Source organism: Streptomyces sp. Xyl84 (assembly GCF_059731885.1).
The window spans coordinates 505,770-562,112 of record NZ_AP029183.1 but is presented as its reverse complement, the minus strand read 5'-3'; the positions used below and the strand labels follow the sequence as shown (position 1 = coordinate 562,112).

Annotated in this window: 51 protein-coding genes and 2 pseudogenes; 33 read left to right on the top strand and 20 right to left on the bottom strand. The window is 72.9% G+C overall.

Going from position 1 to position 56,343, the window contains the following annotated elements; all coding sequences use genetic code 11:
* Positions 1-42: 42 nt before the first annotated feature.
* Together AC6I72_RS34215 and AC6I72_RS34210 are read left to right on the top strand one after the other, a co-directional pair.
* Positions 43-369, top strand: a complete 327-nt coding sequence (locus tag AC6I72_RS34215) for a hypothetical protein (protein WP_498005347.1) — start codon at positions 43-45, stop codon at positions 367-369.
* Between the two features lie 704 nt (positions 370-1,073).
* Entirely contained in the window at positions 1,074-6,263 is a 5,190-nt protein-coding gene (locus AC6I72_RS34210; RefSeq protein ID WP_498005346.1) for a hypothetical protein, read from the top strand.
* Positions 6,264-6,371: 108 nt separating this feature from the next.
* Here AC6I72_RS34210 and AC6I72_RS34205 read toward each other — a convergent pair whose 3' ends face one another.
* Both AC6I72_RS34205 and AC6I72_RS34200 read right to left on the bottom strand, forming a co-directional pair.
* Positions 6,372-7,307 carry a LysR family transcriptional regulator gene (locus tag AC6I72_RS34205; protein WP_498005345.1) on the bottom strand — a complete coding sequence of 312 codons (936 nt, stop codon included), beginning with the start codon at positions 7,305-7,307 and terminating at the stop codon, positions 6,372-6,374.
* A gap of 85 nt (positions 7,308-7,392) precedes the next feature.
* Entirely contained in the window at positions 7,393-8,127 is a 735-nt protein-coding gene (locus tag AC6I72_RS34200) for a nitroreductase family protein (protein ID WP_498005344.1), read from the bottom strand.
* Positions 8,128-8,263: 136 nt separating this feature from the next.
* Here AC6I72_RS34200 and AC6I72_RS34195 point away from each other — a divergent pair, with 136 nt between their 5' ends.
* The 3 genes from AC6I72_RS34195 to AC6I72_RS34185 all read left to right on the top strand — a co-directional run bounded on the left by AC6I72_RS34195 (position 8,264) and on the right by AC6I72_RS34185 (position 10,661).
* The gene (locus AC6I72_RS34195) at positions 8,264-8,767 is read left to right on the top strand and encodes an Lrp/AsnC family transcriptional regulator (protein WP_498005343.1); all 504 of its coding nucleotides are present in this window, start codon (positions 8,264-8,266) and stop codon (positions 8,765-8,767) included.
* Between the two features lie 685 nt (positions 8,768-9,452).
* Positions 9,453-10,163, top strand: a complete 711-nt coding sequence (locus AC6I72_RS34190) for a DUF4232 domain-containing protein (RefSeq protein ID WP_498005342.1) — start codon at positions 9,453-9,455, stop codon at positions 10,161-10,163.
* 108 nt (positions 10,164-10,271) lie between these two features.
* Positions 10,272-10,661: a VOC family protein gene (locus AC6I72_RS34185; protein ID WP_498005341.1), complete on the top strand. Its 390-nt coding sequence runs from the start codon at positions 10,272-10,274 to the stop codon at positions 10,659-10,661.
* 48 nt (positions 10,662-10,709) lie between these two features.
* On the opposite strand, the gene AC6I72_RS34180 is transcribed toward AC6I72_RS34185, so the two are convergent.
* Positions 10,710-11,468, bottom strand: coding sequence for a DeoR/GlpR family DNA-binding transcription regulator (locus AC6I72_RS34180; RefSeq protein ID WP_498005340.1), 759 nt, complete (start codon positions 11,466-11,468; stop codon positions 10,710-10,712).
* A 122-nt stretch (positions 11,469-11,590) separates the two neighbouring features.
* On the opposite strand from AC6I72_RS34180, the gene AC6I72_RS34175 reads away from it, so the two are divergent.
* Positions 11,591-12,331 carry an NUDIX domain-containing protein gene (locus AC6I72_RS34175; RefSeq protein WP_498006435.1) on the top strand — a complete coding sequence of 247 codons (741 nt, stop codon included), beginning with the start codon at positions 11,591-11,593 and terminating at the stop codon, positions 12,329-12,331.
* Here the strand turns inward: AC6I72_RS34175 and AC6I72_RS34170 are convergent.
* Complete coding sequence (locus tag AC6I72_RS34170) at positions 12,289-13,221, bottom strand: NAD(P)H-binding protein (RefSeq protein ID WP_498005339.1); 933 nt, start codon at positions 13,219-13,221, stop codon at positions 12,289-12,291. The genes AC6I72_RS34175 and AC6I72_RS34170 overlap by 43 nt on opposite strands.
* A gap of 62 nt (positions 13,222-13,283) precedes the next feature.
* On the opposite strand from AC6I72_RS34170, the gene AC6I72_RS34165 reads away from it, so the two are divergent.
* Complete coding sequence (locus AC6I72_RS34165) at positions 13,284-13,886, top strand: TetR/AcrR family transcriptional regulator (RefSeq protein ID WP_498005338.1); 603 nt, start codon at positions 13,284-13,286, stop codon at positions 13,884-13,886.
* 109 nt (positions 13,887-13,995) lie between these two features.
* On the opposite strand, the gene AC6I72_RS34160 is transcribed toward AC6I72_RS34165, so the two are convergent.
* Positions 13,996-14,961, bottom strand: coding sequence for an alpha/beta fold hydrolase (locus AC6I72_RS34160; protein WP_498005337.1), 966 nt, complete (start codon positions 14,959-14,961; stop codon positions 13,996-13,998).
* A gap of 451 nt (positions 14,962-15,412) precedes the next feature.
* On the opposite strand from AC6I72_RS34160, the gene AC6I72_RS34155 reads away from it, so the two are divergent.
* On the top strand, positions 15,413-16,081 hold the full coding sequence (locus tag AC6I72_RS34155) for a response regulator transcription factor (RefSeq protein ID WP_498005336.1): 669 nt from the start codon (positions 15,413-15,415) through the stop codon (positions 16,079-16,081).
* Positions 16,082-16,283: 202 nt separating this feature from the next.
* Here the strand turns inward: AC6I72_RS34155 and AC6I72_RS34150 are convergent, their stop codons facing one another.
* Entirely contained in the window at positions 16,284-17,159 is an 876-nt protein-coding gene (locus AC6I72_RS34150) for an SDR family oxidoreductase (protein WP_498005335.1), read from the bottom strand.
* Between the two features lie 374 nt (positions 17,160-17,533).
* On the opposite strand from AC6I72_RS34150, the gene AC6I72_RS34145 reads away from it, so the two are divergent.
* From AC6I72_RS34145 to AC6I72_RS34135, 3 genes are all read left to right on the top strand, one after another.
* Complete coding sequence (locus tag AC6I72_RS34145) at positions 17,534-18,238, top strand: RraA family protein (protein ID WP_498005334.1); 705 nt, start codon at positions 17,534-17,536, stop codon at positions 18,236-18,238.
* Between the two features lie 213 nt (positions 18,239-18,451).
* Positions 18,452-19,903, top strand: a complete 1,452-nt coding sequence (locus AC6I72_RS34140) for a COG1470 family protein (protein WP_498005333.1) — start codon at positions 18,452-18,454, stop codon at positions 19,901-19,903.
* 73 nt (positions 19,904-19,976) lie between these two features.
* Entirely contained in the window at positions 19,977-20,141 is a 165-nt protein-coding gene (locus AC6I72_RS34135; protein ID WP_498005332.1) for a hypothetical protein, read from the top strand.
* A 68-nt stretch (positions 20,142-20,209) separates the two neighbouring features.
* Here AC6I72_RS34135 and AC6I72_RS34130 read toward each other — a convergent pair whose 3' ends face one another.
* Entirely contained in the window at positions 20,210-20,419 is a 210-nt protein-coding gene (locus AC6I72_RS34130) for a 4-oxalocrotonate tautomerase family protein (RefSeq protein WP_498005331.1), read from the bottom strand.
* 231 nt (positions 20,420-20,650) lie between these two features.
* Here AC6I72_RS34130 and AC6I72_RS34125 point away from each other — a divergent pair, with 231 nt between their 5' ends.
* Together AC6I72_RS34125 and AC6I72_RS34120 are read left to right on the top strand one after the other, a co-directional pair.
* Entirely contained in the window at positions 20,651-21,511 is an 861-nt protein-coding gene (locus tag AC6I72_RS34125) for a helix-turn-helix transcriptional regulator (RefSeq protein ID WP_498005330.1), read from the top strand.
* A 101-nt stretch (positions 21,512-21,612) separates the two neighbouring features.
* Positions 21,613-21,978: a nuclear transport factor 2 family protein gene (locus AC6I72_RS34120; RefSeq protein WP_498005329.1), complete on the top strand. Its 366-nt coding sequence runs from the start codon at positions 21,613-21,615 to the stop codon at positions 21,976-21,978.
* A gap of 97 nt (positions 21,979-22,075) precedes the next feature.
* Here the strand turns inward: AC6I72_RS34120 and AC6I72_RS34115 are convergent, their stop codons facing one another.
* Positions 22,076-23,101 (bottom strand): glycoside hydrolase family 113 protein, encoded by a 1,026-nt coding sequence (locus AC6I72_RS34115; protein ID WP_498005328.1) that lies wholly within the window; start codon positions 23,099-23,101, stop codon positions 22,076-22,078.
* A gap of 159 nt (positions 23,102-23,260) precedes the next feature.
* On the opposite strand from AC6I72_RS34115, the gene AC6I72_RS34110 reads away from it, so the two are divergent.
* The 6 genes from AC6I72_RS34110 (at position 23,261) to AC6I72_RS34085 (ending at position 30,815) form a co-directional block, all read left to right on the top strand.
* Complete coding sequence (locus AC6I72_RS34110; RefSeq protein ID WP_498005327.1) at positions 23,261-24,004, top strand: TetR/AcrR family transcriptional regulator; 744 nt, start codon at positions 23,261-23,263, stop codon at positions 24,002-24,004.
* A gap of 232 nt (positions 24,005-24,236) precedes the next feature.
* Positions 24,237-24,782 carry an EF-hand domain-containing protein gene (locus tag AC6I72_RS34105; RefSeq protein WP_498005326.1) on the top strand — a complete coding sequence of 182 codons (546 nt, stop codon included), beginning with the start codon at positions 24,237-24,239 and terminating at the stop codon, positions 24,780-24,782.
* Positions 24,783-24,941: 159 nt separating this feature from the next.
* A complete protein-coding gene (locus tag AC6I72_RS34100) occupies positions 24,942-25,301 on the top strand; it encodes a nuclear transport factor 2 family protein (RefSeq protein WP_498005325.1) in 360 nt (119 codons plus the stop codon).
* A 178-nt stretch (positions 25,302-25,479) separates the two neighbouring features.
* Positions 25,480-26,442 carry an ABC transporter ATP-binding protein gene (locus AC6I72_RS34095; protein WP_498005324.1) on the top strand — a complete coding sequence of 321 codons (963 nt, stop codon included), beginning with the start codon at positions 25,480-25,482 and terminating at the stop codon, positions 26,440-26,442.
* Positions 26,439-27,983, top strand: a complete 1,545-nt coding sequence (locus tag AC6I72_RS34090; protein ID WP_498005323.1) for an ABC-2 transporter permease family protein — start codon at positions 26,439-26,441, stop codon at positions 27,981-27,983. The genes AC6I72_RS34095 and AC6I72_RS34090 overlap by 4 nt, the downstream gene beginning before the upstream one ends.
* Before the next feature lie 81 nt (positions 27,984-28,064).
* Entirely contained in the window at positions 28,065-30,815 is a 2,751-nt protein-coding gene (locus AC6I72_RS34085) for a bifunctional YncE/alkaline phosphatase family protein (protein WP_498005322.1), read from the top strand.
* Positions 30,816-30,919: 104 nt separating this feature from the next.
* Here AC6I72_RS34085 and AC6I72_RS34080 read toward each other — a convergent pair whose 3' ends face one another.
* A complete protein-coding gene (locus AC6I72_RS34080; RefSeq protein WP_498005321.1) occupies positions 30,920-32,362 on the bottom strand; it encodes an MFS transporter in 1,443 nt (480 codons plus the stop codon).
* Positions 32,363-32,567: 205 nt separating this feature from the next.
* Between AC6I72_RS34080 and AC6I72_RS34075 the strand changes: the two genes are divergently transcribed.
* Complete coding sequence (locus AC6I72_RS34075; protein WP_498005320.1) at positions 32,568-33,455, top strand: helix-turn-helix domain-containing protein; 888 nt, start codon at positions 32,568-32,570, stop codon at positions 33,453-33,455.
* Positions 33,456-33,767: 312 nt separating this feature from the next.
* Here the strand turns inward: AC6I72_RS34075 and AC6I72_RS34070 are convergent.
* The 3 genes and pseudogenes from AC6I72_RS34070 to AC6I72_RS34060 all read right to left on the bottom strand — a co-directional run.
* A pseudogene (locus AC6I72_RS34070) lies at positions 33,768-34,868 on the bottom strand (pectate lyase family protein); the annotation flags it as partial.
* A 181-nt stretch (positions 34,869-35,049) separates the two neighbouring features.
* Entirely contained in the window at positions 35,050-36,279 is a 1,230-nt protein-coding gene (locus AC6I72_RS34065) for a right-handed parallel beta-helix repeat-containing protein (RefSeq protein ID WP_498005319.1), read from the bottom strand.
* A gap of 433 nt (positions 36,280-36,712) precedes the next feature.
* Positions 36,713-37,636 carry a LysR family transcriptional regulator gene (locus AC6I72_RS34060; RefSeq protein ID WP_498006433.1) on the bottom strand — a complete coding sequence of 308 codons (924 nt, stop codon included), beginning with the start codon at positions 37,634-37,636 and terminating at the stop codon, positions 36,713-36,715.
* Positions 37,637-37,898: 262 nt separating this feature from the next.
* Here AC6I72_RS34060 and AC6I72_RS34055 point away from each other — a divergent pair, with 262 nt between their 5' ends.
* The 5 genes from AC6I72_RS34055 to AC6I72_RS34035 all read left to right on the top strand — a co-directional run bounded on the left by AC6I72_RS34055 (position 37,899) and on the right by AC6I72_RS34035 (position 42,320).
* Positions 37,899-38,540 (top strand): carboxymuconolactone decarboxylase family protein, encoded by a 642-nt coding sequence (locus AC6I72_RS34055; RefSeq protein ID WP_498005318.1) that lies wholly within the window; start codon positions 37,899-37,901, stop codon positions 38,538-38,540.
* Positions 38,531-38,962, top strand: a complete 432-nt coding sequence (locus AC6I72_RS34050) for a tautomerase family protein (RefSeq protein WP_498005317.1) — start codon at positions 38,531-38,533, stop codon at positions 38,960-38,962. The genes AC6I72_RS34055 and AC6I72_RS34050 overlap by 10 nt, the downstream gene beginning before the upstream one ends.
* 201 nt (positions 38,963-39,163) lie before the next feature.
* Positions 39,164-39,526 (top strand): YciI family protein, encoded by a 363-nt coding sequence (locus AC6I72_RS34045; RefSeq protein WP_498005316.1) that lies wholly within the window; start codon positions 39,164-39,166, stop codon positions 39,524-39,526.
* Positions 39,523-40,776, top strand: coding sequence for an RNA polymerase sigma factor (locus AC6I72_RS34040; RefSeq protein WP_498005315.1), 1,254 nt, complete (start codon positions 39,523-39,525; stop codon positions 40,774-40,776). Before AC6I72_RS34045 ends, AC6I72_RS34040 begins: the two co-directional genes overlap by 4 nt.
* A gap of 323 nt (positions 40,777-41,099) precedes the next feature.
* Entirely contained in the window at positions 41,100-42,320 is a 1,221-nt protein-coding gene (locus AC6I72_RS34035) for an FG-GAP-like repeat-containing protein (RefSeq protein WP_498005314.1), read from the top strand.
* 167 nt (positions 42,321-42,487) lie between these two features.
* Here the strand turns inward: AC6I72_RS34035 and AC6I72_RS34030 are convergent, their stop codons facing one another.
* The 3 genes and pseudogenes from AC6I72_RS34030 to AC6I72_RS34020 all read right to left on the bottom strand — a co-directional run bounded on the left by AC6I72_RS34030 (position 42,488) and on the right by AC6I72_RS34020 (position 44,626).
* On the bottom strand, positions 42,488-43,084 hold the full coding sequence (locus AC6I72_RS34030; protein ID WP_498005313.1) for a dihydrofolate reductase family protein: 597 nt from the start codon (positions 43,082-43,084) through the stop codon (positions 42,488-42,490).
* A gap of 218 nt (positions 43,085-43,302) precedes the next feature.
* Positions 43,303-43,659 (bottom strand): annotated as a pseudogene (locus tag AC6I72_RS34025) (response regulator transcription factor); the annotation flags it as partial.
* A 55-nt stretch (positions 43,660-43,714) separates the two neighbouring features.
* Positions 43,715-44,626: an SDR family oxidoreductase gene (locus tag AC6I72_RS34020; RefSeq protein WP_498005312.1), complete on the bottom strand. Its 912-nt coding sequence runs from the start codon at positions 44,624-44,626 to the stop codon at positions 43,715-43,717.
* A 121-nt stretch (positions 44,627-44,747) separates the two neighbouring features.
* Between AC6I72_RS34020 and AC6I72_RS34015 the strand changes: the two genes are divergently transcribed.
* Positions 44,748-45,338, top strand: coding sequence for a TetR family transcriptional regulator (locus AC6I72_RS34015; RefSeq protein WP_498005311.1), 591 nt, complete (start codon positions 44,748-44,750; stop codon positions 45,336-45,338).
* 196 nt (positions 45,339-45,534) lie between these two features.
* Here AC6I72_RS34015 and AC6I72_RS34010 read toward each other — a convergent pair whose 3' ends face one another.
* The gene (locus AC6I72_RS34010) at positions 45,535-46,176 is read right to left on the bottom strand and encodes an MBL fold metallo-hydrolase (protein WP_498005310.1); all 642 of its coding nucleotides are present in this window, start codon (positions 46,174-46,176) and stop codon (positions 45,535-45,537) included.
* 109 nt (positions 46,177-46,285) lie between these two features.
* Between AC6I72_RS34010 and AC6I72_RS34005 the strand changes: the two genes are divergently transcribed.
* Positions 46,286-46,711, top strand: a complete 426-nt coding sequence (locus AC6I72_RS34005; protein WP_498005309.1) for a MarR family winged helix-turn-helix transcriptional regulator — start codon at positions 46,286-46,288, stop codon at positions 46,709-46,711.
* A gap of 95 nt (positions 46,712-46,806) precedes the next feature.
* On the top strand, positions 46,807-47,544 hold the full coding sequence (locus AC6I72_RS34000) for a phosphotransferase family protein (RefSeq protein ID WP_498005308.1): 738 nt from the start codon (positions 46,807-46,809) through the stop codon (positions 47,542-47,544).
* A gap of 250 nt (positions 47,545-47,794) precedes the next feature.
* Here the strand turns inward: AC6I72_RS34000 and AC6I72_RS33995 are convergent, their stop codons facing one another.
* A complete protein-coding gene (locus AC6I72_RS33995; RefSeq protein WP_498005307.1) occupies positions 47,795-48,745 on the bottom strand; it encodes a LysR family transcriptional regulator in 951 nt (316 codons plus the stop codon).
* A gap of 47 nt (positions 48,746-48,792) precedes the next feature.
* On the opposite strand from AC6I72_RS33995, the gene AC6I72_RS33990 reads away from it, so the two are divergent.
* The 3 genes from AC6I72_RS33990 (at position 48,793) to AC6I72_RS33980 (ending at position 50,887) form a co-directional block, all read left to right on the top strand.
* Positions 48,793-49,602, top strand: coding sequence for an SDR family oxidoreductase (locus AC6I72_RS33990; protein ID WP_498005306.1), 810 nt, complete (start codon positions 48,793-48,795; stop codon positions 49,600-49,602).
* A gap of 337 nt (positions 49,603-49,939) precedes the next feature.
* The gene (locus AC6I72_RS33985; RefSeq protein ID WP_498005305.1) at positions 49,940-50,548 is read left to right on the top strand and encodes an ester cyclase; all 609 of its coding nucleotides are present in this window, start codon (positions 49,940-49,942) and stop codon (positions 50,546-50,548) included.
* Between the two features lie 108 nt (positions 50,549-50,656).
* Positions 50,657-50,887: a hypothetical protein gene (locus AC6I72_RS33980; protein ID WP_498005304.1), complete on the top strand. Its 231-nt coding sequence runs from the start codon at positions 50,657-50,659 to the stop codon at positions 50,885-50,887.
* A gap of 81 nt (positions 50,888-50,968) precedes the next feature.
* Here AC6I72_RS33980 and ligA read toward each other — a convergent pair whose 3' ends face one another.
* The gene (gene ligA / locus AC6I72_RS33975; protein WP_498006432.1) at positions 50,969-53,077 is read right to left on the bottom strand and encodes an NAD-dependent DNA ligase LigA; all 2,109 of its coding nucleotides are present in this window, start codon (positions 53,075-53,077) and stop codon (positions 50,969-50,971) included.
* Positions 53,078-53,465: 388 nt separating this feature from the next.
* Here ligA and AC6I72_RS33970 point away from each other — a divergent pair, with 388 nt between their 5' ends.
* Together AC6I72_RS33970 and AC6I72_RS33965 are read left to right on the top strand one after the other, a co-directional pair.
* Complete coding sequence (locus tag AC6I72_RS33970; protein WP_027758556.1) at positions 53,466-53,636, top strand: hypothetical protein; 171 nt, start codon at positions 53,466-53,468, stop codon at positions 53,634-53,636.
* A gap of 292 nt (positions 53,637-53,928) precedes the next feature.
* Positions 53,929-54,426: a DUF2231 domain-containing protein gene (locus tag AC6I72_RS33965; protein WP_498005303.1), complete on the top strand. Its 498-nt coding sequence runs from the start codon at positions 53,929-53,931 to the stop codon at positions 54,424-54,426.
* 101 nt (positions 54,427-54,527) lie between these two features.
* On the opposite strand, the gene AC6I72_RS33960 is transcribed toward AC6I72_RS33965, so the two are convergent.
* Both AC6I72_RS33960 and AC6I72_RS33955 read right to left on the bottom strand, forming a co-directional pair.
* Positions 54,528-54,869, bottom strand: a complete 342-nt coding sequence (locus tag AC6I72_RS33960; protein ID WP_498005302.1) for an ATP-binding protein — start codon at positions 54,867-54,869, stop codon at positions 54,528-54,530.
* 531 nt (positions 54,870-55,400) lie between these two features.
* Positions 55,401-56,267 (bottom strand): RNA polymerase sigma factor SigF, encoded by an 867-nt coding sequence (locus tag AC6I72_RS33955; RefSeq protein WP_498005301.1) that lies wholly within the window; start codon positions 56,265-56,267, stop codon positions 55,401-55,403.
* Between the last annotated feature and the right edge of the window lie 76 nt (positions 56,268-56,343).

The window sequence follows — 56,343 nt, the reverse complement described above, 5'->3', positions numbered from 1 at the left end:
TCCGCTTTGGCTCTGCCGTCGCGTGAAGCAGGAGGAACAACCGTGAACAAGCTGATGCGGCACCTCACGACCACGGGTATCGCCGCCGTGGCCGCCGGAGGGGCACTCCTGGCCGGCGGCGGTTCCGCGGTGGCGGCCACCGCCCCGCAGCACAGCGCGCGAGCGCACTGCCCGCCCGCGCTGGCGGCCGGCCACGGGCCCTCCCGGCGGTCCCCCGCTCACCAGTACATCGACCCCTGGGTCCTGGATCAGCTGCGCGTGTTCGACCCGGCGGCCGCCCGGCGGATCACGGTGTTCGACCCGTGGGTCAGGGACCAGCTGGCCCAGTTCGAGGGGCAGGCGGCCCGGTTCGACGGGCAGGGGAGCTGAGAGCGGACCCACCGCGGCCTCTCCGCGGAACCCAGCGGCCCCCGCGGGCCCCCTCCGCCACCCAGGCGACTTCCTCGGACGCGCAGGCAGCCGCCGGCCGACGGCGTCGCCCGGGAAGCCGACCAGGGGCGACGACGCGGCCGGGTGCGAGCGGGGGCCGCGGAACCGTCCGCTTCCCTGCTCCGGAGTACGAACATGAACCGCAGGTCAACCTGCCCCCAGGCCTGGCCTCGGTACACCGAGGCCGCCCGGTCGCACCACCTCCCGGCACGGCGGCTTCCTACCGGACGCCTTCTCCTTCGACACCGTCTTCGGAAGCCGCGCTGCTGCCGCTGCTCGCCGCCCTGCCCGGCTCGCTCCCGCCCGGCTCGGCCTGCCGGGTCACGCACCTGGAGCGGGTGCGGTTCCACGGCGACCTGCCCGAGGAGTTCTGGGCGCACACCACGTGCGCGTCCGTGCCGTCGCCGGTGAGCCGGCGGCGCCGCACCCCAACCGGCGACCCTCCCCCCGTCCGCCACGGCCGGATGGGGCGGTCGACCGGACCGCGTCGCCCCGCTCCGAGCCCTGCGGAACCTCCCCGGCCCGCCCGGTGATCCAACGGCGGGTGAACCCGGTATGGCCCGCGGGTGTGGACCGGGCGACGGTTGGGGCCCGTCGCCGCGCACCCCCCGTCCTGGGCCTGATCAGCCATTACGTTGAAACTCGTGCGCACACAGCAGCAGCCGGGGAACGGCACGGCCAAGGACGAGCAGCAGGGCCGCCGCCCCTCCCGCCTCCCCGGACCGGCGCCTTCCGGGGCCCCGTCGCCGTCCCTGCTCGCCCTCCAGCGGGCCGCCGGGAACGCGGCCACCACCCGTGCCCTGCGAGGCCCGGGACGGCAGCCGGCGCCCGCCATCAACGAGAGCACCGAGCAGGGCCTCGCCCTGCCGCCGTACCTCACGGACCTGACCGCGGCCGGACTGTCCACCGCGTACGGCCTCACCGGACACGCGTTCGTGCGCGACGCGGTGACCCGGGCCGTCGGGCACGGCGGCGGCACGGTCGACGAGATCGCCGCCGAACTGGCCGGACGGCCGGAGACGTTCTTCGGGCAGGGCCGTGCCTTCGCCGTCCGGGGCGCGAGCGGCACCCAGTGGTTCGACGTCACCGTCACCGTCTCCCGCGCCCCCGACGACGAGCCGCCGCTCTTCCTGCCCGCCAAGGACATCGCGACCGCCGTCCCCGACCCGTACACGGGCCCCCTGGCGCCGCTGGACGAGGCCGTCGGCAAGGACACCAAGGTCGACGTCCAGCACAACACCGCGGCCACCGCGGCCACCACGGCCGACGGATCCTCGAGCCACGGCCTGGGCGGCACGGCGTTCGGCCTCGCGCCCGTCGCCCCCGGGCTCTGGCTCGGCGCGGCGGCCACCGCCGGCGTGCACCCCTGGCAGTCCTCACGGGAGACGCGCGGCCAGCGCAACGTGGCCGAGCCACGGGTGCTGCGCAGCGACTCGGGCTCGGTCGAGGTGCCGCGCAAGATCCGGTACGGCGTCCGGGTGCGGAGCCACGACGGCGCGGAGGTGTCGGCCGCCAGCGGACCCGGCACCCTCACCCAGCGGGTGCCCACCGAGCACCTGGTCCCGGCGCGCAGCGGCCCGCAGGCCGGCGTGCGGCGGGTCGGCCCGGACACCGCCCGGCGCGTCTCGCTCGCCGACTCCCTCGCCCCGCTCGGCGTGACCGACACCGCCGCACCGCACCAGGGCGGCGGCGGACTGTTCGACGCGGTCGCCTCCGTCCTGCACCCCTCCCTGACCGCCCCCGGCGCACCGGGCCGCGCCCGGCTCTACGCGGTCACGTCCACCACGAGCGTGCTGGAGGACCTGCCCCGGCTGCTGCGCGACGGGGTCCTCGGCGAGGACCTGGAGTCCAAGGACGGCAGGACCGCGGGCAGTTACCGGATGAGCGCGCAGATCACCGGCCTCGCCCCCGCCTGGAGCACCGGCAAGACCCAACTGCGCACCCACCAGCAGACCCAGCACACCGTCACCGACACCGCGGGCAAGGGCCGGGCGCTCGCGGGCGGTGTGGGCCCGGCGGCCGGTGTCGGCGCCGCCGGCAACGCGGCGGTGGTGCGCGGCACCGTCATGCCGGTCGCGGCCGCGCGCTCGGCGCGGTTCACCGTGGCCGAGCAGAGCGTGACGAGCCGTCAGGGCGCCGAGGTCCGGGGCGAGAAGGTGCTCTACCGCGGCACCGTACAGCTCACCGTCGAGGGGACGGGCCCGCGCTCGGCCCGGTCGGTGCTGAACCCCCGGGCGCGGGTCGCCGTGCACACGATGGACGTGCTGATCAGCCTGCGCGCCGACGAGGCACAGGAGCTGGGGCTGCAGCTGCCCCCCGGCGTGCGGGCCGGCGAGTTCGTCAGGAAGCCGACGCGGACCGTGGTGGACGCCGAGGGCCGCGAGAAGCAGGAGGAGGTCGAACGCCACCTCCCGTTCGGGGCCATGGGCTCCAGCGTCGCGCTCAGCGCCCTCGACACCCGGCCCATGATCCAGGCCGTGCAGCAGCTGTTCGCCGTCGACCCCCGGCTGGCCGGCTATCTGCCCTCGTTCGGAGCCGACACCGCCCCGACCCCCGCCGACGGTGAGGAGGCCGCCGCGCAGCGCCACAACCAGCGGGAGCTGATGGCCGCCCTGTCCGAGACCAACCTCCGCGTCAACAAGGACCAGTTGCTGTCCACCGGCATCCGGGTACGGCTGCGCCGCAAGGGCACCCTGCACTCCCACGACGTCCAGATCCGGGTCAAGGGCACGCTCGGGAAGGCCGACTACCTCGGCGACACCGAGGACTGGCTGGTGCGCAGCCACTCCGGTGTCGCGAGCAACTCGCAGAGCGGACGCAGCAGTACGCGCTCGATCGGCGGCATGGTCCTCGGCCAGGCCCGGCTGGTCCCCGGCGCCCTGACCGCCTCGGCCCGCTACGACCGCGGCCGCAGCGGCACCCGCCGCAACCAGGCGGGCCCCACCACCCGGACGGACGTCCTCACCAACGGCTCCGAACAGGCCGCGACCTTTGCGGCGGCCCTGCGGCTGGACGTGCACGTCACCATGACCTCCCGGAAGCGCAAGCTCGCCCGCGGCCTCACCGCCGGCTCCCCCGGCCGGGACGCGCCGGAGCCCAGCCGGCTGGCGCGTCTGCACCTGGGGGAGCAGGACGTACGGCTGCGGACGGCAACGGAGTTCACCCTCGACGACGCCGGGAAGGAGCGGCTCGACGAGATCGGCGCGCCGGCTCCCGGTCCCGAGGCCGCGGTGGCCGCCGAGGGCATCGGCGACCTGGCCGGCCTGGTCCCGGCCCCGGCGGCCGGGCAGGCCCTGCGCGACTGGCAGCTGGTGGAGACCGTCGGCGACGGACAGCCGCTGCGGGACCTCGCCTTCGGGCTGCTGTCCCGGGCCGCGGCCCGCGGCCGGGCGGGACACGAGGACCCCGCGCTGGCCACGGAGGGGCTGGCGCCGCGGCTGGCGATCGAGGAGCGGCTCAGTCCGCAGGCGATCAGGGCGTCGCTGCGGCAGGCCGCGTCCTCCGGCTGGGTGGTGAAGAACCTGCGCTACCCGCGCCGCCTGGCCGCGCTGAACGGCGCCGTCGGCACCCGGCTGGCGCTGGCCAACCCCCGGCTGCTGCACGAGGGCGCCGGTCCGGGCACCGAGACGTTCGTGCTCGGCGGCCACCAGGCGGCCGGGCAGCAGGGGACGGCCACCACCGACTCGGTGCAGGTCGGGGTCACCGGCCTGGAGAGCGGCACCCACTGGCGCGCGGCAGAGGGACTGTCCGGGTACCGGAGCCAGGGCGAGAGCCGGACCGAGGCCACCGCCCTGTCCGGCACGGTGGAGCGCAACGCCCACACCCCCCGCAAGGCCCCCCTGTACCTGGTGCTGTGCGATCTGCTGGTCACCATGGTGGCGGAGGTCAAGGTCACCGGCGGCGGTCCGTACACGGCGTCCGCGGCCCGGACGCTGCCGGCGACGGCCGCCGTGTGGCTGACGGCCGGGCAACTGCGGGCGGCGGGCCTGGACCTTCCGGAATCGGCCCGCAAGGCGCTGAAGGCGGACGGGACGGGGGCCGGAGGCCGTCCCGCGGCCGGGGACACGGGTGAACGGGAGCGGGCCGCCACCGCGACCGGCGGCACCGCACCGACCGACCGGACCGCGACGGGGAACACCGCCACGCATGAACAGGCCGCCGCCGGCGCCGGGAACACGGCGGCACGGGACCAGGCCGCCACCGGGGCCGCGGACACGGCGGCCGGCTCCCGGCGGCAGTCCGCCGCGGCCCTGCCCGGATCCCTCCCGCTCGGCTTCGGGATGATCGAGGACCTGCCCGCCTTCGTCCCGCTGCTGGAAGGCCTGCGTACGAACCTCGGCACGCGCCACCGGAGCCTGGCCGCCGAACTGCTGCCCAGACAGCAGCTCAAGGACCGCAACGACAACGTGCAGCGGCTGCTGCGCGTCCTGGACCGGGACGGCGCCGCCGGTCTGCTGGGAAGCGCCATGGACGGCGGGGTCACCGTCGAGCTGTTCGACGGACGCCGGACGCCCTACTGGGCGGTGTTCAAGGTGACGCGACTGGGCGACGACGTCACCGAGGGCGCGGCGGACGACGGCCGCGACATGGAGTACATCACCTCGGCGGTCGCCCAGGAGGCCACCGTGCGGGAGCAGGGCGTGACCACCGGCGCGGAACTGACCGTCGGCGCCGGCGGCCGGCCCGACGGCGGGGCAGGGCAGTTGAAGAGCACCGGTGCAGCGGGCGGTCTCGGCGCAGGCCGGGGCGCATCGCACCGGCAGGGCTCCGCCTCCCGGGGCCAGCTCGGCATGAAGACGGTCGCGGAGGCCAAGACGGCCAGGTCGACGAAGCTGCGGCTGCCGATCACGGCCACCCTCGAACTCTACGAGGGCGACCGGCGCATAGGCCTGGCCTCCACCGGCCGGACCGCCTTCACCTACCGCATCCTTGACAACGACCTCAAGGCACTCGCCCGGGTGGCCGCCCCCCGCAGGACGGCCACCACCGCCCCGGCCCCCGGCACGCAGGAGGCCCGCCCGGCCCGCCTCGGGGCCTGGCGCGCCCTCGGCGCGAAGCTGCCGATGGAGGCCCAGGTCAACGGGTTCCAAGGCGCGCCGGCCGTACGGCAGTTGGTCACCGAGACGGTCCGGGCCGCGGGCGGTGACCCGAGGTACCGGGAAAAGGGCCAGTCGGCCGCGTACACCCTGAACGAGGCCCTCTCCACCGAGTGGCTGACCGCGGCGCTGCCACTGCTGACCTCCTCCGGAGTGGACCTGCCCCCGGTGCACGCCACCGGGGTCGAGGGCCAGGACCTGCACGTCTCCCTGCACGCGCGGCTGCGCCGGGGACGGGTCCTGGGCGTGGGCGACAAGATGACCTTCGAGACGGTCGGCCAGAGCACCCTGGACGCGCCCCGCCCCACCCAGACCGACGGCCAGAGTTCCCACGGCCAGGGCAGGTCCGCGCACGGCCGGTTCGGCGGCGGGCTGGTCGACGCCGACCAGTTCCGCCTCAACCAGCTGACGGGCACCACCGGCGGCTCGGGCGGCGCGGCCGACGGGGCGGTCAACGCCTCCGGTTCCATGCCGCTCCACAAGCCGAAGCTGGAGTCGGTCCTCGTCCAGTTCTCGCTGGGCGTACGGGTGGTGGCGCGGGTGGACAACCGGATGCGTTCGTCCCGTACGGCCACCGCCGTACGGGAGCTGTCGCTGCCGCAGCCGGTGGTGGTCCGCATGCCGGCGCCCATGGTGCGCCACATGCTGACCACGCAGGCCGCGTATCTGCTGGACCCCGCCGACCACCTGGGGCTCCTGGGGCTCCGCAAGGCCGCCGCACCTCCGCCGCCGAACTGAACGGCCCTGGCGCGCCCCGGTCCCGCCGCGCACCGCGGGACCCGGGGGCGGGGAAGTGGGGAGGCGGGACGTGAGGAGGTGAGGACCAGGAGACCGGGCGCGGGACGCTCAGCGCGGAACCACCCAGTCCGGCACCCAGGTCCCGGCGGCGCCGTGCCCGGCCGGGCCGGCGGTGAGATGGGCGCGGAGGGTGGGCAGCGCCGGGTGGGGATTGTCGCGGTGCCACAGGAGCGAGTGCGGGTAGACGGGCGTCGGGCCGGTGACCGGGATACGGCGCAGGCCGTGGCCGGCCGGCCAGATGAGGCGGGTGTACTCGCCCATGAAGGTGGCCAGGGCCGGGGTGTCGGCGACGGTGTCGAGGAGCGCGTCCGAACCGAAGTTGGGCCCGCTCGCCTCGATGGTGAGGCCGAACTCGGCGACGAGGTCGTCGTAGTAGGCGGCCCACTCGGTGCCGGGGACGATCCCGGGCATCCAGATCCGGTGCCCGGTGAGCTGCGCGACGGTCAGCGACCGGGCGCCGGCCAGCGCGTGGGCGGGGCCGGTGAGGAGCTGGAGCGGCTCGTCGAGCACCCGGACGGACTCGATGTCCTCGGGAAGAGGCCGCCCGGGCACGCCGACGGCGCGGAAGGACGCGTCGAGCGTACCGGAGCGGAGCGCGGCGACGGCCGTGCCGATGTCGGACAGCATCACCACGTCGAGGTCGATCTTGGGGTGCGCGCGGTGGAAGCCGCGCATCAGGCCCGAGGCCGCGCCGCGCGAGTTGATCACGTCCACGCGCAGCGGACGGCGGCCGGTGCGCACGGAGGCGACCGCCCGCTCGGCGACGCGCAGCAGCTCACGGGCGTGGGGCAGGAACGCCTGTCCGTCGACGGTGGGCTCGGCACCCCGCGGCGTGCGGGTGAACAGCCGCACCCCGAGGTCGCGCTCCAGTGCGGCGACACGCTTGGAGACGGCCTGCTGGGTGATCGACAGGTCGGCGGCGGCCTTCTGGAACTGGCCCGATTCGACGACGGCGACGAAGGTGCGTACCGCTTCGAGGTCCATGCCGTGCCACCCCAGATCCCGTCGTCACGTTCCCGTCCGCCGCGATTCCACGACAGGAGCCGGTGAGCCACCGAGGGTACCTCCTCTACAGGACCGGCCCCCCGGGCGGCGGGGACGTCGGCCGGTCCCGCCCGGGCCGGCCGGCCGGGCTCTCGGCGATCGCCTCCGCCAGCGGCTTGCGTGCCAGGTCGGGCACCTCGCAGTCGGCCGCGGCGTAGCCGACGGGGAAGAGGATGTAGGGCCGTTCGTTGCCGGGCCGCTCGCAGATCTCGGTGAGGAAGCGCATCGGGTTGGGCGTGTGGGTCAGGGTGCTCAGGCCCATCGCGTGCAGGGCGGCGATGAACAGGCCGCACGCGATGCCCACGCTCTCGTTCACGTAGTAGTTCTTGCGCAGCGAGCCGTCCGGCAGCACCGTGCTCTTCTCGGCGAAGCAGACGACGATCCACGGCACGACGTCGAGGAAGGACTTGTCCGAATCCGTCTCCAGACGCGCGAGCGCGGCGCGCCACTCGGGCGGGATCCGCCCGCCCTCGTAATTGACCTTCTCCTCCTCCTCGGCGGCGAGCCTGATGCGGTGCTTGGTCTCGGCGTCACCGATCACGGCGAACTTCCACGGCTGGAAGTGGGCCCCGGAGGGGGCGGTGTTCGCGGCGGCGACGGCGAGGTCGACGCACGCGCGCGGGACCGGCTCGTCACTGAAGAACCGCACGCTGCGCCGGCGGTCGAGGAAGGACACGAAGTCCTTCCCCCGCCGGACCATCTCGGCCTCGTCGTACCGGTCGGGCCGGTAAGGGACGAACGGGTGGGTGTGCTGCCTCACGACTGCTCCTCGCGGACCGGGAGCCCACAGCGTGGGCCACCGGCAGCCGAATGGGCAACAGAGTCGGCATCCCGTTGCTAATCTGACAGCCGATGAGGTGTGAGGGTGCCTCACAGGTCACAGATCGGCAGGAACGGTGGCACGGCAGGGACTCGACGCGCTCGACGGCCGGATGCTGCGTCTGCTGAGGGAGTGTCCGCGTGAGGGCCTGCTGGAGATCGCCCGCCGGCTCGGCGTCGCGCGCGGCACGCTGCAGGCCCGGCTCGACCGGCTCACCGCTTCCGGCGTGGTGACCGGCTACGGACCGGACGTGGACGTCGCCGCTCTCGGTCACGGGGTCGAGGCGTTCACCACGTTCGAGGTGGACCAGCCCGCCCGCGAGGCCATCACCGCCCGCCTGCGGGCCGTGCCGCAGATCGTCGAGGCGCACGTCGTGACGGGCCCCGGCGACATCTGGTGCCGCATCGTGGGCGTGAGCAACCAGCACGTGCAGCAGGTGATCGACCATGTTCTCGAGGTCCCGGGCGTCCGGCGCAGCACGACGGTCATCGCACTGAGCGCGGTCGTCCCTTACCGGGTGCAGCCCCTGGTCGACGAGGTGGCCGGTCTCTCCGGGGACCCGGACGCACGCCTTTGGTAGTCCGGCGGCGCGTTCACCGTCTCGTCGTCATGCGGTGAGGACGAGAGTGGCGTCGTGCCCGCCGGAGCCGAGCGAGCCGGCCGGCGCGGCGGACCACCGCCCGGTGCGCCGCTCGCCCCGCACCACGTCCGGTTCCCCGCGCGGGTCGGCTTCGTCGGGGTTGCGCGTGGCCGGCGCCCGTGCCGTCCGCGAGCGCGCAGAGCGCCGCCATGGCGTGATCGGGCCAGGCTGCTGAGGGCGAGTCAGGAGAGGAGGTGAACGAACCACCGGCGAGAGAGTGTCACCTTCCGGCGACCCATGGCGGGCGGGGCGGTGCCGCCGGACGAGGGGGGCCCGACCCCGGCCGGCCAAGGTCCCGCCCGGAGCCGGGGGGTGGGCGTGGGCGTGCATGCCGCGCCTGGGACACTGGTCAAGATCCACCGGGTCACGGGTCTGTCCCGGCGGACGGTGCTCCCCGGCAGGCGCGAGAGGGGCGCTTGCGGTGGTGGCGCGCGTCGTGCGCCGAGGCGTGTCACAGGGATGTATCAGCGGGCGCCGACGGGGAACGGCTCACCGAGGCCGACGAGTCCTCTCGGTCAGAATCGCTCGCCGGTACCGAGACTCCCGCCGACGCCCGCCGACTCGTACGGAGGGGTACGGACTCGTACCGAACGGCCGGTCCCCCACAACCGAACTGAGGAAAACGATGCGCGTTCACAAGCTCACCTTCGCCGCCCTGGCCGTCGCCGCGAGCCTCTCGCTCACCGCCTGCCAGAACGACGACGGCGGCACGACGGGACAGAGCGACCCGTCGGCCGCGTCCACCGCGTCCTCCTCGGGCGGCGGGACGGGAGCGGGCGGCGGCTCGGGCCAGGGCGGCGGCGCGCAGGACTCCGAGGGCGCCGGCTCGGCCGGGAGCGGCACGGCGGGCAAGAACTCCTCCGGGCAGGGCGCGGCCGCGGGCACCGGATCCGACGCGGCGGGCACGACCGGCAAGACCGGCAGGTGCCGTACCGACGAGCTGGAGATCACGGCGGCGGACAACACCATCGACGGCGACCCCGACCGCACCGTCGCCGTGACGATGAAGAACCGCGGCGGCCGGGACTGCACGATCTCGGGGTACGCGGGCGTCGACCTGAAGCTCAAGGAGGGCTCGCTGTCCGCGAAGCGCACGGGTGAGAAGGCCACCTCGTCGGTGCTCAGGAACGGGCAGTCGATCGCCTTCGGCATCCACTACCCCACCAACGACACGGGCGGCTCCGGCGTCCGCGTCACGGGGCTGCTGGTGACGCCGCCGAACGAGACCAAGACGGTCACCCTCGCGTGGCCCGGCGCCGCCACGCTGCCCGTCACGGACAGCACCGCCTCCCAGGTGACGGTCGGCCCGGTGGGCAGCGCCGGCCAGGGCGGCTGACCGCACGTCCGGCCGGCAAGGCGCCGCAGGCCGGCCTGCGGCGAGACGCGCCGCGCACCGCGCATTCGACACCACCGCCCTGCCCCGCCGCCCTGAGAGGATCGGGGCATGGCTGACTCATCTGTGCGGATCAATGCCCTCATCGTCGACGCCGGGGACCCGGAGCGGCTCGCCCGCTTCTGGTCCGAACTGCTCGGCAGGCCGATCGTGGGCCGTACGGGACCGTACGTATGGCTGCGGCGGGAGAACGACCTGGGCCTGGGCTTCCAGCGGAACGCCGGGCCCAGGACCGGCAAGAACCGCATGCACTTCGACGTCAGTTCGGCCGACCCCGCCGCCGAGCAGCAGCGGGTCGAGGCGCTGGGCGGGCGCAGGCTGGAGCAGTACGCCGACGGCGGGTTCCTGGTGATGGCGGACCCCGAGGGCAATGAATTCTGCATCATCCCCGAGGGGCCCTTCGAACTCGACGACGAGGGACGCGCGCACTATCTCGGCTGACCGGCACTCCGGCACGGGGCCACGCGCGGGACGTCCCGGACCGGAGTGTCAGACGGCTGCCAGGATCTCCACCCCGAGCGCCTTGAGCTGTTCGACGACGGTGTCGCGGGGACCGGCGTCGGTGATCAGGCCGCTGATCCTCTCCCAGGGCAGGACGCGGAACGGTGAAGCCGTGCCGATCTTCTCCGAGGAGGCGAGGACGTAGGTGTCCGCGGCCCGTGCCGACAGGGCGCGCTTCATCGCCGCCTCCTCGGCGTCTCCCGTGGTCAGTCCGGCCTCGGGGTGCACCCCGGTGACACCGAGCAGGAAGATGTCCGCGGAGACGTTCTGCGCGGCCTCGACCGCGGCGGCACCGCACGTGACCGCCGAGTGCTTGAAGAGGCGCCCCCCGAGCAGGAAGAGCTCCGCCCGGGGATGGTCGAGCAGCGCCGCTGCGATCGTCGGGCTGTGGGTGATCACGGTGCAGGAGAGGTCCCCGGGGAGCGCGCGGGCGACGGCGAGGGCGGTGGTGCCGCCGTCGAGAATCAGCGTGCCGCCCGGGCGCACCAGCCCGGCGGCCGCCGCGGCCACCTTCCGCTTGCCGTCCGGGGCCACCGCCTGCCGGGCGCCGTAGTCCGCCACCGCTGGAGAGACGGGCAGCGCGCCGCCGTAGACCCGCTGGCACAGCCCCTCGGCGGCCAGATCGCGCAGGTCGCGCCGCACGCTGTCCTCCGAGATGCCCAGTGCGGCGGCGACTTCCTTCGCCACGATCTTTCCCCTGCGGGCGAGCAGACCGAGCAGGTGCTCACGTCGTTCAGCGGCCAGCATTCACGTTTCCCCTCATTCAGATCCCCCTGCGTTAATAATCGTGCCTGTTCTTGCACGATCCTGCGTGTATCTTAGCGCCTGTGACCGACCATCCCCAGCTCGTCGTCCCCGACGAGACCCGTGTGACAGGCCGACCGGGCATCGACATCCCCGACCACCGCGGGCGCACCGGCCTCGACCGGGCCGGCCGGGGCCTCGACCGCAACCCCGGCGTCCGGGTGCGCGACGTCGAACTCACCTCCCAGGGCTGGCACGTCCTGCGCCGCACCACCTTCGACTACCGCCGCCGCGACGGACGGTGGGAGACCCAGCAGCGCGAGACCTACGACCGCGGCAACGGCGCCGTCGTCCTGCCCTACGACACCGGGCGCGACCGCGTCCTGCTCACCCGCCAGTTCCGCTACCCGGCCTACGTGAACGACCACCCCGACGGCATGCTCGTCGAGGCCGCGGCCGGGCTGCTCGACGCGGACGACGCGTACACCGCGGTCCGCCGCGAGAGCGCCGAGGAACTCGGCGTGACCCTCGGCCCCCTCACCCACGTCCTCGACGCCTACATGAGCCCCGGTTCCGTCACCGAGCGCCTTCACTTCTTCGCCGCGCCCTACACCCCGGCCGACCGGACCGGCGCCGGCGGCGGACTGGAGGAGGACGGCGAGGACATCGAGGTCCTCGAACTCCCCTTCACGGAGGCCCTGGCCATGACCGGCGACGGCCGCATCGCGGACGGCAAGACCATCCTGCTCCTCCAATGGGCGGCCCTGCACGGACCGTTCGCCCCGCGGCGCGACGGGCGAGAGCCGCTCACCCGGGGCGAAGTTCAGCCGGACGAGACCGGGGCGTGCCCGAACGCGCCGGCGTGATCTGCGACCCAGCGGGAGAACGTCCTCGGCGGCACCCCGAGCACGTCGGACACGGCGGAGGTGACGTGGGCGGGCCTCCCGAGCGTCGCGCCCCAGGCGCTGAGCAGCATGTCGACGACCGGGCGCGGCGCCTTCCCCTCCGTCCGGCTGCGGAACTCCTCCGGCGACAGCTCGCTGAACCTGACCGGGCGCCCCAGCACCTCCCCGATGATCTCCACCTGCTCCGCCTGGCTCAGCGACTCGGGGCCGGTGAGGACGTAGTCACCGCCGGCATGCCCGTCCTGGTACAGCGTCCGCGCCGCGACGGCCGCGACGTCCCGGTCGTCGACGGGCGCGGTCTCGGCGGCGCCGTAGGGCCACCGGACGACATCGCCCGCGCGGACGGCGGGACCCCACCAGGCCGACGCGTTGGACGCGAGCATCCCCGGCCGGATGACCGTCGACTCGACTCCGGTGGCCGCGATGAGCCGCTCGATCCCGGCGTGGAGCGCCGCCATGGGGTTCGGCTGCTGGAAGAACGGGTGCGGTGTCCGGTGCGGCGAGGACAGGAAGACGATGCGCCGCGTGTGGGCCGCCAGCCGCCCGACCACCGCCTCGGCGGTCGCCAGCGGCGCGGTCCACAGGAGGAAGACGGCGCCGGTGCCCCGCAGCGCCCCGTCGAGAGACGCGGGCACGGTGAGGTCCCCGGTGACGGCTTCGACGCCGGCCGGCAGCGTCGCCGCCGCTTCGGCGCGTCGCGTGAGGGCGCGGACCGGCACGCCCGCGCCGAGGAGCTGGTCGATGACCGCGCGTCCGATCCGGCCGGTGGCCCCGGTGACGAGCACCGGGGGCGTGTGGGGCCGGGCCGGCAGGGAGGCGGTGTCCGCTTCGGGAAGGTCTGTCTGAGTCACCCGCGCATCAAAGCGTTACTGGGTTAAAAAAGCAACTCGGTTAAGAATGTTATGCTGAGCGAGTGATCGAGCCGACGGGGCTGCGCGCCCGCAAGAAGGCGCGGACCCGTGACGCCATCGCCGAGGCGGCGGTCTCCCTGTTCCTGGCGCACGGATTCGACCAGGTGTCGGTCAGCGACATCGCCGCGGCGGCCGAGGTCTCCAAGCCCACCCTCTTCCGGTACTTCCCCACCAAAGAGGACCTGGTGCTGCACCGGTTCGCGGACCACCAGGGTGAGGCCGCGCGCGTCGTGCGTGAGCGCGGGCCCGGCGTCTCCCCGATGGCGGCGCTGCACCGGCACTTCCGGGCCGGCCTCGACCGGTACGAGCCCGTCACCGGCCTGTGCGACCATCCCGCGGTGGTGGACTTCCACCGTCTCGTGTTCACCACGCCGAGCCTGGCGGGGCGGCTCACGCAGTACATGCTCGAGGACGAGCAGGTGCTGGCCGAGGCCCTCGATCCGGGACCGGACGTCCAGGCACGGCTGAGAGCGGCCCAGGTGCTCGCGGTCCAGCGGGTGCTCGCCCGCACCAACTGGCAGAAGATCGCCGACGGGCGGCCCGCCCGCGACGTGCACCCCGAGGCCGTCACCGACGCCGACCAGGCCTTCGCCCGGCTGCGGTGACGGGGCGGCTCCCTTCTGCGCCGAGCGGCCGGAAAGACCTCGTCCGTCCGGCCGGACGACCGCGCGCAGCAGGGAGTTCACCGGCCTCCCGGTGACGGGCCGCGCAGGGTCACGGGCGCTGCGGGCAGGAGCGGAGGAAGTCGAGGAGGGCCGCGTTCACCTCGGCCGGGCGTTCCTGCTGGGTCCAGTGTCCGCAGCCCGCGAGCTCGACAGGCCGGCGCCGCAGGCCGGGCATCCGGCCGGGAAGGCTCGCGATGAGTTCGGGCGCGCCGGGGAAGGCGGGAACGGGGTCGCGGTCGCCGTAGACGTACAGGGCCGGCGTGGTGACGACCGCATCGGCCCACGGCGCGGTCAGTTCCCAGTTGCGGTCGAGGTTGCGGTACCAGTTGAGCGCACCGGTGAAGCCCTCGGAGAAGCTCTCGGTGAGCGCGTCGAGGTCCTCCTCGGTGAGCCAGCCGGGCAGCGTCTCGGGATCCGGCATGGCCGCGAGCCAGCCGCGCTCCGGGTCGACGAGCGGCTGCTTCACACCGCCGGGAGCATCACCCGAGGCCGAGTAGATGAACTTCCGCAGCGCTGTGCGCGTGTCCCGCCCGAACTCGGCGTCGGCGACACCGGGGCGGTCGAAGTAGTTCCAGTAGAAGCGTCCGCCGAACGCCCTGTCCATGGCGGCCAGCGGCGGCTCCTTGCCCCGGAACGGCGGCGGCACACTCAGCCCCGCCACCCCGAGGACCATGTCCGGGCGCATCAGCGCGGTGTGCCAGGCCACCGGCGCCCCCCAGTCGTGCCCGACGACGTACGCCCTCTCCTCGCCCAGCGCCCGGACCAGCCCGACGACGTCACCGACCAGGTGCAGGATGGTGTACGCCCCGACGTCGGCGGGGTGGTCGCTGCGGCCGTAGCCGCGCTGGTCCGGGGCGACGACGCGGTACCCCGCCTCGGCCAGCGGACCGAACTGGTGGCGCCAGGAGCGCCAGGACTCGGGGAAGCCGTGCAGGAGCACGACCAGGGGGCCTTCGCCCTGCTCGGCGATGTGCAGCCGGATTCCGTTCACATGGACCACGCGGTGTTCGACCATGGGCCGAGCGTACGCGCCGTCACCCGGCGCGGGGAGGCGCCTTCCCGGCGGCCGGTTCCCTCCGCGCCGCCACCGTTCAGGGCCTGTCCGGCGGATCGGACCGCAGGGAACTCACAGCGCCTGATCGGTCCAGGTCAGCGGGGGCTGGTGCGTGCGGACGCAAGGCGGAGGAGGGAGCCGGCGCGGCGCGCCGGCGAGTGACGGCGACGCCGCAGGCGGGCGTGCCGGGCCCCACGCCGGGGGCGTGATCCGCCGGAGGGGGCCTGGGCCCTGTCGTCGAATTCCCGGCCGCCCCGCGAAACCTGGCACGCCCTCTCGCCGCACCGGGCGAAAGCCCGAGTACGCCCAGTACGGGGGGACTTCCGCCCGGCACGAGAGCACGCACCGGACGCCGCGGGCCCGCCCTCCGGTTGACGACGGGAATGTGACGACAGCACTAGAGTCGGGCGCCATGCGCATACTCGTCGTGCAGCACGATCCGGGCCTCGCGGCACTGATCTCCGGGTGTCTGCTCCGGATCGGCTTCGACACCGACACGGCCGCCGACCTCGCCGACGCCGGCCTCAAGTTGGGCGCGAGCGCCTGCCACGGTCTCGTGGGTGACCGGGCGCAGCCCGACGGGGACGTCCTCCGCCTGGTCGCCGCCCACCGCCGGACCGGCTGGACCCGCCCGGTCCTGATGCTCACCGCGCTCGACTCGTACGCCGAACGGGTGACCCTCATCGAGCAGGGCGCCGACGACCACCTGGTCAAGCCCTTCACCACCGCCGACCTCACCTCCCGTGCGCTCGCCCTCTTCCGCGCCCCCGTGGCTGTCGGCCAGGGGCCCCGGCTGCGCTTCGGCGATCTGGAACGGAGCGCGCACGGCGGCCGGTTCACCCGCGCCGGGGTACCGCTGTCCCTGACCGTCACCGAGGAGGCGGTCCTCCAGGCCCTGATGCTGGCGGGCGGCGCGCTGGTCACCCGTGACCGGCTGGCCCTGTGCTGCGCCGGCGACGGGCACCCGCCGGACTCCGACGCGGTCGACGCACTGATCGGCCGGCTCCGCCGCCGGCTCGGCCACCCGGACCCGGTCCAGAGCGTCCGAGGGATCGGCTACCGCCTGGTCGGCCCCGCCTGAGACAGTGCCCTCGGCGGACCGGCCGGGAGGCCCGGACCCGTGCCCGCGTCCGGGCGCGCGGCCGCCGGCGGAGGGGGGCCGGCGACGGCGGGCGCCCCGCGGCACAGGAGCCGCCCCGCACGCCGGGTCGCGGCGGCACCCGAAGCCCCGGGCCGGCCCGCACGAGGGCCGCCTCGCGCCCCCGTACCGCCCCGTGCGCGGATCACGGACCAGTCTGGTCGGCCCGGCCGCCGGCGCCCAGCAGTCCCGTGGTCTCGAACGGCTCGCCGGCCGCGAGGCGGGGGAGTTCGCGGCGCGCCACCCAGGTGACCACGGGCGGCATCGCGGCACGTACGAGCTGGGCCGCCCGGAGCCACCGCGGTACGTAGACCGAGGGGCGGCGCCGTTCGATCGCGGTGACCAGCCGGTCCGCCACGTGCTCGGCGCCGTACACCTTGCGCGCCGGCGGCGGCATGTGGCCGCGCAGTTCCCGCAGCGCCGGATGCCGGTCGGAGTCGCGGATCATGTCGGTGTCGGTCCAGTTGATGTACGCGATGCCGACGCCCACGCCCCGGTGGGCCACCTCCGCCCGCAGCGAGTGGGCGAACGACTCCGCCCCGGCCTTCGAAGCGCAGTACGCGCTCATCATCGGAGCGGCACCGAGGGAGGCGAACGACGCCACCTGGAGGAAGTAGCCGCGGGTGCGGAACAGGTCCCCGAGGAACGTCCGGGCGGTGACGGCACTGCCGATGAGGTTCACCTCGACCACGCGGCGCCACACGGCGGGGTCGGAGCCGGCGAACGGGCCGCACTCGGCCACACCCGCGTTGGCGACCACGACGGAGGGCGGGCCGAGCCGCGCGCGGACGGCCTGCCCGGCCCGGGCCATGTCCCGGTCGTCCGTGACATCGGCCGACCAGTACTCGCTGATGCCGGGCAGCGACGCCTTGAGCCGTGTCAGCAGCCGCTCCTCATGCCCGAGCAGCGCCACCTTCGCCCCGCGCGCGGACAGTTCCCGGGCCATCGCCGCGCCCAGACCGCGTGCCGCTCCGGTCACCACCGCCGTCCGTCCGCGCAGGGGGTCCTCGGTGACCGGCATGGAACGGTTCCTCTCACGCGGCGGTGTCCGTCCCGCCCACCGTAAGGACGGACGGCCCCGACGGCATGCCGGCAGCCGTCGCACACCTCGGCGCGGCGCGCCCTCAACGGGCCGGGAGACCGTCCCGGCGGACGCCGGGACGCGGGGCGCGAGGCATACCGTAAGGTCCCGCCCCGTGGGGTTGACGCAGGGGAACATCGTCGCTCGGGCGGACACCGTACCGCCCCGCCTCACCGCGTGCGCGCCGTCCCCGGACTGTCCGGCCGGTGCGGCCGCGGGCCGGGGACGACCGCACTCGACCGCGATGACCGGCCGGCACCACCGTCTGCCGGCCGACCTGCGCGGCGGACACACCGAGAGCAAGGAGAACCCTGATGGACACCCGTGAACTTCAGCGCCTCTACGCTGATCTGACGACCCCTCACGTCGCCGACGCGATCACGCGGCTCGGCCTCCCCGTACGGCACGCCCCCGCCGACGTACGTCCGCTGTGGACGGGCTCCCACGTCGTCGGCCCCGCCCGTCCCGCCCGGCACTTCGGCAGCGTCGACGTGTTCCTGGAGGCCGTCGGGCACGCCCGCCCGGGGGACGTGCTCGTGGTCGACAACGGCGGCCGGGACGACGAGGCGTGCGTCGGCGATCTCGTCGCCCTGGAGGTCCAGCGCGTCCAGCTGGCCGGAATCGTGATCTGGGGCCTGCACCGCGACTCCCGCGAACTGCGTGACATCCGCCTGCCGGTCTTCAGCCAGGGAGCGCTGCCCGTCGGCCCGCAGCGGGTCGATGCCCAGGAGCCGGACGCGCTCGCCCGTGCGCGGTGCGGCAACGCCACGGTCACCGGCGAGGACGTGGTGCTCGGCGACGACGACGGGGTCCTCTTCTTCCCCGCCGGCCGCGCCGCCGAGATCGCCGGGACCGCGACGGCCATCCGCGACACCGAACGGGCCCAGGCCACCCGGATGCGGCTCGGTGAGACCCTCCGCGAACAGACCCGGTTCACCGACTACCTCGCCGCCCGCGACAAGGAGGGCATCACCTTCCGCCGGCACCTGCGCGCCATCGGCGGAGCCGTCGAGGAGTGACCGGCCGGGGGACGGCGTTCCCGGCCTCCCGGAGACAGCACGGCCGAGCCTTCGGTCGCCGGCCGCGCGGTCCGCCCCGTGTGCGGGCGGCGGTCAGCGGACCGTTCACTCAACGCCCGGGGAGAACGAGGGCAGTTGACCCCGCCCCTTCGGGCATTCATCGTGCCCCGGGGCTTACTGACTCGGCGCCCTTGCCACGTTTAATGTCCGGGAGTGAGCCTCTGGACTTCCCTCGAACCCGCCTCCGCGACTGTGGACCCGGGTGGTACCACGACGGTGCGGCTGCGTCTGCGCAACACCGGTGACGTGGTGGACGAGTACCGCTTCGAGGCGGTGGGCGCTCTCGCACCGTGGGCCGTCGTGGAGCCGCAGTCGCTGCGGCTGTACCCGGGGACGACGGGGTCGGTGGAACTGACGTTCTCTCCGCCGCGTACGCCGGACGCGACGGCGGGGCCGAATCCGTACGCGGTGCGGATCACGCCGACGGAGCATCCGGAGGCGACGACGGTTCCGGAGGGGAACCTCACCATCACCCCGTTCACCGAAGTGCGCGCGGAGTTGATACCGCCGACGGTGAAGGGCCGCTTCCGCGGCCGTCCGCGGCTGGCCGTGGACAACGTGGGCAACACGAAGCTGACGGCGTCGGTGAGCGGCAGCGACAACGGTGACCAGTTGTCGTACGACATCCATCCGAGCAATGTGCAGATCGAGCCGGGCCGCGCGGCGTTCGTGAAGACCACGCTGAAGCCGCGCAAGCTCATCTGGCTCGGGTCGGCGGAGCAGCGCCCCTACACCCTGGCGGTGCAGCGGTCGGGTGTGCCGCCGCTGGACGTGGAGGGCACGTACGTGCAGCGGGGTCTCCTGCCGCGCTGGCTCGCGGTCTTCCTCAGTGTCTGCACGGCGCTGGCGATCACCCTCGTGATGCTGTGGATCTCCCACCAGCCCCGGGTCAGCACCGCCGCCACCGAGAAGCTCCAGGAAGCCGGCACCAGTACGCTCCAGGCCCCTCCCTCACCGCTCCCGAAGGCGCCGGCGGCCCCGCCCTCCGACGCCGTCACGGCACCCCCGGCCCCGACCCGGCAGGCGGGCGGATCCGGAGGGGGAGACGAAGACGCGGCGGCGGGCGGTGGGTCCGGGCAGAAGGAGAAGAAGGAGAGCAAGGCACCGGAGAGGACCGCGGCGACCGCCGTCCAGGAACTCGCCGCCGAGGATCCGAGCGGACGGCACATCTGCTACCGGGTCTACACGCCGGGCGACGGCTGGTCCGAGGCCGTGTGCGACGGCGAGACAGCGGGCGCGCCGGGCTCGGGGATGCCGATCAAGGCCGTCAACATCGCCGTGTCCGGGACCAAGGGCACCTCCAGCGGCGCCTTCGTCCACGACCCGGAGTCGACCAATGGCGAGGGACACTTCCCCGAGCCGTGGTCGAATGCCGTCGACGGCATCGACAACTACGTCGGCAGTACCGAGAAGGACGCCCCGAGCATGCTGGGCTTCACCATCAACGTCGACGGCGGCAAAGGCACGGTCTGCCAGTCCTCCTACGTCCACAACGACACCTGGCTCGGCCTGGCGTGCGACGAACCCGGGACCGGGTACGACTTCACCTACGCGGGCACCCACGACAACGCGTCGTGGATCGAAGCGGTCAAGCTCAAGGTGTGACCCGGACCGCCGACGCCGAGCGCCGACCGGCGCCGGCCCACCGGTCCGGGGCATGAACGCCCGGTGGGGCCCCGTGAGCCTCGTCACCGTGGGCGACCGGTCGGCCGACGGCCGTGCGGACCTTCTCGCGACGAGCGGCGACTGGCTGGTCCGGTACCACGGGCTGGGCACGGGCGGCCTGCGGCGGGGCCGGCGGGACAACGCCACCTGGTGGGGGCTGGACAGCGGCGCCTTCTGACGTGCCGGACCCGCCACACCCGTACGGGCCCGGCACCGCGGTGCCGGGCCCGTACGGGTGTGGCGGGATCAGGCGTCGCCGTTGAGCATGGCGGCGGTCAGCACGTTGCCGGCGACGCCCCAGCCGCCGTCGGGGACCTCGTCGACGAGGACGACGGTGGTGGGGCGGGCACGCTCACCGTAGATCTCGGCGTACAGGTCGGTGGTGCGCTCGACGATCTTCTTCTTGTCCTCGGCGCTGAGGGTGCCGGCAGGGACCTTGAAGTGGGCGAAAGGCACTGGTTTCTCCTGGGATCGATCTGTCTTCTGCCGCGCGTGGCGCGTGGCGCGCGGTGCGCGGTGCGTGGTTGCGGTCGTCGTCGACGACGACGGTGATGGCGAGGGCTGCGGCTATGGCGATGGCGGGGAGGGGCTTGCGTGCACGTCTCCAGAGTGAGCGCTGCCGGCCAGCGCAGCCAGGGGATGTCATCCCCTGGGTCGCCGCACCGGCCGAGGCGCAGAATGGGGGCCATGGGTTCTGCGAAATACACCGAGCTGGGGTCCTTTCTGCGGTCGCGGCGTGAACGCATCCGCCCGGCGGAGGTGGGCCTCCCCACCGGGCCCCGCCGCCGCGTCCCCGGGCTGCGGCGTGAAGAGGTCGCCCAGCTCGCCGGGGCATCGGTGGACTACTACAACGAGCTGGAGCGCGGAGCCGGATCCCAGCCGTCGGAGCAGATGATCGCCGCCCTGGCCAGGGCGCTGCGGCTGAGCGCCGACGAACGCGACCACCTCTACCATCTGGCCGCTCGCCCGGTGCCGGTGCACGGCGGGGCCGCCTCCCACGTCCACCCCGGCATGTTCGACCTGCTCCGGCGCCTGACCTCGACACCGGCGCAGGTCATCACCGACCTGCACGTCACCCTCGTGCAGAACCCGCTCGCGGTGGCCCTGCTCGGGGACCAGTCCGGCTTCCGCGGCGCCCGGGCCAGCTTCATCCACCGCTGGTTCACCGAACCCGGAGCCCGGCAGCTCTATCCCGAAGCCGACCACGACGCCCAGTCCCGGGCCTTCGTCGCCGATCTGCGGGCGGCGGCCGCACGGCGGGACGCGAAGGACACCGAGGCCTCCTCGCTGATCAGCACGCTGCTCGACACCTCGTCCGAGTTCGCCGCCCTCTGGGCCGACCACGAAGTGGCGTTCCGGCGGGACGACCGAAAGCGCCTCAACCACCCGGCGATCGGTCTGATCGAGGTCAACTGCCTCAGCCTGTTCAGTGAGGACGGCCGCCAACGACTGCTCTGGTTCACCCCCGCGGTCGGCACGGACAGCGCCGGCCTGCTCGACCTGCTCACGGTCGTCGGCACCCAGGACATCGTCGGCGCGGCCCGCTGAAGGGTGCGGTGCGTGCCGCGGGTGCCATGCGTCACCGCGCCGTCGCCGCCGTGGAGGGCCGCCCGCCGTGCCCCGGCCGGCAGCGCCCGTAGGCTTCCCGCATGACCGATGAGAGCGAGCGGGCCGTACAGGCGGCCATCGAGGGGGAGATGCGGCTTCTCGATCCCGGGGTGCGCGCTTCCCCGGAGCGGGTGCTGGAGCTCCTGGACCCGGAGTTCACCGAGATCGGAGCTTCCGGACGCCGCTGGGACGTGGAGTCGGTCCTCACGGTGACGAGTGGCGGCTCGGTGTCCCCGCAGTCTCCGGTCGAGGTCAGCGAGGTGTCCGGGGTCGTCCTTGCCCCGGGTGTCGTGCACCTGACGTACTTCGCCGACAACCAGGGCCGCCGGGCATGGCGCAGCTCTCTGTGGCGTCTGACGGAGACGGGCTGGCGGCTCTACTTCCACCAGGGCACCCTGACCGATTGAACGGACGCCGCGCACCTGCCGGTGCGAGATCTCGCGGCGCCGGATCCAGGACCCCGTCGACCTCATGCCGGCTCGTCCTGCGCGGGATGCGTGGCTGTCACCTCCGGTAGCGCTCGGCCACTGCCGCGAAGGCGGCCTTGGGTTCCCAGTCCATGTCGGGGTAGGTCTCTCCCCGGCGTCCTTCGAGGAGTTTGACGATGCCCAGGCCGGCCCGGTCCAGGTCGTCCCGGGGGTCGCCGCCGGGGCGGTGCGGGTAGCCGGGCAGGGCGAACAGGAACACGAACGCGCTGTCCACGCCCTCGGATTCGAAGATCTCCAGGAGTTCGCTCAGGTACGCGGCCTGACCGGCCTCGTCGCGCTCGTAGACGCCGTTCAGCCGTACGGGGGCCTTGGTCACCGGGTCGTACTCGACCACTTCCAGCACCCGTCCGCCGCGGTCGCCCGCGCCGCGGTAGGCAGCGGTGCCGAACCCGGTGACGGCGAGCGGTTTCGGACCCTGGGCCAGGGTGCGCACCGCGTCCCGGAACCGGTCGGCGACCTCGGCGGAGCGGATCAGCTCGAACGTCGCGATGTCGAAGGGAGTCCAGTCGACCTGCTCGAACTGGATGGCGGCGTAGGTGAGTGCGCCCCGGAAGCGCTCGCGGACCGTGGCCACGGCCTCCCGGAGGAACGCGTTGACGCGCACGCCCAGTTCGCGGATCGCTTCGGCCCGCCGCTCGGGCCGGGCCATCAGCCGTCCGACCCGCTCCTCGGGGCTCTCCCCGGGCAGGAAGCCGCGGTTCATCACGCTCAGTTCGACCCCTGCGACGAACACGACGGTGGCGCCCTGCCGCCGGAGCCGTTCCGCTCGCTCGGCGCAGTCGCGGAAGAGCGTGAGGATCTGCTCCCGGTCCAGCTCCAGCGGATAGGGGGAGAACCAGACTTCCAGGCCGAGTTCCGCGGCGGCAGCGGCGGCCAGCTCCAGCCGGCCCGGGTCGCCGCCGGTGATCTGGACCGCGTTGCAGTGCAGGTCGTCACGGATGACGGCCAGCTCGCGCCGGACCACCGCGGGGTCGAAGCGCTCGCGGGACAGCCGGCCGTGCACGACGAATCCGGTGTCGTAGGTCATTCCTCTTGCTCGCATGGGGACGTCCTTTCAGCGGGGCCGGCCGTTCTCGGCCGGGACGAGGTCTACAGCGAAAGTGCAGAAACGCAAGTTTGCACATGCGCAACTTTGAAAGGCAAGTGATTTTGCATGGACGCAAGTTTGCGGGCGTGCAGTCTCCTGTGGAACGCTGACGTCATGGCGACACCACCCCCAGGACTGCGGGAGCGGAAGAAGCAGGCCACGCGCGAGGCGCTGCGCGAGGCGGCCCTGCGCCTCGCGGTGGAGCGCGGACCGGACCAGGTGCGGGTCGAGGACATCGCCGCGGCGGCCGGGGTGTCGCCCCGCACCTACCACAACTACTTCGCCAGCCGCGAGCAGGCGATCGTCTCCGCCGTCACCGCGGACCGGGAGGCGCGCATCGCGGCGGCGGTCGCGGCCCGGCCGCCAGGGGTGCGGCTGGCCGACGCCGTCGTGGATGCGGTGCTCGGGCAGTACACGGACCGGGAAGCGACGACGGACACGTACACGGATGCGGATACGGGCACGGGGGAGCGTGGTCACGAGGCGCTGCTGCTGATCACCACCCGGGCGGCGCTGCGCGACGCGTTCCTCGACACCACCGCCGGCATCGAGCCCCCTCTCACCGCGGTGCTCACCGAACGCCTCGGTGACGCCGAGGCGCAGACGGCCCGGGTGCTCGCGGCGAGCGTGGCCGCGGCGGTCCGCATCGCGCTGGAGGGCTGGCTCCGGCCGGCCGGGAGCGCGGGGGGCGGCGGGAGTGCGGACGCCGGAGGACTGGTCGTGCCCTCGGGCTCGCTGCACGACCAGCTCGGTGCGGCGCTGGCCCCGCTGGTGCCCGCGTTCGACGCCGCCGAGCGACGCGCCGGGCAACGAGACGCCGAGCAGCAAGGCGCCGAGCGGCAAGACGCCGAGCAGTAGGACGCCGAGCAGCGTGGGAAGCCGGGTGCCCCGGTGGCGGCCGCCGCGCTGCGGAGGCCGGGGTCTCGGGCGCCGACGGCGCGGCGGGCCCGCACACGGTGGTCGAACGGGGCGCGCGAAGCGCCGGATGCGCGAGCGGGGTCAGGACGCGCTCTTCCGCGCCCCCGTACGCCGTTGGGGCGTCACTCGTCGCGGGCAGGATCGCCGTGGATCCCGAAAGAAAGGGCCGGCCGTGGCAAGTGACTTCCAGCGCGACAAACTCGTCGCCATGTTCCGCGCGTTCGACGTCGACGACAACGGCTACCTCGACCAGCGCGACTTCCAGGCCCTCGCCGAACGCTGGAAGGACCTGCCCCGCGTGCGGCCGGGATCCGAGCTGGCCGCTCGCGTGGACACGGTCCTGCGGGGCTGGTGGGACCTCCTCGCGGAGCACGTGGACACCGACCATGACGGCAAGGTCGACCTGAACGAGATCCTCGCCATGGTGGACCTGCTGCCCACGATGCGTGGAGTCGTCGCGGCGACCGCCGAGACGGTCTTCGACGCCGTCGACGAGGACGGCGACGGCCGTATCTCCCCCGCCGAGCACCGCCGGCTCGTCGACACCTGGCACGGGCGGAGCGTCGACGTCGCCGACGTCTTCGACCGCCTCGACCAGGACGGGGACGGCCGGCTCGGCCGCCGCGAGTTCACCGAGCTGTGGATCCAGTTCTGGACCAGCGACGACCCGGCCGACCCGGGCAACCAGATGTGCGGCCCGGTACCGACCCGCACCTGACGAGGCGGCGGCTCCGGCGGGGCGGCCCCGCCCCGTGCCGGACACCGCCGCGGTTCACCCGCCCTCCATCGTCCCTCCAGGGCGTACGGCCATGGTGGTCCAGGACAGCCGTACCCCTGTCCGCACGGGATGACGAACCACAAGGGAGGGCCTGCTGCCGTGGCGCCCGCGTTGATCTCTCCCCTCGGTGAGGTGCTGCACGACCTCCTCACCGCTCGCACTCTGCGCGAACGCAACAAGGAACTCGCCCTCGCCCTGGTCGCGGCGGTCAACCGCGGCGAGGACAACAGCCTCACCAGAGGCTGGACGGCTCCCCCCGGCCCGGGCCGGCGCGCCCTGCCCGAAGGGCTGCGGCTGACGGTGGACAGCCTCCTCGCCGACGGTGACGTCGTCGTCCTGCGGGCGACCGCGCGCGCCGGACAGGAGGCCTGGTCGTTGGTCACGGAGTTCCGCTTCGACACCGCGGGCCGGATCGCGTCCCACCACGACATGCTCGTACCGCAGCCGATCGCGACCTGAACCGTTCCCCTGACCGGCGCCGGGCGGACCCGTTCGCCCGGCGCGAGCCGAACACCGGCACCCCTCGGGCCCGTTGACTCCCGTTTGGCATTCCGTTCGCCGAGCGTTCAACCCGTGATCCCTGTCAGGGACGTGTGTGCTTCCTAGGGTGCATGAGGCTTTCCGAAAGAAGGAGCTCATGGACTCACAGCTCGCCATCCGGGCTCGCGGCATCACGAAGTGCTTCGGGGACGTCGTCGCGCTCGACGGCGTCGACCTGGATGTGGCGCAGGGACAGATCCACGGCCTGGTCGGTCCGAACGGCGCCGGCAAGACGACCCTGCTCGGCGTCCTTCTGGGCCTGGCCGTGACGGACGGCGGAAGTCTGGAGATCCTCGGCACGCCGGTGGGCCGTGCGTTCGAAGCACCCGGCGGTGTCGCCGGGTTCGTGGACGGGCCGGGGCTGTACCCCTCGCTCACCGCCCGGCAGAACCTCACCGCGCTCGCCGCACTGCGGGGGGACGACAGGCGGTCGGCAGCCGTCGACGACGCGCTGGAGCAGGTGGGGCTCACGGACGTCGCCGACGACCGCACCCGTGGCTTCTCCCTGGGCATGCGCCAACGGCTCGGACTCGCCGCGGCCCTGCTCACCGAGCCGCGGCTGCTCGTCCTTGACGAACCGTCCAACGGCCTCGACCCGGCCGGGAAGAGGCACGTCCACGGTGTGCTCACCCGGCTCGCGCGGCAGGGGACGGCCGTCGTGCTCTCCAGCCACCGCATGGACGACCTGGAGGCCCTGTGCTCCGAGGTCACCATCCTGGCGACCGGGCGGACCGTCTTCTCCGGTCCCCTGGGCGAGCTGGCCGCCGAGAACCGTGAACTCGACTACCGGCTCGTCACGTCCGACCCGGCGCGCGCCCGCCGGCTGGCCGCCGACGCCCCGGGGATCCGCCTGGCCGACGGCGGCCCGGGACACCACGACGGGGCGGGTCTCGTGGTGCGCGCGCTGGTGCCCGCCCTCGACGGCCTGGTGGTACGGCTCGTCGAGGAGGGCGTCGCGCTGCGCGAACTCGGCCCGCTCGTCTCCCCGTTGGAGGCGGCGTTCCTGGCCCTGACCGAGCAGCGGAGCACCGACGTCCAGCAGCAGGAAACCGGTCGATGACCACCACCACGCCCCCCACCCCGGACTCAGCCTCCACCCCTGACTCCACCCCCGCGGCAGACCCCGCCCCCACCCAGGACACCGCCACCCGGGGGCCCGCCCCCACGGAAGCCCCGCCCCGCACGGAGAACCCGACGCCGACCGAAGACCCGGCCCCCGCGGCGGGCCGCGCGACCGCCGGGCCCTCCGAGCGAGCACACAGCACCGCCTCGGGCCGCGCCACCGTCGTCCGGGCCTACCGCTTCGAAGTCGTCAAGCTCCTCTCCCAGTGGCGGATCCGCCTCCTGCTCATCGCCTGCTGGCTCGCGCCGGCGCTCTTCGTGGCCGGGGTGAGCGTGCAGAGCACGCTGCCCACCGACACCCTCTTCGGCCGCTGGATGCACGCCACCGGCTGGGCGGGGCCGCTGGTGACGCTCGGCTTCGCGGGCACCTGGGCGCTTCCGCTGCTCACCTCCGTCGTCGCCGGCGACGTGTTCGCCGCCGAGGACCGGCTCGGCACCTGGCGCCATCTCCTCGTCGCCGTCCGCTCGCCCCGGAAGATCTTCGCGGCGAAGGCGCTGGCCGGTCTCACCGTCCTCCTGCTGCTCGTGGCCGGACTGGCCGCCTCCAGCACGGCCGGCGGGCTGCTGGCAGTCGGCGACCGGCCGCTCGTCGGCCTCGACGGCCATCTGCTCGCGCCGGGCGAGGCAGCCGGGAAGGTCCTGCTCGCCTGGGCCTGCCTGCTCGCCCCGACCCTCGCTCTCGCCGGGATCGGACTCCTCGGATCGGTCGTGCTCGGGCGTTCCCCGATGGGTCTGCTGCTGCCCGCGATCGTCGCACTGGCGATGCAACTGGCCCAGATGCTGCCGCTCCCCGTCGCCGTGCGCCTCGCCCTGCCCGGCGACGCCTTCCTCACCTGGAACGGCCTGTTCACCCGCCCGGCGCAGCTCACCCCGCTCCTCGTCGGCATCGTCGTCAGCCTCCTGTGGGCCGTGACGGCGACGGCGCTGGCGTACGTCCTCTTCCTCCGGCGGGACTTCACCAACCCCACCGACGACGGCGCGGTGCGCCACGCGGTCACCCGGGCCGCGCTGCCGCTCGCGGCGCTGCTCGGCGTGACGGTCGCGGTCGTGGCGGCGACGACCACGGCCGCCGGCTCCGGGATAGACCAGGCCAAGGTGGAGCAGGCGCTCGCCACCGAGTTCGCCCACCTGTACCGCATGCAGACCGACCAGCTCCACCGGCCCGCCGTCACCGAGGCGCAGCTGAGGACCACGGCGGCGTGCACGAAGGCCGGTGTCCGGGACGACGCCCAGGGGGCGGGCAACGACTGGCGGTGCGTCGTCTCCTGGCACCTGCCGGGCGTCGCGGCTGCCGGGTCGGCCGTCTACCAGCTCGACATCACCTCCGACGGGCGGTTCGTCGCGGACGGCGACGGGCCGAAGGACGTCAACGGCTACTTCCTGGTGCGGACTTCGGACCGGGACGCACCCAACCCGCTCTGGCAGTTCGACGGCAACGTCGACCTGCTGTCCGCCTCCCCCGGCGCCAGGACCCGCTGACCCCGGCTTCCCCGGACGGACTCCCCGAACTCCTCCTCCCGGCCACCCCCCGACGCTCCCGATCCCCGAAGGAATGACCTCATGCAGACAACACGCCGCCGCCGGCAGGCGGAGAAGAAGTACTACGACCTGCTGGGCAGACGTGTCAGCCGCCGGGCGACGCTGGTCACGGCATGCATCGCCACGGCCGCACTGGCCACCGGGACGGCCGTGGCCGACACCCGTCCCTTCGGCACCGACCAGGTCGGCCAGGTCACCGGCAAGGGCCAGGTCGTCTCCGCCGACCAGTACATCGACCCGTACGGCCACCGCCTCGTCATCGACGACGGCAAGATCATGTCGTCGGCGGTCAGCCCGGACGGCAGCCACCTCGCCGCCGCGGTCACCGACGGCGACGCCGCGCTGGTCGTGGTGGACCTCGCGACCGGACGGGTCAAGCAGCGGGTCGGCACCAACGCCGCCGACGACCTGCGCATCGCGCACAGCTCCGTCGGCCAGGAAGGCCCGGCGTACTCACCCGACGGCAAGCAGCTGTGGCTGGGCCAGGCCGACGGTTACACGAAGTTCACCGTGACCGCGGACGGCACCCTCGCCGACCCGGTGACCGTCAAGATCCCGGCCGACGGCGGCAAGCAGGCCCTGGTCGCCGCGGCGGTGTTCTCCGCCGACGGCTCCACCGTGTACGCCGCCGTCAACGGCCAGAACCGGGTGGTGGCCATCGACGCGGCGACCGGGACCGTCAAGCAGAGCTGGGCGGTGGGCAACGCCCCGCGCGGCATGGCCCGGGTGGGCGGCAAGCTCTACGTCAGCAACGAGGGCGGCCGGCCCGCGAAGGCGGGGGACTCCACCCTCAACTCCTACGGCACGCAGGTCCCGGCAGACCCGAAGACCGGTGCCACCACGACCGGCACGGTCAGCGTCATCGACCTGGCCGACCCGTCCGCCGCCGTCGCCACCATCGGCGTCGGCCTGCACCCGACCGCCGTGTACGCCCGGCGCGGCGCGGTGTTCGTCACCAACACCGCCGACAACAACGTGTCGGTCATCAGCACGGCCAACGACAAGGTCGTCCAGACCATCTCCACCCAGCCGTGGCCGGAGGCCTCGGTCGGCTACGAACCCGACGCGGTGACCCTCACCGACGACGGCCGGCTGCTGGTGACGCTCGGCCGCGCCAACGCCGTCGCCGTCTACCGCTACACCTCCGCGCAGGAGCCGGTCAGCTACGTCGGTCTGCTGCCGACGGACTACTTCCCCGCCGAGATCACCACCGTCGGCAAGAAGGTCGTCGTCTCCAACACCCGCGGCATCGACGCGCGCCGCCCCGCTGCCGCCGGCCACGGCACCCACGACACGACCTCCAGCCTGACGCAGTTCACCCTGCCCAGCGACCGTGTCATCCGCTCCCAGACCGCCAAGGTCTTCCGGCAGAACGGCTGGAGCGCCGGTTCCGTCCGGCTGGCCTCGGGACACGGCCGCACCAAGGCGCAGCCGGTCCCCGAGCGGATCGGTGACCCGTCGACGATCAAGCACGTCTTCCTGATCGTCAAGGAGAACCGCACCTACGACCAGGTCCTCGGTGATGTCGCCAAGGGCAACGGCGACGCGTCGCTGGCGCAGTTCGGTGAGAACGTGACGCCCAACCAGCACGCGCTGGCCGAGCAGTTCGGGCTCTACGACAACACCTACGACATCGGCACCAACTCCGCCGAGGGCCACAACTGGCTCATGCAGGCGGACAATCCCGAGTACACCGAGTCCTCGGCCGGCGAGTACAAGCGCAGTTACGACACCGAGGACGACGCCCTCGGCCACCAGAAGACCGGGTTCCTGTGGACGGGCGCGCAGGCGGCCGGCAAGAGCGTACGGGACTTCGGCGAGTTCCAGCAGTTCCTGACCAAGCCGTCCGGCGCCAGCTGGCAGAACCTGTACTGCGACGCCAAGAACATGGACGCCACCGGCCAGTCCACCGCCTACCCCCTGAACTCCTCCTCACCGATCCCGTCGCTCAACAGCGTCTCGGTGCCCGGCTTCCCGAAGTTCGACACCAGCGTCCCGGACCAGTACCGGTACGAGATCTGGAAGAAGGACTTCGAGAAGAACGGGCCGGCGAACCTGAACATGTTCTGGCTCTCCAGCGACCACACCGGCGGTCCGGCGAGCCCGGCCGCCCAGGTCGCCGACAACGACCTCGCCACCGGCAAGATCATCGACAGGATCTCGCACAGCAAGTACTGGAAGGACTCGGCGATCTTCGTCGTCGAGGACGACTCCCAGGCGGGGCTGGACCACGTCGACGGCCACCGCGCCCCGGTGCAGATCGTCAGCCCCTGGGTCCGGCGCGGGACCGTCGACAGCCGCTACTACTCGCAGATCACGATGATCCGCACCATCGAGCAGATCCTCGGGATCCAACCGATGAACCAGAAGGACAGCGCGGCCACCCCCATGCGGGGCGTGTTCACCCGGCAGCCCGACTACAGGCCGTTCACCGCCCTGCCCAACCGCACCTCACTGACCGACGGCCTGAAGACCCCGCCGGCCTGCGGCGTGGACACCCCCGCCGCGCAGGACCGCAAGGCGGCGGCCGTACCGCCGGCGAAGGTACCGGCGGACAAGAAGTCCCTGGCCGCCGCGTGGGACACCTGGAAGTCCCAGCAGCGCCTGACCGGTCCCGACGCCGTCCCCGACTACGCCAACCCGGCCCAGATGAACCACCTCACCTGGTACCAGACCCACAACTGGGCCCGTCCGTACCCCGGTGAGAAGAAGATCTACGCCCCGAACGACGTGCCCGGCGCCTACATCCCGTCGCCGGAGTCCGACGGCTGACACACGCCGCACACCACCGAGGACCCCTGCCAGGCCGGCCGCCTGTCAGGGGTCCTTCGCGGATACCGGGGGCGTCTCCTGCGCTCACCGCCGGGCAGGACGCGCTACCTGGTGGTGCGGGCGCGCAGGAACAGGGCGCTGGTGAGGGCGGTGACGAGGACGAGGGCGGTGTCGACGGCGACGGCGGTCCGGATGCCGCCGAGGATGCCGGTGACGCTGGTGGTGGTCATGGCGCCGGTGGCGACGGCGCTCATGACGGGGGTTCCCATGGTGATGCCGATCTGCTGGCTCATGGTGGCCAGTCCGGTCGCCATGCCCTGTTCGTGGTCGGGCAGACCGCTGGTCGCGGTGACCATGAACCCGACGATCAGGAGCATGTTGCCGACGCCGCCGACGAACGTGGCGGGCAGCAGCAGGGCGAGGCTGTGGGCAGTGGTGCCCAGCAGGAGCAGGGCGGCGGTGGCGACGGTCTGCACCAGCGCGCCGGTGATCAGGGTGGTGCGGGTGCCGGTGGCCGCGATGACGCGGGGTGCGACGGTGCCGCCCAGGACGGTGCCCAGGCCCAGGACGCCGAAGGACAGCCCGGCCGCCAGCGGCGAGAAGCCCAGGACCTCTTGCAGGTAGAGGGTCATCAGGAAGACCAGGGAGGTCTCGGTGACGAAGGCCAGGATGCCCGCGACGTTGCCCCATGCCACGCTGCGTCGGGCGAGGACGGTGACCGGGACCAGCGGGGCGGGGCTCTTGCGTTCGACGAAGTGGAACGCGACCAGCAGGAGCACGCCGGTGGCCAGCACGGCGAGGGAGGCGGGGTCGGACCAGCCGTGCTCGCCGGCCCGGGTGAAGCCGAAGACCACGGCGAGCAGACCGAGGGTGACGCTCAGGGCACCGGGCAGGTCCAGGCGCGGACGGACCTCGGGGCGGGACTCGGCCAGCACCATCGGGGCGATGACCAGCACGGCGGCGGCGACGGGCACGTTGATGAAGAACGACCACCGCCACGACAGCAGGTCGGTCAGCACGCCGCCCAGGACGGCGCCGGTGGTGAAACCGGCCGACATCAGGGCGCCGTTCAGGCCGAGGGCCTTCTCCCGCAGCGGCCCCTCCGGGAAGGAGGTGGTCAGCAGCGACAGACCGGCCGGGGTGACCGCCGCGGTCGCCAGTCCCTGAAGGACACGGGCGACGACGAGTACCTGCGGACTGGTGGCCAGACCGCCGGCCAGCGAGGCCAGCCCCAGAACGGCCAGACCGGCCAGGAAGAGCCCACGCCGGCCGAACAGGTCCGCGACCCGGCCGAAGAGCAGGGTGAAACCCGCCGCGCACAGCGCGAACGAGGTCGCGATCCACTGCAGGCCGCCCAGCGAGAACCCCAGGCCCTCGCCGATCACCGGCAGCGCCACGTTCAGGATCGAGAAGTCCACCGCCAGCATGAACTGCGCGACCAGCAGCACCACCAGCGTCAGCCGCATCCGGGGAGTCAGCCGGCGCGGTCCCGCCTCACCCGGGCCACTCGCGACAGCCTTCCCGGCCACACCATCGACAACAGACATGAGATTCCCTTCGAGAAGTTCCGACCGGGGGAATCCTGCGCCGCCGGCCGCTCGCCACCCAGTCCCCGGAGAGGACTCCCCGCCCGCTGACGAGGCGTGCGGTGGGTGGTCAGAACATGACCACCCAGGGCGGGAAGCACGCGGGCGCCGCGTCCGTTGCACCCAGGGCACGGTTCACTTCACCGGACGACTGGGAGCGCACCTCATGCCTGACTTCTCCGAGCTGAGCGATTTCCTGCGCAGCCGCCGAGCAGCCCTGACGCCCGAGGAGATCGGGCTGCCGCAACTGGCGGAACGACGCAGGGTGCCCGGTCTGCGGCGCGAGGAAGTGGCGTTGGCGGCAGGCCTGAGCGTCACCCACTACACCCGGCTCGAACAGGGGCGCGTCCACCAGGTGTCCGACTCCGTCCTCCGGGCGATCGCCCGCACCCTGCGTCTGACCCCGGACGAGTCCGGCCACCTCATGGATCTCGCGCGGCCGGAGGCGATCACCTCCCGGCGTGCCCGGACCCCGCGAACCCCCGGCGCCGCTCCCGGTGTCCGCCAGCTCATCGACACCTTCACGGACACCCCCGCCCTGGTCCTGGACCGGCGCAACGACATCCTCGCCTGGAACGCCATGGGCCATCTCCTGCTGGGCTTGCACCTGCCCTTCGACGCGCCCGGGCATCAGGACCGCCGGCCGAACCTGACCCGGATGCTGTTCCTGGACGAGCACAACCGCGACCTCTACCCGCACTGGCACGACGAAGCCGAGCTCGCGGTGGCGTCGCTGCGGCTCGTCGCCGGCCGCCACCCCCACGACAAGCAGCTCGCCGAACTCATCGGCGAACTCTGCATGAACAGCGAGGAGTTCGCCCGGCGCTGGGCCCGGCACCCGGTGCGGACCTGCGTCGCCGGCACCAAGGAGATCGACCACCCTCTCGTCGGTTCCATGGAACTCTCCTTCCAGAGCCTGCTGCTTCCGGAGGCGGCCGGACAGCGCGTGATCGCCTACACCGCCCGGCCCGGCTCGGGTTCGGACGCGGCTCTGCGGCTCCTCGCCTCCACCCTCCGCGTGCCGAACACGAGCGTCCCGACGCCCCTCGACTGACGCCCGGGCAGCGCGACGGCACGGCCGCGCCGCACCACCGGCACACCCCGTGCGGCGCCCAGGTCCGTCAGGGGACGTACCGGACCGGGGCGGCCTGCGGCCGGTACGGCGGCGTGGACCTCGCCCACGGCCGGGGTCAGGACTGTCGCGCCCTGCGCCTGCTCGCCGAGGGCGCCCGGCGCCGCGCCCGCGCCCCCGTGGAACCGCGGTGAGCCCCGGCGGCAGCGGGCCCGCTGCCGCCGGGGCCGGCCGGGGAGGTGACGCTCATCCCGGCCGTCCGAGGCCGCCGGGGGGTGTGGGCGTACGCGGTCAGCAACTGCCGTTCGACGTGAGCAGCCCCGTGCCGGCGCCGGCCGTCCGGCTCACGATGCCCGGCACGCACTCGGCCGCGTCGAGGGTGTAGGAGTAGGGGATGGCCACGGTGGTGTCGGACTGCGGGTCCGGGCCCGCCGGGTGGTTCTCGCTGCCGGGGGCGGACCAGGTCACGTTGTCGTAGATGTTGCCGCTGACCTGCCAGTAGCCGGCCTCGTCGGTGTAGAAGGTGCCCAGGACGTCCTTGGAGTCCTTGAAGTAGTTGTTGTCCACCTTGGCGTGGGCCCCGGCCCGGGAGTTGATGCCCGATTTGTGGAGGTCCACGTAGTAGTTGTCGTAGATGTGGGCCGTGCCGCCGCGCAGCAGCGGGGCGCGGGAGTCCAGGTTCGCGTACAGGTTGTGGTGGTACGTGATGAAGGTGCTCGTGAGGTCGCTGTCGCTGTGGCCGACGAGACCGCCGCGGCCGGAGTCGCGCAGGACGCTGTAGGACAGCGTCACGTACCGGGTGTTGTTCTTCAGGTCGAAGAGGCTGTCGTACCCCTCGTCCTCGCCGCCCGACGCTTCGAGGGTGACGTGGTCGACCCAGACGTTGTGGACGTTCTTCTCCATGCCGATGGCGTCCCCGCCGTTGGACACCGGGGAGCCGGACTTCTTGACGTTGCGGACGGTGACGTTCTGGATGACGATGTTGCCGGCCTCGCGGACGTGGATGCCGAGCTGGTCGAAGACGGCGCCGCCGCCCACCCCGACGAGGGTGACGTTGCTGATCTGCTTCAGCTCGATCACGTCGTCGGCGGTGTTGCAGCTTTTGCCGGACACCTGGCTGGTGTTGCCGTGGTTGATGGTGCCCTCGACCTCGATGACGATCGGGGTGCTGCTGCTGGCCCGGTTGCACAGCGCCGCGTTGATCTCGGTGCCCGTGGTGGCCCGCACCGTCCGGCCGCCCGCGCCGCCGGTCGTGCCGCCGTTCTGGCTCGCGTAGCCCGAGGCGCCGCCGGCCGCCGCCGACGCCTCGGGAGCCGACAGGGCCGCACCGGCCGCGGCCACGAGGGCCATCGTGGCCAGCGCCGCACCGACCCGGGACATGACTGGTCCGCTCATCCGCATCTCCTCATCTCCTTGTCTCCTCATCGGTTCTCGCCGTCTCCTCGTCGGTTGTCGCCGCCGCGAGGCCGGAGCGCCGCGGCGGCACCGAACACGTCGTACGGGCCCCGGGGGGCGTGTCACCGGGCAGGACCGGCGGCGTGCGCCCCGGGCCGCGCGGCCCGGGGCGCACGCGTCGTCACGGGGTGACCGCCTTGCCGCCGAAGGTCACGACGAGGTGGCCGTCGGAGGCGAAGGACCAGCCCAGGGCGCCGGTGTAGGAGGAGCAGCGCGACCCGTTCGAACCGAGCCAGAACTGGTTCGAGGCGTCGGTGTCGGCGTCCGTGCTGATCTTGTCGTTCGTACCGCTGCCGGTGCGGCACGAGGTGTTGTTCCGGAACACCGAAGTCCCCTCGTCGAACGCGAAGTTGCGGACGCCGTTGTCGGCACTGGCGTTGTTCGAGATGGTCATCGAGCCGGGGTTGCTGTTGTAGGTGAAGCCGTGGTGGCCGTTGCCGTACGCCACGTTGTGCCGGACGACGTGGTCGACCGCGATGCCGGAACCGCCGAGCTTGTAGCCGTTGCGGTCGCCGTTCTTGTTCTGGGTGCCGTCGGTGAGGGTGCCGTTGCCGTAGGAGAGGGAGTACTCGATGGTCACCGGGCCGATGGCGCCGGTGTCGGTCTTGGCGTACAGGTCCCAGCCGTCGTCGATGTTGTGGTGGGAGACGTCGTAGCGGAACACGTTCCCGGTGCCGGTGGTGAGCTTCGCGGCGAAGCCGTCGGCGTTCTCGCCGGAGGAGTCCTTGTTGTCGTGGGACTCCGAACTCACCACGAGGTTGTTCGACGGCCACTGGGACTTGGGGGTGCTGGAGGCGATCCTCCCGAGCTGCAGTCCCGTGTCACGGTTGTACGCCGTCACCACGCGCTCGACGACGTTGTTGCTGCCGCCGACGTAGATGCCGTTGTCCCCGGCGTGCTGGACGGTCAGGCCGTACAGGTGCCAGTAGTCGGCCATCAGCTGCAGGCCCCGGTTGGACGAGCTCTCGCTCTGCGCCGAGAAGTCCAGCACCGGCTTCTCGCCCGGGTAGGCGGACAGGGTGGTGCGGGCCCCGGAGGTGCCGTTGGCGCCGGCCGGGACGGTGATCGTCGAGGAGTACTTGTACGTCCCGCCGCGCAGGTAGATCGTGCCGCCGGCGGTGATCCGGCTGATCGCCGAGGTGAGCGTCGTCGGGGCGGACTGCGTTCCGGCCGCGCTGTCCTTGCCGTTCGGCGCGACGTAGAGAACGGTGTCCGACGCCGTCACGGCGCCGGCCGCTTCGACGGGCCCGGCGTCGCCGGGGACGGAAACGGCCTGCGCCATGGTGCCGGACAGCGTGACGAGCGCGCCGGCCAGCAGGCCGACCGATGCGATTGCGGCTCTCGAGTGCATTGCGTGTCTCCTTGGCCGTGGGGATGCGCGCGAGCGGTCGCCGCCCTGGGGTGGGGCGTCGTTCCGGAAGGACCGAGGGGCTGTCCGGGCCCTTGACGGTTCGCCCGCGCACCGCTGGGGAAAGCGCTTGCTGGAGAAAGCTAGAGGCCTGCCGTGACCGCGTCAATAATCCTGCCTGTTGAACGCCGTTCACATTACTGAACCTTGGCGTTCGAATGACGAAGGCGAAGTCCCCTACCCTGGCCCGGTGTTGCAGGCATCCTGGGGTGGGCACCGGTCGTACTCGTACCGACCTGGTGTTCAGCGAGCTGACCGGAGCTGCGGGTTCGGCAGCGTCCGGCCGTGCTCGTCCGCCGGACCACCGGCGGACGACCACGGCAGCCGGCTCCGCCGCTCGCCGGGCCGCCGCGCATCCGGGATCGGCGCGCGACGATCAGCCGGCGGGGTCGCTGAGGTCGGCGAGGTCGGCGGCTTGGCGGCGCAGGGCGCGTGCCAGCGCCTGCGTGGGCGCCTCGGCGGGACCCGGCATGCGCACCAGGCTGACGCGTCGTACCTCCTCCGCGACGCCCTCGACGGGTACGACGCGGACGCCGGGCGGGAGGACGGGCAGCAGTGCCGGCGTCGCCGTGGTGATGCCGGCGCCGGCCGCGACCAGGTGGAGTTTGGTCAGCCAGTCGCGGGCGGTGTGGCGGACCCGGGGCCGCCCGGGCAGACCGGGCCAGACGCCCAGCACGGGCTCGTCCGCGCTGCCGGCACCGGCGATCCATGGTTCGCGCGCGATCTCCTCGACGCTGACGCTGTCCCGTTCGGCGAACGGGCCGTCGGCCGGCACCACCACGGCCAGGCGCAGTTCCAGCAGCGGTTCGACGCTCAGGGGCGGATCGTCGGTGTCGGGCGAGCGGTGCGGTGGCCGGGAGGAGAGGAGCGCGAGATCCAGAGTGCCGGCGCGCAGCGCGCGCACCAGCGAAGGAGTGCTGCCCTCACGCGTCGTCACCTCCAGGTGAGGGTGCTCCTGGCGCAGCATCGCCAGGGCATGGGGCACGATCACCGCACCGGCGGTGGGGAAGAAACCCAGCCGGACACGGCCCCCCTCCACCTCCGCCGTTCCGCGCAGCTCCCGGTCGGCGGCCTCCAGGGCGTCGAGGGCGACGACGGCGTTCCGCAGGAGGACACGGCCTGCGCCGGTCAGCCGGACACCGCCGGCGTGGCGGTCGAAGAGCCGGGCGCCGGCCGCCTGTTCCAGCGCGGCCATCTGCCGGGAGACGGCCGACTGCGTGTACCCGAGCGCGTCCGCCGCGGCCGTGAAGGTACCCCGCTCCGCCACCTCCCGCAGCACCCGCAGCCCGACCAGCGTCATCTCCATGAGGTCTCCGTGGAACAGCCATGAGCAGTGAGTCGGCCCCGGCAGCGAGCCGGCCCGAGCACCGAGTCGGAGCTTCGAGTCGGTCTGAGCAGTGAGTCAGCCCGAGCACCGAGTCGGCTCCGAGCATCGAGCCGGTCTGACCAGTGGATCAGTCTGAGCAGTGGGTCACCCCGGCCCGTGTCATGAGTAATCGGAATGCCCATTATGCCGAACATTCGTTGGCGGAATGCCCTTCCGCCTTCCTAGCGTGGAGGGCATGAACGACGACCCCCCTGACACGACTTCCGGGCTGGGCGGCCGGTTGCCCCTCCTCCCTCCCGACGGCCTCGACGAGGCACAGCGCGCGCTGCGCGACCGTCTACGGGCCACACGGGCGCGCAGCGCACAGGAGGCGGGCTACACGGCCGTCCTGCCCGACGGGCGGTTCATCGGCCCGTTCAACGCCCTGCTGCGCACTCCGCACCTCGCCCGGCCCCTGCTGGAGTGGGCCCAGGCGCTCACCCGGGCCGGCATCGCGGCGGACGTCCGAGAGACCGTCATCCTGACCGTGGCCGCCCACTGGCGGGCCGAGTACGCGCTGTACGCCCACGCCGCGGCGGCCGGAAAGGCCGGTCTGCCCGCCCCGGCCATCGCGTCATTGCTCCGCGGCGAGGCTCCCCGCGGGCTGCGCCCCGACGCCGATCTCGCGCACCGCCTGGCCGCCGCCCTGGTCCGCGACCACCACGTGCCGGACGGCCTGTACGACGAGGCAGCGGCCGCGTTCGGCACGAACACCCTCATCGCCCTGGTCAGCCTCGTCGGCCAGTACCTCAACACCTCGGCGCTGCTGGCCTGCTTCCAGGTACCGGCTCCGGACAGGAACCAGAAAGAGAAGGAAGGCGACACCTCATGCCTCTGATCAACATCTACCTGCGCCAGGGAACCCCCGCCGAGTACCGCCGGAACGTGTCCCTGGGTCTGCACAAGGCGATGGTCGACGTGCTGAAGATCCCCCAGGACGACCAGTTCCACGTCTTCCATGAGGTCCTTCCCGACAACTTCCAGATGCAGCCGGTGGTGTTCGGCCTGCGCCGCACCGAGCGGACCATGCTCATCCAGTTGTCCTTCAACCACCGCACCGCCGAGCAGAAGGCCGAGCTGTTCCAGGCGATCGTCGACAACCTCCGGCTGTTCGCCGACGTCCCCGAAGAGGACATCCTGATGATGATCAACGAGACGGCCAGGGAGAACTGGTGGGCCGCCGGCCGCGTCGTCGACCCCGCCACCGGCTACGACGAGCGCATGGAGCACGGCCTCACCGCTACCGGGGCCGCGAGCTGAGGGCGGTGCCGACGGCTGTCCCGCCGGGCAGAGGCCGGATAGGTTGATCAGCCGCGTCACGAGGGAGCGTGGGACAGCCCTCGGCCGCGCGGAAGAAAAGCCGGAGAAAAGCCGTCGCCGGATGTCGAGGACCCGTCCCCGGCTCCGACTGAGGGGTGACAGCGCGCCGACGGGGCGCGCGGGACCGAGGGGACACCCGGGATGAAGTACGTCGCGATGATCTACGGCAACCAGGCCAAGTGGGACTCCTTCCCGGCCGAGGACTGGCCGGCGGCCATCGCCGCGCAGGAGGCGTTCAACAGGAAGTACCGGGAGACCGGAGAGCTTCTGGGCGCCTACGGCCTGGCGGACGCGGCCAACGCGCAGCTCGTGCGCCGCGAGGGCGGGGTCCCGGCGGTCACCGACGGCCCCTACCTGGAGACCAAGGAGTACATCGCCAGCTTCTACCTGCTCGACTGCGTGAGCCAGGAGCGCGCGCAGCGGATCGCGGCGGAGATGCCCTTCGCCGACGTCGAGCCGGTCGAACTGTGGCCCGTCCTGCACGAGTCCGCGGCCGACCTGTGACCGTGGACCACGGCGTCGAGGACCTGCTGCGCGAACTGGCGCCGCAGGTCCTCGGCGCACTGCTGCGCAGGTACGGCACCTTCGACGCCTGTGAGGACGCCGTCCAGGAAGCCCTGCTCGCCGCAGCGCTCCAGTGGCTCGCCGAAGGACCGCCGGACAACCCGAGGGGCTGGCTGGTCACCGTCGCCTCCCGCAGGCTGGTCGACCAGGTGCGCAGCGAGCAGGCACGCCGGCGCCGGGAGGACCGTATCGCCCTGGCCACCCCCCAGGCGGAACTGCTCAGCCGCGCCGCCGACGCCGACCCTGGCACCGACAGGGACGACTCGCTCGCCCTGCTGTTCCTGTGCTGCCACCCGGCGTTGTCCACGCCGAGCCGGATCGCACTGACGCTGCGCGCCGTCGGCGGCCTGACCACCGCCCAGGTCGCCGCCGCCTTCCTGGTCCCGGAAGCGACCATGGCCCAGCGCATCAGCCGGGCCAAGCAGACCATCAGGACCTCCGGCACGGCGCTGCGCATGCCCGAGGCGGCCGAGCGTGGCCGGCGGCTGCGCGAAGTGCTGCACGTGCTGTACCTGATCTTCAACGAGGGCTACACCACCACGGACGGCGCCGGCCTGACCGCGCCCGCCCTGTCGGCCGAGGCGATCCGGCTCACCCGGCTGCTGCACCGCCTGCTGCCCGACGACGCCGAAACGGCGGGCCTGCTGGCGCTGATGCTGCTCACCGACGCCCGCCGCCCCGCCCGCATCGGTCCCGGCGGCGACCTGGTGCCGCTGGCGGAGCAGGACCGCGGCCGGTGGGACCGCCGGCTCGTCACCGAGGGGATCGACCTGATCGGCAAGACCCTGCCGCGCGGACGGACCGGCCCGTACCAGGTGCAGGCCGCCATCGCCGCCGTCCACGACGAGGCCGAGCACGTCGACGCCACGGACTGGCCGCAGATCCTCGCCCTGTACGAACTGCTGGAGCACATCGCTCCCAACCCGGTGGTCACCCTCAACCGTGCGGTCGCCGTCGCCATGGTGCACGGTCCCGCCGCCGGCCTCGGCCTGCTCGCCACCCTGCGGTCCGACAAGCGCACGGCACGCCACCACCGCCTGCTCGCCACCGAAGCGCACCTCATGGAGCTGCTCGGCCGGCACGACGCGGCGGCCGACGCCTACCGCGAGGCCGCGCGACGCGCCACCAGCGCACCGGAACGGCGCCACCTGGCCGCCCGCGCGGCACGGCTGTCATCAGGACCGGGCTGACCGGCACCGGCTGGGCCGACGGGCCGGCACGCGGCCCGGCAGCGGGGCCGCGTGCGTTCGGACCCCCGCACCGGCGCGGGGCGCCTGGGCCCGGTGCGGCTCGGTGTGCTGCGTCGCGGGGCCACCGGGAGCGGGGGAGGTTTTGCGGGCCGCGCGGAAGGCCCGCTCGGCTCGGCGAGCGGGCCGGGCGGCCGGTGGGAACCCGTACGCGTTCTTCCGCGTCCGCACCGGTCTCCCCGCGCACAGCGGTGATCATTCCGACGGGGTATCTTCCTCTCGCGGCGCGTCGAGCGTCTCTCCGCGCCGCGCTAGGGAGGGAACGCATGCGCGTATCACCGCTTCGGCGTCTGGCCACCGTGGCCACGACACTGGGGCTCGCTTCACTCGGGCTGCTCGGCGCGGGCGGGACGCCCGCGCAGGCCGCGGTCAGCGACTGCCCGTCGGGCTACTTCTGTGCCTGGAAGACCGAGAACGCCTCGGGCACCATGTTCAAGACGAACACGGCCAAGGCGACGCTCGGCAGCTGGGACAACACGTTCCGGTCGGTCGAGAACCACACGTCCAAGTATGTGTGCCTGCACGACGACGCGAACTACGGTCAGGTCGGTCCCGTCGACGTGTGGGCGCCCGACCCCGCGGGCAAGGACTGGGGCCACTCGGCCGGCAGCACCAGCTCGGTGAGGCTCGTGTCCACCGCGCGGGAGTGCACCCTGCCGGCCTACCCGCAGTGGTTCTCCTCGCCCGCGCCCGAGGCGGCGGGCTTCGGTGACCTGAACGCCGACCGCCAGGCCGACGTCCTGGTCCGGGACAAGGCGGGCCGGCTGTGGTTCCTGCCCGGCGACCAGACCGGCAAGCTGGTCGGCACCGGCGGCTGGAACGCCATGAACGCCCTGGTCCGGCACGGCGACTTCAGCGGTGACGGCCGCGAGGACGTGATCGCCCGTGAGGCGTCGACCGGGAAGCTGTGGCTGTACCCGGGCACCGGCACGGGCAGCCTCGGCTCGCGCAAGCTCATGGGCACCGGCGGGTGGAACGGCATGAGCCGGATCGCCGCCTTCGGAGACATCTCCGGCGACGGCCGCCCGGACGTGCTGGCCGTGGAGAAGTCCACGGGCAAGCTGTGGCTGTACCCGGGCACCGGCGCCGGCGGCCTCGGCTCGCGCAAGCTCATCGGCACCGGCGGCTGGAACGGCATGAACGCCCTGACCGGGGCAGGTGACATGAACGGTGACGGCCGTGCCGACCTGATCGCCCGCGAGGCGTCCACCGGAAAGCTGTGGCTGTACCCGGGCCGAACCGGTTCCCTCGGTTCGCGGGTGCTGGTCGGTTCCGGCGGCTGGAACGTCATGGACACCGTGCTGGGCCTGGGCGACGTCACCGGCGACGGCCGCGCCGACCTCGTCACCACGACCACCGCGGGTTACGCCGGCGAGGGCTGCCGGGGCACCGGCTGCCAGCTCGTCTACACCGGCCGCGGCACCGGCGCGCTGAACGCGGGCCAGGTGACGGCCACCGACTGGTGGGGCCTGAACGGCGCCTTCTGATCCGGTCATCCGGTGAAAGGGCCTCCGCCGGGCGGAGGCCCTTTTCGCGTTCACCCCGCGACTCGGACGCCCTGGGGCGCCGGGCCGCGGCGCCGCGCCCGGGGCGGCGGACGGGGACCGGCTCTGTCACACCGACCTCGGTCACGGGCTGTCCCCGCCCGCGGCCTTCAGCCGTCCGCGCGCGTATAGGTGAGGAACACCGCGCCGCTCTTGAGGACGGTGTGGTCGGCGAGTGTCCAGGTGCGCGGGTCGAAGGCGGCCTTGCGGGAGAACAGCGGGATCCCGTCCCCGATGGTCACCGGACCGACCTTGAGGACGAGCGTGTCGATCTCGGTGTACAGGGAGCCCGCCAGCTCGGCGCCGCCCAGGAGCCAGATGTCCTTGCCGTCCTGCCGCTTGAGATCGCGCACAGTCGCAACCGGGTCGTCGGCGACCAACTCGACGGCGGGGTCCGGGCTCTCGGTCAGGGTCCGGGAGAACACCAGGTGCCGCAGGTGGGGATAGGCGTCGGTGAGGCCGGCCGCGAGACCGATCTCGTAGCTGCGCCGCCCCTCCAGCACGGTGTCGAAGTGCGTGCCCTCCGCCGTGACGGACAGTGCCTGACGGGCCTGGACGGGCAGCGTCTCCGGGTACTCGGCCACGAGGTGCTGTATGTAGTCCGCCGGGACGGGCCAGAAGCCGTCGGGCCCGCTGGGGTCCCCGCCGTCCGGGCCCGCGATGAAGCCGTCGAGAGTGGTGGCGATGTAGTGGACGAGTCTGCGCATGACGGTCCCCTTCCGTTGGTCACGCTGTCGCGCCACGGCCCGGCACCGCCGGCCGGTGTGCCGAGGCGCGAGGCTGCTGAGCGATCATGGCATCCGTCCGGCCGACGTGAGCACCGTGCCGTCGGATCCGCGCATCCGCCCCCTGCCGAGGGAGCCCCCGCCAGGGTGCCCGCCTGCCAGCGCCTCGTCGGGCGGAGCCGCGGCGACGGGCCCCCGGCTCACCTCAGCCGGCCTGAACGCCGTCCCGTCGGGGGTCGGTCGAGTCCCGCGTCGCGCGTGAGGAGCGCGGCCTGGACGCGGTGGGTGACGCCGAGGGCGGCCAGGATGCGGCTGAGGCGGGTCTTGACGGTGCTGTCGCGCATGTTCAGCCGGGCGGCGATGCCGGCGTTGGTGTCACCCGGGGCGATCAGCGCGAGGACGTCTCGTTCGCGGGGGGTGAGTGTGCCGACGGCGTCGCGGGCGGCGGTCGCCCGCGGCTGGTTGGTGGCGTGGTAGCGGTCGTTGAGACGTCGGGCCGCGCTGGGGTGGAGCATGGCCGAGCCCGCAGCGACGAGGTGGACGGCGCGCAGGATCTCGACGGCGGTGATCAGCGTGAAGAGCGCGCGGGCGAAGGGCCGCGCGGTCGCGGGATCAGGACGCCGGCCGGGTCAGGTAGTCGCCGTGCTCCAGGTCTTCGAGGAGGGCCGGGTGGGTGGGCGACCAGCCGAGCAGTTCCCGCGTGTTCGCACTGGAGGCAGGTCCGTCGAAGCCGTAGGCCGTGGCCATGAACGGGCTCACGAAGTGGGTGGCGGCCTCCTCGGGGGTCAGGGAGACCGTGGGCAGGTCCAGGCCCCGGGCGATCGTCTCCGCGATGCTCTTCAGGGTGACCCCGCTCTCGGCCACTCCGTGCAGCACGCTGCCCGCGGGTGCCTTCTCCACCGCCAGGCGGAACAGGGCCGCCGCGTCGAGCCGGTGCACCGCGGGCCACCGGTTGGTGCCGTCGCCGATGTAGGCCGAGACGCCGGTCTTGCGCGCGGTGGCGACGAGCATGGGGATGAAACCGTGGTCCTCGGGACCGTGGACGGTGGGAGCGAGGCGGACGACGCTCGCGCGCACCCCCCGCGTGGCGAAGCCCAGACAGGCCCGCTCACCCACGATGCGGAAGGCGGCGATCCCGGTCGTGTCCGGTTCGTCCAGCTCCGTCGCCACACGGCCGGCGGGCATGACCAGGGTGCCGGAGGTGACGACGAGCGGCTTGCCCGAGTCCTCCAACGGCCGGCCCAGCGTCTCGATGGCGGTCCGGTCGCGCCGCATCATGTCGTCGAGGTCGGAGAAGTCGCCGCCGTAGGCCATGTGCAGGACGCCGTCGGCGGCCTCCGCGCCTCGGCGCAGACTGCCGAGGTCGTCCAGGGACCCGCGGTGCGGCGTGGCTCCCAGTGACTCCAGCCGGGCCGCGGCGGCGTCCGAGCGGGCCAGTGCGGTGACCGTGTGGCCGGCCGCGACGAGTTCGGTGACGACGGCGGGGCCGGTCTGACCGGAACCCCCGGTGACGAACACATGCATGGAACGGTCTCCTCTTAATGTCAGTGACTGGCACTACGTAGCGCCAGTCACTGACGTTAAGTAGCGTCAGTAACTGGCGTCAAGTAGCGCCAGTGACTGACACACGGGTATCGTGGGGGCCGTGCCACGGAGCGGAGCAGAAGCGCGACGCCGCCTTCAGCAGGCAGCCCTGGAGCTGTACCGGGAACGCGGTTTCGACCAGACCACCACAGCGGAGATCGCCGCCCGGGCCGGCGTCAACGAACGCACGTTCTTCCGCCACTTCCCGGACAAGCGCGAGGTCCTCTTCGACGGCGAAGCCGACCTGCGCGCCGCGCTGACGCGAGCGGTGGCCGAGGCGCCCGAGGATCTTCAGCCGCTCGGGGCACTGCTCCACGCCTTCCGGAAAGCCGGGCGGATCCTCGAGGAGAACCGCCCGTTCTCCGAACCTCGACTGGCGATCATCGCGGTGACACCGGCACTGCGCGAACGCGACCTGGCCAAGGCCGCGTCGCTCACCGAAGCCGTGGCGGAGGCGCTGCGGGGGCGCGGCGTCCCCGACCGGCTGGCCGGCCTGGCCGCTCAGGCCGGGTGGGCCGCCTTTCACCACGCGGCCCAGGCCTGGATCGACGACCCTTCCCGGAGCCTGGACGCGCACCTCCGCCAGGCCTTCGACGATCTGCGCGCCCTCTCCGCGACCGCCTCAGCGACACGGGCGAAGCCCAGGAGTTGACCTCCCCCCGCCGGCGGTCACAGGCCGTCTCACGTGCCGGGCGGCACACATCCTGAACGGGCGGAAGCGGGGCGTTCCCTGCGCGGACACCGCGGCCCGTCGCCGGAACGGTGCGGCACGGCGCACGGCGTACGCCGGCGGGCTGCTCGCCGGAGCCGGGTGCCGCACGGTACGCCGCGCGCTGTGCGCCGGAGCCTCAGCCGATCTCGACGCAGGCGCCCGCGGTCAGGCGGTGGTAGGCGGCCCCGGTGCCGGGGCCGTTGTCGCCCAGGAAGCCGGCGATCATCGCGGTGCCGACGTCGTTGAGCGCGCCGTCGTGGACGGCGTAGGTCTGCTGCGGGGCCACCGCGCGCACGTAGTCGATGAGTTGCCCGGTGGTGGACCAGGGGCCATGCACCGGCAGCAGGAGGGTCTCCACGGGGGTGCCCGGGAGCGTGAGCGCGTCCCCCGGGTGGAACAGGGCGTCGTCGACGAGGAAGCCGATGTTTCCGATGCGCGGGATGTCGGGGTGCAGGGGTGCGTGCCACGTCCCGTGGACCTTCACGTCGAAGCCGGCCGCGGTGAACGCATCTCCCTCCCCGACGGCGGTGACCTGGGCGCCGAGACCGTCCAGCAGCCCGGCGACGGAGGTGTTGGTCCAGATCTTCAGGGCCGGGTTGTTCTGGGCGGCCTTGCGGAGCACTTCTTCGGAGAAGTGGTCGAAGTGTTCGTGCGTGACCAGGACCGCGTCGGCGCCGTCCACTCCCTGCGGTTCGGTCAGACCGCCAGGGTCGACGACCAGGCGGCGGCCGTCCTTCTCGATGCGCACACAGGCGTGGCCGAACTTGGTGAGGTGCATGGTGATGTCCCGGTTCCTTCCAGCGGAAAGTGTGTACAACCAATGTGTACAACCAGTTTGTACAACTAAGTTATACACCTAGGTTACATACCTCTGTTAGGGTGAGGGCATGAACGACGACGCCCTGTCCGAAGACCTGCGGCAGGTGATCGGTGAGCTGGTGCGCGCCGTGCGGGCCGCGGACACGATGCCCCCCGGCGAAGCCGCCGTCCTCGGCCATCTCGACCGCGGCGGCCCGCAGACCACGGCCGACCTCGCCCACCTGCGCGGCGTGACCCACCAGGCAGTCGCGAAATCCGTGAAGGAACTCGCCGGCGACGGACTCGTCCACGCGAAGCCCCACCCCACTGACGGCCGCAAGCTCCTGCTGCACATCACCGACGCCGGCCGCGCTCGCCTGGAGCGGGAACGCGCGCAGCGCGCCGACTGGCTCGACACCGCCGTCCGCGACGCGCTCAGTCCCGACGAGCAGCGGCAACTCCGGCAGTGCGTCCCCCTGTTGGCCCGCCTGGTCACCCGCATCACCGGACAGTGACCCGCCTCCGGACCCCCGTACGCCGGCCCGGTCAGTCACACAGTCCCAGCGATATTCCCGGCGGCGTCGGCGGTCGTCCGGGGATACTGGCCGCCATGGATGAGGTCGAGGTCGTCGTCGCCCATTCCGAGCGCGCGACCCTGCGCGTCGGCGACGTGTTCCTGAAGGTGGACGCCGATCAGGCGCGCATCGACGTCGAGGCCGAGGCGATGGCCCTGGCGCCGGTCCCGACACCGGAGGTCCGGTGGCGCAAGCCGTCCGTGCTGGCCGTCGCGGCGGTCCCCGGGAAGGCGCTCGGCCGCCTCGGCGAACCGTCCACCGCGCCGCCGGCGGCATGGGCGGCGGCGGGTGCCGCCATCCGGAAGCTGCACGACGCGCCGTTGCCGCCCTGGACCGGCCGGGGCCTCGACGAGTTGGCGGCGGATCTCGACGCCGAGTGCGAGTGGCTCATGGCGAACGACGTCCTGCCCGCCGGTCTGGTCACCCGCAACCGCAGGATCGCCGAGGCCGCGCTCCGGCCGTGGACTCCCGTCTTCACACACGGCGATCTGCAGATCTCGCACGTGTTCGTCGACGGCGACGAGGTCACCGGCATCATCGACTGGTCCGAAGCGGCCCCGGGTGATGCGCTGTTCGACCTCGCCACGTTGACGCTCGGACACGAGGAGCACCTCGGCGACGTCGTCGCCGGCTATGGCACCGATGTCGACCTCGACGTGATCCGGGCTTGGTGGTCGCTGCGGAGCCTGCTGGCGGTTCGCTGGCTGGCCGAGCACGGCTTCGACCCGTCCGCGCCGGGCTGTGAGGTCGACGTGCTGAGATCGGCGTGCTGAGACTTACGCGCTGACATCCCGGCTGTGAGGGTGTGCGGGCCGCACGGCTACGAGTGCGTCGGGACGCAACGAGCAGGCCGCCTCCCGCCTCCCGCCTCTCACCTCCTCAAGAACGTCACCGCCCGGCGTCGACGTCGCCGTGAGGCGGGCGGCACATGTGTGTGGACGCGCGTATGCGCATGCGGGTGCGCCGGTTCCCAGGCGGCGGGCGACCACCAGTCGACGCCGGCTCAGCCCAGCCCGCCCGGGTTCATCCGGCGGACCGCGCGGGGGTGTCTGTCCGGGGGAGCGGGGCGGTGGGCGGGAATCCGGCCGGGTTGACACGGGCCTGGTCGGCGAGGAGTTCGGTGAAGGCGACGGTGAGGGGGTCGGGGCGGGTGCGGGTGTAGGCGGTGAGGGTGCGGCGGATCGGGGGATCGGGGCGGAGCAGTGCGCCGTCGAAGTGGGGCGGGACGACGTTGGCGGGCACCAGGGCCGGACCGAGTCCGGCGGCGGCGAGCAGGGGCGCCGCGGGAGTCTGCTCCGTGCGGATCGCCGCGCGGGGGCGGAAGCCCGCCTGGGCACAGGCATGGTCGAGCAGGTCGGCGAGGCCGTTGTCGGGGGCGTAGTGAACCCAGGCGCGGTCGGCGAGGTCGATGAGGGCGACCGTGCCGGCGGGGCGTTCGGCCAGCGGGTCGTCGGCGGGCAGGACGATCGCGAACTCCTCGACGCCCAGTTCGCGGATCGGTCCGTCCCAGGCGGTGGGCGCGGGACCGACGGCGAGATCGGCGTGGCCGGAGTCCATGGCGGCCTGGAGCCGGTCGGCGTGCGGGTACTCGCGCAGCCGGATCCGTACGCCGGGGTGGCGGCGGCGCCAGGCGCGCAGGACGGGCGGCAGGATGCCGAGACTGACCGAATAGATGGCGGCGACCTCCAGCTCGCCCTCCTCCAGGCCCGCCGCCCGCCGCGCCACCGTGTGCAGGCGCTCTGCCTCGGCCAGCGCGGCGCGGGCGTGCGGCAGGACCGCCCGGCCCATCGGGGTCAGCCGCACCGACCGTGGCAGGCGTTCCAGCAGCGGGCCACCGACCGTTCTCTCCAGGGCCCGCACCTGGTGGGAGAGCGCGGGCTGGGTGACGTGCAACTGCTCGGCCGCCCGTGTGAAGGAGCCGGTGTCGACCACGGTGACCAGGTATTCGAGCTGCCGGAGCGTCGGAACTGCCATGAGCAGAATTTATCACTGGAGTAGAAAGCAAGCCTTGGACTCATGGCATGAGACTGCGGGAGGCTCCTGGTGCGGCCACCGAGGAAGAGCACAGCGGGCGGCCGTTCCCCGACGACTCGAAGGAGAACCTCATGTTCGATGGCACGCCTCTCAAGGAGCAGCGGCTTGTCGTGGTGGGCGCGGGCTCGCGCACCGGGCGCGCTCTCGCCCGGGCCGCCTCCGCGGCCGGCGCCGCACTCGTGCTGGCCGGTCCGGATCCGCGCAAGCTGGAATGGACGGCGGGCGAGCTGTCCGGGCCGTCCGAAGTGCTCGCCCTGGACCTCGCCGACGAGCGGTCGATCGCCGACTTCGCCGGGCGTGTGGGCGGGTTCGACCACTTGGTCTCCACCGCCGCGATGCCGGCGAACGGCCCGCTGAAGGACCTCGAAGCGGCCGATGTGCAGCGGGCGTTCTCGGCCAAGGTGATCGGGCCACTGCTGCTGGCCAAACACCTGGCCGGGCAGGTGGCCGCGAGCGGTTCGTTCACCTTCTTCTCGGGACTGGCCGCCTGGCGGCCGGCTCCCGAGCGCACCGTGATGGCCACCACCAACGGCGCGCTGGCCTTCCTGGTGCGGGCGCTGGCGGTGGAGATCGCCCCGGTCCGGGTGAACGCGGTCTCCCCGGGCATCGTCGACAGCGGTTCCTGGGACGGTCTGGGGGCGGACAAGGAGGCGTTTCTGCGCGGCGTGGCCGAGCGCAACCCGGCCGGGCGGGTGGGGAGCCCGGAGGATCTGGTCAAGGCCGTGTTCTACGCCATCGACAACCCTTACGTCACCGGCACCGTGTTGCATGTCGACGGCGGCGGCCGCCTCGCCTGACCGGCGCCCCGCACGCCCCGTCCCCGACTCGGCCGACGCTCGGCCCGCGTAGGACACCGCTGACGGAAGCGGCGGCTGGGCGGCAGTGTCTTCCGGTCACCCGAGTGTCCTCGTCGGCACCGCGGGCAGGGGGTGCGGCCAGGGTCCGTGACCTCGCCGCCGCGCCTCCCGGGCCAGGTCACCGGCGCCGGACACGGCGTCCAGACGGCGCTCCGCGCGCCGGACGCGCCCCTCATTCCATCACTTCCCCCGACCGGTCCCAGAGGACCGGCCGGCCCCTGGTCACGCCCGACCGAATCCGTCCAGCGTGACCGGCTGATCAAAAGGAGCACTCCTCATGCGTTCGCACACCCTCTTCCGGATCGCCGCCCTCGCCGCCGCGGCCGCCTGCCTGGCTGGTGGCACCGCTGCCGCCGGCTACGCCCACGCCGAGGACCACCACCCGGCCTCGCACGCCTGGCCCCAGCGCCTGATCGACCGCTCGCCGGATCTGGTCCGGCCCCGGGCGATCACCGTCGACCGCTCGATCGGCGCGAAGCGAGCGGCCCAGGAGGTCCACCTGGCCCAGCAGTTGTACACCTTCTGGAACACCGGGCGGCAGACGTACCTGGATGCCGCCGTCAGCCCCCGGTTCAAGGACAACACCCTGCCCGCCGGCCGGCCGCAGGGTCCCGGCGGGCCGGTCTTCGCCTCGAAGAACTTCCGCACCGCGGTGCCGGACCTGACCTGCGAGCTGTCCGACCTGCTGGTCACCGGTGACAAGATCACCGCGCGGCTGGTCTTCCGCGGGCACTTCACCGGCACCTTCAACGGTGTCCAGGGCAAGGGCCAGAGCGTCGACTTCGCCGCCCTCGACATCCAGCACGTCGGCACCGACAAGATCATCGAGGACTGGCACATCGAGGACAACGAGACCCTGCTGGCCCAACTGGGCGTCAACGGCTGACGGTTCGCCTCCATCGCGCCCTTCCCGGACGGGGCAGGTGTACTCGCGCGGTGTCCAGCACCACCTTTCCTCGCCGGTCTTCCGGAGGTCGACGCCGGGCGCATCGGCATGTTCGGCATCAGCATGAGCGGTGACTGGGGTCTGCGCGCCGCCGCCGGCGACCCGCGCCTGGCCGCGCTCGCCACGTTCGAGGGTCTCACCGGCGACTTCGACATGATCTTCAACCGAGCGCAGCCGAGCTTCAACCACCGCGCGCAGTGCCCCGAGTCACGTGGCCGGGGCACCCACGGGTGGATCACGGTCAGGGAGACGCCGGCCGATGACGCACCTCGGCGGTGAGGGGCACGCAGCACGCGGAAGCCTTGCTGTCGCCGTACATCCCGACGGTGGAAGATCCCTTCCCGGTGAGGCGCCGCCGGGTCATGCGGCAGGCTGGTTCAGGTAGCCGGCGATCATGGTCGCGAATTCGTCCGGGGTGGCCAGGCTGACACCGAGCTGCTCGGCCTTCGTCCGCTTGGCGCCCGCGCCGTCTCCGGCGACGACGAGGGCGGTCTTCCTGGAGACACTGGAGGACGAGCGGCCGCCGGCCTGTTCGATCAGCTCGTTCATCTGGTTGCGGCTGAGCTTTTCCAGGGGGCCGGTCATCGCGCCGGTGACGACCACCGTCATGCCGGCCAGCGGGCCGCCCGCACGCTCGGTGACCTCGTCCTGGCCGCGGGTCTCGTCGGCGGACGAGGAGGGCGGGGTGGCGCCCGGCTCGGTCATGTTCACCCCGGCGGCGGCGAGTCTGTCGATGAGAGGGTCGAGTTCGGCGAGTTCGGCGACGATCGAGGGGGCCTTCTCGGTGCCGATGCCCTCGACCTGCCGCATCGACTCCGCGTCCGCCGCGCGGATCTCGTCCATGGTGGCGAAGTGCCGGGCGATACGGCGGGACATGGAGCGGCCGGTGCCGCGGACCCCGAGCGCGCACAGCACACGCGACAGCGGCCGGCCCTTGGCGGCGGCGATGGCGGCGAGGAGGTTGTCGGTGCTGGTCGCACCCATCCGCTCCAGGCCCATCAGCTGCTCGCGGGTCAGGGTGAACAGGCCGGCGAGATCGGTGACGAGACCGGCGTCGACGAGCTGGACGACACGGGTGTGGCCGAGGCCCTCGATGTCGAGCTGGTCGCGGCCGGCCGCGTAGGACAGGGCGGCCACCAAGTGGCAGTTGCGCCCGTTCTCACAGCGCCAGCGCTGCTCACTGGTGTCGATGCCGGACCCGCAGCGCGGGCACGTCTCGGGGAAGGCGATGGGCTGTTCACCGCCGGTGCGCAGGTGGGCGACGGGGGCCTCGACGCGGGGGATGACGTCGCCGGCCCGGTGGACCATGACGTGGTCGCCCAGGCGAAGGTCGCGCCGGGTGATGTCGGCCGGGTTGTGGAGGGTGGCGTAGGTGATGGTGGCGCCGTCGATCTCGACCGGTTCCAGGACGGCGCGCGGGGCGATGATGCCGGTGCGGCCGACGTTCCACTCCACGTCGACCAGCCGGGTGATCTTCTCGACGGCCGGCAGCTTGTAGGCGATCGCCCAGCGTGGGGCGCGCGAGCCCGACCCCGCCGCCTGCTGGTCGGCGGCCAGATCGGCCTTGACGACGATCCCGTCGATCCCGAAGGGCAGCTCGGCCCGCAGGGCGGCGATCTCCTGCACGCGGGCCAGCACCTGCTCGACGGTCCCGGCGGTGATACCGGCCACCGGGGTGCCGGCGGTGGTGTGGATGCCGTACGCGGCGGCCTGGGCCATGAGGTCGCTGTGCGCCGCTTCTCCCAGCCGCGCGGCGAGCGGTGCACCGGTGCCGGGCAGGGGCAGCAGGCCGTAGCCGAAGAACGTCATCGGCACGGTGTAGGCGCGCTCCCTGGCCCGCAGGGTGCCGGCCGCGGCGCCCCGTGGGTTGGCGAACGGCTGCCCGCCGTGCGCGGTGCGCACGTCGTTGGCGTGCTCGAACTGGGCGGTGGTCATCAGGACTTCGCCCCGTACCTCCACGGTGACCGGCTCGGCGAGTTCGTCCGGCAGGCCCTCGATGGTGCCGATCGCGTGCGAGACGTCCTCCCCGGCCGTCCCGTCGCCGCGTGTGATCAGCTGTCTCAGGCGACCGCCTGTGTAACGGGCGGCGACCGCGAGCCCGTCGAGCTTCGGCTCCACGCTGAACCGCTCGGCCTCGTGGCCGATGCGCCGGGCCAGGGAGGCGGTCCAGGCGGTGAACTCCTGCGGCGAGAACACGTTGTCCAGGCTCAGCATCGCCACCGTGTGCGGGACGTCGCCCTCCACGGCACCGCCGGCGACCTTCCCCGTCGGAGAGTCGGGCAGCACCTGATCAGGATGCCCGGCCTCCCACGCGGCGATGCCTCGCACCAACCGGTCGTAGGAGTCGTCGTCCAAGGCCGACGTCCCGCCCGCGTAGTAGGCCGCCGACGCCTTCACCGCGTCCTCGACCGCCTGCGCGTAGGCGGCGCCATCCCTGATCACAGCTTCAGGTGTCGTCATGCCCGCCATCCTGCCCGCCACCACTGACATCGCCCGGTTCAGCGGGAGGGGCCCTCCGCGCACACGTGAGGGCAGCGGCGCACGCGGCAGCCTCCGCCGACGGACGTGCGCGGCGGCCACCGCCGGGAAGCCCGGGCCCTGGACCGCAGCGGGCCGTCGACACGGAGTCCCGCGACGGGTGAGCCGCGGTCCGGGCGGCGGGGCGAGATCCGTCTCAAGGAGTTGCCGCCCCTATTCCCCGGCCGTGAGCGTTCGCCGGGGAAAGGAAATACGGAACATCGGCTTCCCCCTGTTGCGGAAACGGACTCATGCCCCAGCTTTTCTCTCATAAACAGAGGAGTTTTCGAGGAATGCCCGCCGGTATGCAGGGCATTCGATGGCCAGGAGGTTGATAACTATGGTTCCCCTTTTGCTTGTCCTGCTTCTCGCGCTCATCCTTTTCGGCGCCGGCTTCGCCCTCAAGATTCTGTGGTGGGTGGCGCTGATCGTCCTGGTGGTGTGGCTGCTCGGTTTCGTCATGCGCTCCACCAACGCCGGGGGTGGCCGCGGTCGCTGGTACCGATGGTGACCTGACACCGCACATACTCCCCGCAGGGCCCGGCCGAATCGGTCGGGCCCTACAGGCCTGTCCGGGAAACGGACTGGACGGCCGCGGCCCATGCGCCCCTGACGGGACACCGGGGTAGGCGCGTTGGCGCCGGGGCGGGACGGACACGCCGCCGCCGGCTGACCTGCCGAGGGGTACCAGGTCCACCGGTCCGCGGGCACACGAGCGGGTCAGAAGAGACTGAGAGGTTGCTGTGCGACTCTGGCGCGTCCCGTAGACCGATCCCGTTGCCCACCAGCCGGAGGAACCGTCCATGAGCCTCATCAACGGCCTGCCCGCACACGTCCTGCTCGTGCATGTCGTCGTGGTGTTCGTACCGCTGACCGCGCTGGCACTCGTACTCTGCGCCGTCCGGCCCGCGGTGGCGCGGCGCCTGGGGGTCGCCCTGCCGCTCTTCGCCCTGGTCACGCTCGTGAGCGTTCCCCTCACCACGGGGGCGGGGGAGTGGCTGGAGAAGCACGTCGGCAGCAACGCGCTGGTGCGCCGGCACGCCGAACTCGGCGACGGCCTGCTTCCCTGGGCCGCCGGCCTGTTCGTCCTGGCGGTCGTCGTCTGGTGGGCGGCCCGCCAAACCGCCGCCTCCGGACCGTCGGGCACCTCGCGCTGGACCACCGCACCGGTGCGGACCGCGGCCGCGGTGCTGGCACTCGTCGTGGCCGTGGGAGCTGTCGTGGACGTCTACCGCATCGGTGACTCGGGGGCCAGGGCCGCCTGGCAGGACGCCTTCTCGAGGACGACGTCGGGCGGGTGAGCCGGGCCGGACGGCACGACGGGCAGGCCGCCGACGGCCGGCACGCTCCTGCCGTCCGTTCACACCGTGGTCGTGTCCGCCCGTACGGTCCTGCCGTCCGTTCACACCGTCGTCGTGTCCGGGCGCGGGCGCGTGGCCGGCGTGTCCGCGGCGTCGCCGGGGCCCAGCGGAATGTGTGCGACGACCGTCTTGCCGCCCCGCTCGCTCCGTACGGTGAGAACGCTCGCCACGGCCCGGACGATCTCGAGGCCGTGCCGGCCGACCCGGTGGGGATCCGGATCCTGTGCCGTCGGGAAGACCGGGGCGCTGTCCCCCACCTCCACACGGACCGTTCCCGCGGCCAGGCACAGGCGCAGCACGACGGGCCCGTGCGCGTACTTGCAGGCGTTGGTGACCAGTTCGCTGACCACCAGCTGGACCAGGCCCACGACACGTTCCGGCACCGGCGAGCGGTGGCCGGCGGCCCCGCCCCGGGAAAAGCGGGAAAAGAAGGCGGCGGCGCAGGCGCGTGCTTCGGCGATGCAGGCGCCCTCACCGGACAGGGTGACCGTCGTCCGCGCCCCTTCCGTTTCCTCTGCTCCTCCCGCTTCCTGCGCTGCTCCGTCTTCTCCCGCCGCACCCGCCCTCACTGCTGCCCGCGCTTGTGCCGCGGTGCGTACTTCTCCCGCTGCCCGCGCTTCTCCCGCGGTGCGTACTTCTCCCGCTGCTCCCGGTTCTTCCCAGTCCGCCCCGCCGTCGCGGCGGCTGCCCACCGGCCAGTCGCTCCGCCCCTTCACGTCGACCCCCGTCCCTGCGCACAGTTCACCCGGCTCGGTGATGTGACACGCTGCCAAGCATGCACCCTCCGCCGGTGTGACCGGGGGGCGTTGTCCCCACTGTGTGCGATCCGCTCCGTCTTCTTCGGGGGTGGCGCCGGGCACGGCGTATGCCCGCCACGGCAGCGACGGGCATACGACAGGTGCGGACGGTGCGGGTCAGCCGACGGCGAGCATGCCCGCGCGGAGCCGGGCCAGGCAGCGCGAGAGCAGTCTGGAGACGTGCATCTGGGAGACCCCGAGGCGTTCCCCGATCTGCGCCTGGGTCAGTTCCTCCACGAACCGCATGTGAAGCAGCCGCCGGTCCCGCTCGTCGAGTCGGGCGATCAGGGGGGCGAGGGCGTGGAAGTCCTCCACCAGTTCCAGGGCGGTGTCCTCGGTGCCGATGAAGTCCTGCAGTGCGGACTCGTCGTCCTCGCTGCCGCTGAGACCGGCGTCCAGGGAGGAGGAGTTGTAGCCGTTGGCGGCCAGGCGCGCCTCACGGACCTCGTCCTCGGACAGACTCATCAGCTCCGCCAGTTCCCGCACCGTGGGGGTGCGGCCCAGGCGGCTGTGCAACTCCTCGGTGGCGCGGGCGAGCTGGACGCGGGCCTCCTGCAGTCGCCGCGGGACGTGCACGGCCCACGTGGTGTCGCGGAAGAACCGCTTGATCTCGCCGACGATGTAGGGGATGGCGAAGGACGTGAACTCCGCCTCCCGGGACAGCTCGAACCGGTCGATCGCCTTGATCAGGCCGATCATGCCGACCTGGACGATGTCCTCCATCTCCTCCGGACCCCGGCTGCGGAAGCGCCCCGCGGCGTACCGCACCAGGGACATGTTCATCTCGATCAGCGTGTTGCGGGCGTACTGGTATTCGTGCGTGCCCTCTTCCCGCACCGCCAACTGCTCGAAGAACAGCCGGGACAACTCCCGCGCGTCCTTGGGTGCCACCCGCGAGGGATCGGCGATGTCCGGCAGCCCGGCCGCCCGGCCGTCCACCGCGTCCGTCCGCGAGTGTGCCGCCGCCGCGCGCGTTGCGCTCATGGGCCCCATGATGTCGATGCCCCTCCCGTGATCGGTCCGGCCGCTCCCGCGGTCCGGACGGCCGATGCCGTGGCAC

Coding starts and splice junctions, on each gene's coding strand:
- AC6I72_RS34205 (WP_498005345.1), bottom strand. CDS start 7,307: ATGGACCTCGAAGCGGTACGCACCTTCGTCGCCGTCGTCGAATCGGGC.
- AC6I72_RS34190 (WP_498005342.1), top strand. CDS start 9,453: ATGCGCGTTCACAAGCTCACCTTCGCCGCCCTGGCCGTCGCCGCGAGC.
- AC6I72_RS34185 (WP_498005341.1), top strand. CDS start 10,272: ATGGCTGACTCATCTGTGCGGATCAATGCCCTCATCGTCGACGCCGGG.
- AC6I72_RS34180 (WP_498005340.1), bottom strand. CDS start 11,468: ATGCTGGCCGCTGAACGACGTGAGCACCTGCTCGGTCTGCTCGCCCGC.
- AC6I72_RS34160 (WP_498005337.1), bottom strand. CDS start 14,961: ATGGTCGAACACCGCGTGGTCCATGTGAACGGAATCCGGCTGCACATC.
- AC6I72_RS34155 (WP_498005336.1), top strand. CDS start 15,413: ATGCGCATACTCGTCGTGCAGCACGATCCGGGCCTCGCGGCACTGATC.
- AC6I72_RS34150 (WP_498005335.1), bottom strand. CDS start 17,159: ATGCCGGTCACCGAGGACCCCCTGCGCGGACGGACGGCGGTGGTGACC.
- AC6I72_RS34145 (WP_498005334.1), top strand. CDS start 17,534: ATGGACACCCGTGAACTTCAGCGCCTCTACGCTGATCTGACGACCCCT.
- AC6I72_RS34125 (WP_498005330.1), top strand. CDS start 20,651: ATGGGTTCTGCGAAATACACCGAGCTGGGGTCCTTTCTGCGGTCGCGG.
- AC6I72_RS34120 (WP_498005329.1), top strand. CDS start 21,613: ATGACCGATGAGAGCGAGCGGGCCGTACAGGCGGCCATCGAGGGGGAG.
- AC6I72_RS34115 (WP_498005328.1), bottom strand. CDS start 23,101: ATGCGAGCAAGAGGAATGACCTACGACACCGGATTCGTCGTGCACGGC.
- AC6I72_RS34110 (WP_498005327.1), top strand. CDS start 23,261: ATGGCGACACCACCCCCAGGACTGCGGGAGCGGAAGAAGCAGGCCACG.
- AC6I72_RS34095 (WP_498005324.1), top strand. CDS start 25,480: ATGGACTCACAGCTCGCCATCCGGGCTCGCGGCATCACGAAGTGCTTC.
- AC6I72_RS34090 (WP_498005323.1), top strand. CDS start 26,439: ATGACCACCACCACGCCCCCCACCCCGGACTCAGCCTCCACCCCTGAC.
- AC6I72_RS34085 (WP_498005322.1), top strand. CDS start 28,065: ATGCAGACAACACGCCGCCGCCGGCAGGCGGAGAAGAAGTACTACGAC.
- AC6I72_RS34080 (WP_498005321.1), bottom strand. CDS start 32,362: ATGTCTGTTGTCGATGGTGTGGCCGGGAAGGCTGTCGCGAGTGGCCCG.
- AC6I72_RS34075 (WP_498005320.1), top strand. CDS start 32,568: ATGCCTGACTTCTCCGAGCTGAGCGATTTCCTGCGCAGCCGCCGAGCA.
- AC6I72_RS34065 (WP_498005319.1), bottom strand. CDS start 36,279: ATGCACTCGAGAGCCGCAATCGCATCGGTCGGCCTGCTGGCCGGCGCG.
- AC6I72_RS34060 (WP_498006433.1), bottom strand. CDS start 37,636: ATGACGCTGGTCGGGCTGCGGGTGCTGCGGGAGGTGGCGGAGCGGGGT.
- AC6I72_RS34055 (WP_498005318.1), top strand. CDS start 37,899: ATGAACGACGACCCCCCTGACACGACTTCCGGGCTGGGCGGCCGGTTG.
- AC6I72_RS34050 (WP_498005317.1), top strand. CDS start 38,531: ATGCCTCTGATCAACATCTACCTGCGCCAGGGAACCCCCGCCGAGTAC.
- AC6I72_RS34045 (WP_498005316.1), top strand. CDS start 39,164: ATGAAGTACGTCGCGATGATCTACGGCAACCAGGCCAAGTGGGACTCC.
- AC6I72_RS34035 (WP_498005314.1), top strand. CDS start 41,100: ATGCGCGTATCACCGCTTCGGCGTCTGGCCACCGTGGCCACGACACTG.
- AC6I72_RS34030 (WP_498005313.1), bottom strand. CDS start 43,084: ATGCGCAGACTCGTCCACTACATCGCCACCACTCTCGACGGCTTCATC.
- AC6I72_RS34020 (WP_498005312.1), bottom strand. CDS start 44,626: ATGCATGTGTTCGTCACCGGGGGTTCCGGTCAGACCGGCCCCGCCGTC.
- AC6I72_RS34010 (WP_498005310.1), bottom strand. CDS start 46,176: ATGCACCTCACCAAGTTCGGCCACGCCTGTGTGCGCATCGAGAAGGAC.
- AC6I72_RS34005 (WP_498005309.1), top strand. CDS start 46,286: ATGAACGACGACGCCCTGTCCGAAGACCTGCGGCAGGTGATCGGTGAG.
- AC6I72_RS34000 (WP_498005308.1), top strand. CDS start 46,807: ATGGATGAGGTCGAGGTCGTCGTCGCCCATTCCGAGCGCGCGACCCTG.
- AC6I72_RS33995 (WP_498005307.1), bottom strand. CDS start 48,745: ATGGCAGTTCCGACGCTCCGGCAGCTCGAATACCTGGTCACCGTGGTC.
- AC6I72_RS33990 (WP_498005306.1), top strand. CDS start 48,793: ATGAGACTGCGGGAGGCTCCTGGTGCGGCCACCGAGGAAGAGCACAGC.
- AC6I72_RS33985 (WP_498005305.1), top strand. CDS start 49,940: ATGCGTTCGCACACCCTCTTCCGGATCGCCGCCCTCGCCGCCGCGGCC.
- AC6I72_RS33980 (WP_498005304.1), top strand. CDS start 50,657: ATGTTCGGCATCAGCATGAGCGGTGACTGGGGTCTGCGCGCCGCCGCC.
- ligA (WP_498006432.1), bottom strand. CDS start 53,077: ATGGCGGGCATGACGACACCTGAAGCTGTGATCAGGGATGGCGCCGCC.
- AC6I72_RS33970 (WP_027758556.1), top strand. CDS start 53,466: ATGGTTCCCCTTTTGCTTGTCCTGCTTCTCGCGCTCATCCTTTTCGGC.
- AC6I72_RS33965 (WP_498005303.1), top strand. CDS start 53,929: ATGAGCCTCATCAACGGCCTGCCCGCACACGTCCTGCTCGTGCATGTC.
- AC6I72_RS33955 (WP_498005301.1), bottom strand. CDS start 56,267: ATGAGCGCAACGCGCGCGGCGGCGGCACACTCGCGGACGGACGCGGTG.